Origin of the sequence: Pseudomonas sp. PI1 (assembly GCF_000812405.1) — a bacterium.
Lineage (GTDB): Bacteria > Pseudomonadota > Gammaproteobacteria > Pseudomonadales > Pseudomonadaceae > Pseudomonas > Pseudomonas citronellolis.
The window spans coordinates 1-48,975 of the sequence record NZ_JWMC01000008.1 but is presented as its reverse complement, the minus strand read 5'-3'; the positions used below and the strand labels follow the sequence as shown (position 1 = coordinate 48,975).

At 65.1% G+C, this 48,975-nt stretch carries 58 protein-coding genes and 1 pseudogene; 12 read left to right on the top strand and 47 right to left on the bottom strand.

Annotated elements, in window-relative coordinates; translation table 11 throughout:
- The first annotated feature begins 183 nt into the window (after positions 1 to 183).
- Entirely contained in the window at positions 184 to 1,359 is a 1,176-nt protein-coding gene (locus RN02_RS02445; RefSeq protein WP_043312951.1) for a tyrosine-type recombinase/integrase, read from the top strand.
- 19 nt (positions 1,360 to 1,378) lie between these two features.
- Here RN02_RS02445 and RN02_RS02440 read toward each other — a convergent pair whose 3' ends face one another.
- The 5 genes from RN02_RS02440 to RN02_RS02420 all read right to left on the bottom strand — a co-directional run bounded on the left by RN02_RS02440 (position 1,379) and on the right by RN02_RS02420 (position 10,831).
- Positions 1,379 to 1,639, bottom strand: a complete 261-nt coding sequence (locus RN02_RS02440) for a hypothetical protein (RefSeq protein WP_043312950.1) — start codon at positions 1,637 to 1,639, stop codon at positions 1,379 to 1,381.
- 35 nt (positions 1,640 to 1,674) lie between these two features.
- A complete protein-coding gene (locus tag RN02_RS02435; RefSeq protein WP_043312947.1) occupies positions 1,675 to 8,592 on the bottom strand; it encodes an LPD38 domain-containing protein in 6,918 nt (2,305 codons plus the stop codon).
- 82 nt (positions 8,593 to 8,674) lie between these two features.
- Positions 8,675 to 9,268: a J domain-containing protein gene (locus tag RN02_RS31965; protein ID WP_082033699.1), complete on the bottom strand. Its 594-nt coding sequence runs from the start codon at positions 9,266 to 9,268 to the stop codon at positions 8,675 to 8,677.
- Positions 9,269 to 9,342: 74 nt separating this feature from the next.
- A complete protein-coding gene (locus RN02_RS31630) occupies positions 9,343 to 10,068 on the bottom strand; it encodes a P63C domain-containing protein (RefSeq protein WP_052267630.1) in 726 nt (241 codons plus the stop codon).
- A gap of 280 nt (positions 10,069 to 10,348) precedes the next feature.
- Positions 10,349 to 10,831 carry a hypothetical protein gene (locus RN02_RS02420; protein WP_043312946.1) on the bottom strand — a complete coding sequence of 161 codons (483 nt, stop codon included), beginning with the start codon at positions 10,829 to 10,831 and terminating at the stop codon, positions 10,349 to 10,351.
- Between the two features lie 174 nt (positions 10,832 to 11,005).
- Here RN02_RS02420 and RN02_RS02415 point away from each other — a divergent pair, with 174 nt between their 5' ends.
- The gene (locus tag RN02_RS02415; protein ID WP_043312945.1) at positions 11,006 to 11,248 is read left to right on the top strand and encodes a hypothetical protein; all 243 of its coding nucleotides are present in this window, start codon (positions 11,006 to 11,008) and stop codon (positions 11,246 to 11,248) included.
- On the opposite strand, the gene RN02_RS33040 is transcribed toward RN02_RS02415, so the two are convergent.
- Entirely contained in the window at positions 11,242 to 11,424 is a 183-nt protein-coding gene (locus RN02_RS33040; RefSeq protein ID WP_152623713.1) for a hypothetical protein, read from the bottom strand. The genes RN02_RS02415 and RN02_RS33040 overlap by 7 nt on opposite strands.
- Positions 11,425 to 11,450: 26 nt before the next feature.
- Between RN02_RS33040 and RN02_RS02410 the strand changes: the two genes are divergently transcribed.
- Positions 11,451 to 11,804 (top strand): hypothetical protein, encoded by a 354-nt coding sequence (locus tag RN02_RS02410; protein ID WP_043312944.1) that lies wholly within the window; start codon positions 11,451 to 11,453, stop codon positions 11,802 to 11,804.
- Here the strand turns inward: RN02_RS02410 and RN02_RS02405 are convergent.
- The 41 genes and pseudogenes from RN02_RS02405 to RN02_RS02210 all read right to left on the bottom strand — a co-directional run bounded on the left by RN02_RS02405 (position 11,801) and on the right by RN02_RS02210 (position 44,267).
- The gene (locus tag RN02_RS02405) at positions 11,801 to 13,921 is read right to left on the bottom strand and encodes a hypothetical protein (protein WP_043312942.1); all 2,121 of its coding nucleotides are present in this window, start codon (positions 13,919 to 13,921) and stop codon (positions 11,801 to 11,803) included. The genes RN02_RS02410 and RN02_RS02405 overlap by 4 nt on opposite strands.
- 60 nt (positions 13,922 to 13,981) lie before the next feature.
- Positions 13,982 to 14,896, bottom strand: a complete 915-nt coding sequence (locus tag RN02_RS02400; protein WP_043312941.1) for a hypothetical protein — start codon at positions 14,894 to 14,896, stop codon at positions 13,982 to 13,984.
- Positions 14,897 to 14,904: 8 nt separating this feature from the next.
- Positions 14,905 to 17,049 (bottom strand): hypothetical protein, encoded by a 2,145-nt coding sequence (locus RN02_RS02395; RefSeq protein ID WP_043312940.1) that lies wholly within the window; start codon positions 17,047 to 17,049, stop codon positions 14,905 to 14,907.
- A complete protein-coding gene (locus tag RN02_RS02390) occupies positions 17,046 to 17,993 on the bottom strand; it encodes a hypothetical protein (RefSeq protein ID WP_043312939.1) in 948 nt (315 codons plus the stop codon). Before RN02_RS02390 ends, RN02_RS02395 begins: the two co-directional genes overlap by 4 nt.
- A 3-nt stretch (positions 17,994 to 17,996) precedes the next feature.
- Positions 17,997 to 19,757 (bottom strand): hypothetical protein, encoded by a 1,761-nt coding sequence (locus tag RN02_RS02385; RefSeq protein ID WP_043312937.1) that lies wholly within the window; start codon positions 19,755 to 19,757, stop codon positions 17,997 to 17,999.
- 11 nt (positions 19,758 to 19,768) lie between these two features.
- The gene (locus RN02_RS02380) at positions 19,769 to 20,212 is read right to left on the bottom strand and encodes a hypothetical protein (protein ID WP_043312936.1); all 444 of its coding nucleotides are present in this window, start codon (positions 20,210 to 20,212) and stop codon (positions 19,769 to 19,771) included.
- 17 nt (positions 20,213 to 20,229) lie between these two features.
- Positions 20,230 to 20,751, bottom strand: a complete 522-nt coding sequence (locus RN02_RS02375; protein ID WP_043312935.1) for a hypothetical protein — start codon at positions 20,749 to 20,751, stop codon at positions 20,230 to 20,232.
- Positions 20,748 to 21,944 (bottom strand): hypothetical protein, encoded by a 1,197-nt coding sequence (locus tag RN02_RS02370; RefSeq protein ID WP_043312933.1) that lies wholly within the window; start codon positions 21,942 to 21,944, stop codon positions 20,748 to 20,750. The genes RN02_RS02375 and RN02_RS02370 overlap by 4 nt, the downstream gene beginning before the upstream one ends.
- A 388-nt stretch (positions 21,945 to 22,332) precedes the next feature.
- Positions 22,333 to 23,628: a phage head spike fiber domain-containing protein gene (locus tag RN02_RS33035; RefSeq protein WP_152623712.1), complete on the bottom strand. Its 1,296-nt coding sequence runs from the start codon at positions 23,626 to 23,628 to the stop codon at positions 22,333 to 22,335.
- A 1-nt stretch (position 23,629) separates the two neighbouring features.
- Positions 23,630 to 23,920: a hypothetical protein gene (locus RN02_RS02360; protein WP_043312930.1), complete on the bottom strand. Its 291-nt coding sequence runs from the start codon at positions 23,918 to 23,920 to the stop codon at positions 23,630 to 23,632.
- A 1-nt stretch (position 23,921) separates the two neighbouring features.
- Positions 23,922 to 24,119, bottom strand: a complete 198-nt coding sequence (locus RN02_RS02355; RefSeq protein ID WP_043312927.1) for a hypothetical protein — start codon at positions 24,117 to 24,119, stop codon at positions 23,922 to 23,924.
- Complete coding sequence (locus RN02_RS02350; protein ID WP_043312926.1) at positions 24,112 to 24,396, bottom strand: hypothetical protein; 285 nt, start codon at positions 24,394 to 24,396, stop codon at positions 24,112 to 24,114. Before RN02_RS02350 ends, RN02_RS02355 begins: the two co-directional genes overlap by 8 nt.
- 4 nt (positions 24,397 to 24,400) lie before the next feature.
- Positions 24,401 to 24,967: a hypothetical protein gene (locus tag RN02_RS02345; RefSeq protein ID WP_043312924.1), complete on the bottom strand. Its 567-nt coding sequence runs from the start codon at positions 24,965 to 24,967 to the stop codon at positions 24,401 to 24,403.
- Between the two features lie 9 nt (positions 24,968 to 24,976).
- Positions 24,977 to 25,267 carry a hypothetical protein gene (locus RN02_RS02340; RefSeq protein ID WP_043312922.1) on the bottom strand — a complete coding sequence of 97 codons (291 nt, stop codon included), beginning with the start codon at positions 25,265 to 25,267 and terminating at the stop codon, positions 24,977 to 24,979.
- On the bottom strand, positions 25,264 to 25,872 hold the full coding sequence (locus RN02_RS02335; protein ID WP_043312921.1) for a hypothetical protein: 609 nt from the start codon (positions 25,870 to 25,872) through the stop codon (positions 25,264 to 25,266). Before RN02_RS02335 ends, RN02_RS02340 begins: the two co-directional genes overlap by 4 nt.
- Positions 25,873 to 26,040: 168 nt before the next feature.
- Positions 26,041 to 26,403 (bottom strand): annotated as a pseudogene (locus RN02_RS34520) (Gp49 family protein); the annotation flags it as partial.
- 734 nt (positions 26,404 to 27,137) lie between these two features.
- Complete coding sequence (locus tag RN02_RS02325; protein WP_043312919.1) at positions 27,138 to 27,644, bottom strand: lysis system i-spanin subunit Rz; 507 nt, start codon at positions 27,642 to 27,644, stop codon at positions 27,138 to 27,140.
- Entirely contained in the window at positions 27,641 to 28,156 is a 516-nt protein-coding gene (locus tag RN02_RS02320) for a lysozyme (protein ID WP_043312917.1), read from the bottom strand. The genes RN02_RS02325 and RN02_RS02320 overlap by 4 nt, the downstream gene beginning before the upstream one ends.
- A gap of 5 nt (positions 28,157 to 28,161) precedes the next feature.
- A complete protein-coding gene (locus RN02_RS02315) occupies positions 28,162 to 28,413 on the bottom strand; it encodes an HP1 family phage holin (RefSeq protein WP_052267628.1) in 252 nt (83 codons plus the stop codon).
- A gap of 91 nt (positions 28,414 to 28,504) precedes the next feature.
- A complete protein-coding gene (locus tag RN02_RS02310) occupies positions 28,505 to 29,167 on the bottom strand; it encodes a phage adaptor protein (protein ID WP_043312916.1) in 663 nt (220 codons plus the stop codon).
- A complete protein-coding gene (locus tag RN02_RS02305) occupies positions 29,164 to 30,018 on the bottom strand; it encodes a RyR domain-containing protein (RefSeq protein WP_043312915.1) in 855 nt (284 codons plus the stop codon). Before RN02_RS02305 ends, RN02_RS02310 begins: the two co-directional genes overlap by 4 nt.
- Positions 30,019 to 30,072: 54 nt before the next feature.
- Complete coding sequence (locus RN02_RS02300; protein WP_043312914.1) at positions 30,073 to 30,555, bottom strand: hypothetical protein; 483 nt, start codon at positions 30,553 to 30,555, stop codon at positions 30,073 to 30,075.
- Positions 30,556 to 30,617: 62 nt separating this feature from the next.
- A complete protein-coding gene (locus tag RN02_RS02295; RefSeq protein ID WP_043312913.1) occupies positions 30,618 to 31,910 on the bottom strand; it encodes a phage capsid family protein in 1,293 nt (430 codons plus the stop codon).
- A 32-nt stretch (positions 31,911 to 31,942) separates the two neighbouring features.
- Positions 31,943 to 33,055, bottom strand: a complete 1,113-nt coding sequence (locus RN02_RS02290) for a hypothetical protein (RefSeq protein ID WP_043312911.1) — start codon at positions 33,053 to 33,055, stop codon at positions 31,943 to 31,945.
- Between the two features lie 163 nt (positions 33,056 to 33,218).
- On the bottom strand, positions 33,219 to 35,501 hold the full coding sequence (locus RN02_RS02285; RefSeq protein WP_043312909.1) for a portal protein: 2,283 nt from the start codon (positions 35,499 to 35,501) through the stop codon (positions 33,219 to 33,221).
- Between the two features lie 9 nt (positions 35,502 to 35,510).
- Positions 35,511 to 37,157, bottom strand: a complete 1,647-nt coding sequence (locus RN02_RS02280; RefSeq protein ID WP_043312907.1) for a hypothetical protein — start codon at positions 37,155 to 37,157, stop codon at positions 35,511 to 35,513.
- Between the two features lie 3 nt (positions 37,158 to 37,160).
- Complete coding sequence (locus RN02_RS02275) at positions 37,161 to 38,042, bottom strand: terminase small subunit (protein ID WP_082033697.1); 882 nt, start codon at positions 38,040 to 38,042, stop codon at positions 37,161 to 37,163.
- 111 nt (positions 38,043 to 38,153) lie between these two features.
- Positions 38,154 to 38,453, bottom strand: a complete 300-nt coding sequence (locus tag RN02_RS02270; RefSeq protein ID WP_043312905.1) for a hypothetical protein — start codon at positions 38,451 to 38,453, stop codon at positions 38,154 to 38,156.
- 81 nt (positions 38,454 to 38,534) lie between these two features.
- On the bottom strand, positions 38,535 to 39,029 hold the full coding sequence (locus tag RN02_RS02265) for a hypothetical protein (RefSeq protein ID WP_043312904.1): 495 nt from the start codon (positions 39,027 to 39,029) through the stop codon (positions 38,535 to 38,537).
- 78 nt (positions 39,030 to 39,107) lie between these two features.
- Entirely contained in the window at positions 39,108 to 39,755 is a 648-nt protein-coding gene (locus RN02_RS02260; RefSeq protein WP_043312902.1) for a recombination protein NinG, read from the bottom strand.
- Positions 39,752 to 40,000 carry a hypothetical protein gene (locus RN02_RS02255; RefSeq protein WP_043312900.1) on the bottom strand — a complete coding sequence of 83 codons (249 nt, stop codon included), beginning with the start codon at positions 39,998 to 40,000 and terminating at the stop codon, positions 39,752 to 39,754. Before RN02_RS02255 ends, RN02_RS02260 begins: the two co-directional genes overlap by 4 nt.
- Positions 39,997 to 40,257 carry a hypothetical protein gene (locus RN02_RS02250; protein WP_043312898.1) on the bottom strand — a complete coding sequence of 87 codons (261 nt, stop codon included), beginning with the start codon at positions 40,255 to 40,257 and terminating at the stop codon, positions 39,997 to 39,999. Before RN02_RS02250 ends, RN02_RS02255 begins: the two co-directional genes overlap by 4 nt.
- On the bottom strand, positions 40,254 to 40,841 hold the full coding sequence (locus RN02_RS02245; protein ID WP_043312897.1) for a DUF1367 family protein: 588 nt from the start codon (positions 40,839 to 40,841) through the stop codon (positions 40,254 to 40,256). Before RN02_RS02245 ends, RN02_RS02250 begins: the two co-directional genes overlap by 4 nt.
- A complete protein-coding gene (locus tag RN02_RS02240) occupies positions 40,834 to 41,184 on the bottom strand; it encodes a hypothetical protein (protein ID WP_043312894.1) in 351 nt (116 codons plus the stop codon). Before RN02_RS02240 ends, RN02_RS02245 begins: the two co-directional genes overlap by 8 nt.
- Positions 41,184 to 41,666 carry a hypothetical protein gene (locus tag RN02_RS02235; RefSeq protein WP_177331038.1) on the bottom strand — a complete coding sequence of 161 codons (483 nt, stop codon included), beginning with the start codon at positions 41,664 to 41,666 and terminating at the stop codon, positions 41,184 to 41,186. Before RN02_RS02235 ends, RN02_RS02240 begins: the two co-directional genes overlap by 1 nt.
- Before the next feature lie 136 nt (positions 41,667 to 41,802).
- Positions 41,803 to 41,955 carry a hypothetical protein gene (locus RN02_RS33825; protein ID WP_177331037.1) on the bottom strand — a complete coding sequence of 51 codons (153 nt, stop codon included), beginning with the start codon at positions 41,953 to 41,955 and terminating at the stop codon, positions 41,803 to 41,805.
- Positions 41,948 to 42,763, bottom strand: coding sequence for an ATP-binding protein (locus tag RN02_RS02230; RefSeq protein ID WP_043312892.1), 816 nt, complete (start codon positions 42,761 to 42,763; stop codon positions 41,948 to 41,950). The genes RN02_RS33825 and RN02_RS02230 overlap by 8 nt, the downstream gene beginning before the upstream one ends.
- Positions 42,753 to 43,583 carry a hypothetical protein gene (locus tag RN02_RS02225; RefSeq protein ID WP_043312890.1) on the bottom strand — a complete coding sequence of 277 codons (831 nt, stop codon included), beginning with the start codon at positions 43,581 to 43,583 and terminating at the stop codon, positions 42,753 to 42,755. The genes RN02_RS02230 and RN02_RS02225 overlap by 11 nt, the downstream gene beginning before the upstream one ends.
- Before the next feature lie 85 nt (positions 43,584 to 43,668).
- On the bottom strand, positions 43,669 to 43,848 hold the full coding sequence (locus RN02_RS02220; protein WP_043270601.1) for a hypothetical protein: 180 nt from the start codon (positions 43,846 to 43,848) through the stop codon (positions 43,669 to 43,671).
- A gap of 18 nt (positions 43,849 to 43,866) precedes the next feature.
- Positions 43,867 to 44,055 carry a hypothetical protein gene (locus tag RN02_RS02215; protein ID WP_015994321.1) on the bottom strand — a complete coding sequence of 63 codons (189 nt, stop codon included), beginning with the start codon at positions 44,053 to 44,055 and terminating at the stop codon, positions 43,867 to 43,869.
- Positions 44,056 to 44,066: 11 nt separating this feature from the next.
- Complete coding sequence (locus RN02_RS02210) at positions 44,067 to 44,267, bottom strand: Cro/CI family transcriptional regulator (protein WP_043312885.1); 201 nt, start codon at positions 44,265 to 44,267, stop codon at positions 44,067 to 44,069.
- A gap of 106 nt (positions 44,268 to 44,373) precedes the next feature.
- Here RN02_RS02210 and RN02_RS02205 point away from each other — a divergent pair, with 106 nt between their 5' ends.
- From RN02_RS02205 to RN02_RS02165, 9 genes are all read left to right on the top strand, one after another.
- Positions 44,374 to 45,189: a LexA family transcriptional regulator gene (locus RN02_RS02205; RefSeq protein WP_043312884.1), complete on the top strand. Its 816-nt coding sequence runs from the start codon at positions 44,374 to 44,376 to the stop codon at positions 45,187 to 45,189.
- Positions 45,190 to 45,351: 162 nt separating this feature from the next.
- Complete coding sequence (locus tag RN02_RS02200; protein WP_043312883.1) at positions 45,352 to 45,648, top strand: ADP-ribosyl-[dinitrogen reductase] hydrolase; 297 nt, start codon at positions 45,352 to 45,354, stop codon at positions 45,646 to 45,648.
- Positions 45,649 to 45,661: 13 nt separating this feature from the next.
- Positions 45,662 to 46,000 carry a hypothetical protein gene (locus RN02_RS02195; protein WP_082033696.1) on the top strand — a complete coding sequence of 113 codons (339 nt, stop codon included), beginning with the start codon at positions 45,662 to 45,664 and terminating at the stop codon, positions 45,998 to 46,000.
- Between the two features lie 849 nt (positions 46,001 to 46,849).
- Positions 46,850 to 47,056: a hypothetical protein gene (locus RN02_RS02190; RefSeq protein WP_043312881.1), complete on the top strand. Its 207-nt coding sequence runs from the start codon at positions 46,850 to 46,852 to the stop codon at positions 47,054 to 47,056.
- A 10-nt stretch (positions 47,057 to 47,066) separates the two neighbouring features.
- On the top strand, positions 47,067 to 47,273 hold the full coding sequence (locus RN02_RS02185; RefSeq protein WP_003159008.1) for a hypothetical protein: 207 nt from the start codon (positions 47,067 to 47,069) through the stop codon (positions 47,271 to 47,273).
- Complete coding sequence (locus RN02_RS02180; protein ID WP_043312878.1) at positions 47,273 to 47,476, top strand: hypothetical protein; 204 nt, start codon at positions 47,273 to 47,275, stop codon at positions 47,474 to 47,476. The genes RN02_RS02185 and RN02_RS02180 overlap by 1 nt, the downstream gene beginning before the upstream one ends.
- Before the next feature lie 192 nt (positions 47,477 to 47,668).
- Positions 47,669 to 48,001: a hypothetical protein gene (locus tag RN02_RS31960; RefSeq protein ID WP_043312876.1), complete on the top strand. Its 333-nt coding sequence runs from the start codon at positions 47,669 to 47,671 to the stop codon at positions 47,999 to 48,001.
- A gap of 34 nt (positions 48,002 to 48,035) precedes the next feature.
- A complete protein-coding gene (locus tag RN02_RS02170; protein ID WP_043312874.1) occupies positions 48,036 to 48,314 on the top strand; it encodes a hypothetical protein in 279 nt (92 codons plus the stop codon).
- A 139-nt stretch (positions 48,315 to 48,453) separates the two neighbouring features.
- Positions 48,454 to 48,975 (top strand): DUF7666 domain-containing protein (locus RN02_RS02165; RefSeq protein ID WP_043312953.1); only part of this gene is annotated, 522 nt, incomplete at its 3' end.

Here is a 48,975-nt window from a genome sequence, read left to right as displayed (position 1 = left end):
TGGAACTGTTCAAGGGTTCCACTTTTCCTTCCCGCCAAAAACCGGCGAGCACCACGAAACCAGCAAAAGCGCTTCTTCAGCCGGATTCGTCGTATCACCGAGTGTCAAGAAGAACCTTCCCAGCCCACGCCATTTAGTACATCCTCCAGTACACCCAACTGAACCGGACTGGAGAATGTACTAGTGGCGCTCACGGACACCGCCGTGCGGCAGGCCAAGCCAAAGGAAAAGGCTTACACGCTTGCCGACTCTCTCGGGCTCACTCTCTATATCGCCGCCAGCGGCGTGAAAAGCTGGCACTTCCGTTTCACCTGGCTGGGCAAGCAGGCCCGCATATCGCTTGGGACATACCCTGAAATCGGCTTGAAGGAGGCGCGGGCGCGCCGGGACGAGGCGCGCGAGGAGGTCGCAAGCGGAATTGATCCGCGCGAATCAAGGAAGGAAAAGAGAACGGAGAAGCTTGAGGCCAGCGGCCAGACCTTCAAAAAGGTCTATGAGGAGTGGTTCAAGTTCAGGGAGGGGGACATTGCGGAGGGAACAAGGAAGGGGATTCGAATTGCGATGGACAATGACGTTCTTCCTGCATTCGGCAAGCGCCAGATCAAGTCCATCAGTCGGGCCGAGATCATCGCGCTGATCAGGAAGATCGAGGCCAGGGGCGCCATCACCTCGGCAGTGAAGACGCGGCAGTGGATCGGTCAGGTGTTCAAGTACGCCATCGCCACCGGCGTGGCCGAATCCAACCCGACAGCAGAGATGCACACCGTCACTGAGAAAATCGACGTCTACAAGCATCGGCCATTCGTCGACTTCGACGAGATGCCGCGAATCATGAAGGCCATCCGTGAATGCGAGACAGGCCACATGTACATCACAGCCACGCTGCTGCTGATCTACACCGCCTGCAGGCCTGGCGAGGTGCGCTATGCCGAATGGGCCGAGATCGACCTTGAATCGGCAACCTGGACCATCCCGGCCGCTCGGATGAAGGCGCGCCGTGACCACATCATTCCGCTGCCACGGCAGGCGGTCCAATTGCTGGAATCCATGCAGCCCTTCTCCAAGGGCCTCCGGTATGTCTTCCCAAACCGGAACGACATCAGCCGGCCGATGGGCGTGAATTACGCCACCGAGACCATGAACGCCTGCGGCTACCGCGGCCAGCAGTCACCGCACGGGTTCCGGCATATGTTCTCGACGGAGATGAACCACCGCGGCTACAACCGGGACTGGATCGAAAAGCAACTAGCCCACACCGACCCCAGCATCATCCGTGAGACCTACAACCACGCCACCTACCTGGAGCAACGGCGCGGGATGATGCAGGAGTGGGCTGACAGTATCACGCCGTGGGACTGACCTCCCCCTATCCCCCGACCTAGCGATACTCCGCGACGCCCTTCCCAGCCGACCGCCATTCTTCTTGCGGCGAGTTAGACCGGAGCATAACGAACGCCTCAACGGCCTGCCCCTCTTTCGGCTCGGCCGGGGAGATAGCGGCATGGCGACCAGCCGCGTAGCCGGGGAACATGTCGGAGTTCGCCGACACGTGGTATTCCCAAATCCCGAAATTTCCGGCCTTGCCGACCATGCGCTCCAGCTGAAGCCGCGAGAAAGTGCCCTGACGAATGATGAGCATGCCGACCTCCAGTAGTTGAAGGCCGGCATTCTACCCTACGGGGCCGCCCGCGCCCGCTCGTCCACCTGGCGCGCCACCTGATTCCGGCTCTCGCTCAGCTCGCGCAGCAACGCCATCTTCTCCTCGGCGCCCAGCGTCGGATCGTTGCTGACCGCGCGCATGCGCTGGTTGATCGCCGTGATCCTCCGGTTCGCCGCGTTGTAGATCGGCCGCAGTTTCAGTGTGCTGTTGCCGGCCAGTTCCTGCAGCCGGTCCAGATCCTCGACCTTCCGGGCCTCGCTGGCGGAGGCGTAGAGCTGGTCGACCTGGTGCTGCATCTCGTAGAAGCGGTCCAGGTACTTGCTGCTGCCGCCGGCGACGGGCTTCACGAAATCCCCGTAGAGCGTCCAGTTGTCCGGGTTGCTGGCATCCCGCCGCGGGTTCGCCGGCAGGTCCATCGGGCCGCGCAGCATGTAGTCGCCGGCGTTCAGGGCCTGGGTGCCCAGCCAGCCGAAGTAGCCGCGCATCAGGTGCTCCAGGCGCTGGGGCGAGATGTTGGCCATGCGGCCGGCAGCCACCGCAGCAGCGGACGTGCTGGAGGTATAGCGCTCCGCCGGCGGCAGGCGCTCCTGGCCCATGCTGTCGATCGCCGTCTTGCGGAAGCTGTCGTAGTTGAAGATGGCATCCATGGCCGGCTTGAACGCTTGGGGTACCGGACTCATCTGCAACTGGTCGGTAAGCAGCGCGCCCAGCGTCGACGCAAAGTCGCCGGCGCGGTAGTCGTTGCCGGCGGTAGCCAGCTCGGTCATGCGCTCGGCCACACTGCCCAGCACGCCGACTTCGAACGGTTTCGGGATGTACAGCGCGTGCTCGGCGCCCGGCAGGCGCACCCACCAGTAGTTGTTCCGCACGAAGTCCGGCAGCTCCTTGTACTCGTCGTCGTCCTTGTTCAGCAGGTGCAGCAGCACCGAGACCATGGCCACCGCACCGGCGACCGCCAGGAACCGGCGCGGATCCGTGCCGGCACCGCGGCCGAGCTTGTACATGCCCTGCAGGCGGGCGTTCATGAACGGCACGATCTGCGTCAGGAAGCGCACGCTGGCCCATTTCCCGGCCGAGGTGAAGTCCATCATGTCGCGGGCCAGGTAGCTTGCCTCAAGGTGACTCTTGCCCTGCTCCCTTAGTTTCTTGTACAGCGCGGCCCTGTTCACCGACTCCAGGCGGTCGCCCAGTTCCTGGTAGCGATCCCAGGCCGAGCGCAGTGCGCGGGTGATCTTCTCCTGGGTGGTGAGGATCTGCCCTTCCTTGGCGCCCAGGTCCTTGATCAGCCGCTTCGCGTGGGCCGCCTGGTCGCCGTCATTGAGCGCGCCGAAACGCACCGCGCCGCCGCCGGCGATGAGCTGCTGCATCACCGGGCTGCTGTGGGCGGTGCCGCGCCAGCCCTCCGCGACGTTCTTCAGGGGGTTGTAGCCCAGGTCGTTGGTGGCCACCGCCGAGATGCTGTCGCGCAGCAGGTTCCGGGCGCGGAACGCCGGGCTGCTGGTCACGCCGGTGGTCAGCCAGTGCTTGAAGGTCCGCATGGCCTTCATGGCCGGGTTGTTCCAGTCCTGCTGGTGCAGCATGGTCAGGGCGTCGAGCACCAACGGATCGTGCACCAGGTAGTGCTGCTCGCGGCCGCCCATCATCACCCGGACGGCCCCCTTCTCGGCTTCACGCACCGGCGTGGCCACGCCCATCGGCTCGGCGGCCTTCAGCGCGTTGGTCGCCGCCAGGTTCTTCATCGAGGCGGTGAGCAGGTGTGACCAGTTCGCCAGGGTGTTGGCCATCAGGTCGCCCAGCGGCTCCTTGCCGCCCTTCAGCTTCTGGAACGCGCGCTGGCCGGTCAGGCCACCGATCTGGCCCGGGCCGGCGGTACCGTCGCCCTCCTCCATCACCCGGTAGAACGGCACGTAGAACTCGTTCTCCCAGAGCTTGCGCGCCCCGGGATCGATGAGGCCGGCCTTCTCGGCGACGTCCAGCACCGCGCGCTGGTAGGCGGCGAACTCCTTCTGCGCCTGGGCGTAGGCCAGGGTACGGCTGCCGCCGCCCTCCATGGTGCCCTGATTCAGGCGCTTCAGCTCGCGGATGTTCTCCGGGGTGAACAGGTTCTCGCGGCCTTCGGCAGCCAGGCGCTCGGCGCGGTGCCCGGCCATCCAGGCGAAGAAGAGGTCGTGCTCTCCCTTCAGGCCGGCCAGGATGCCGCGCAGGCCCTTGCCGTCGGGATCGACAGCCAGTGCGCCGTCGAGCAGCTTGGGCTTGCCGTAGAGGAGGGTGGATTCGAGCGCGCCATCAGTGCCCTTGGACAGCCGGGCCTGCATGTAGGCTGTCTGGTCCAGCTTGGCGATGGGGGCGAACTGGTCGAACACGCCCTGGATGAACTTCTCTTTCCAGCGATCGCGGTACTTGGCCGCGGTCTCGGCGATGGTTTCCTTCCGGGCGAAGGCGCCAATCTTGCTCAGGGCGTCGCGCTGGGCATCGGTGACGTGGTCGGCGAACTTCACCGGGCCACGGTTGGCGACCTGGTCGAGGAGCGTGAGGGTGCGCTGTCCGGCGCGCGAGTAGCGTACCGGGCCGTCATCATCGGCATCAGGGGCGGGAGTTACAGGTGCTTCAGTTCCGGGTCGATCGCCAACTGCTCGTCCATCCACTTCGCCGACTCTTGGAATTCGCGACGCAGCGAGTCGATCTCGGATTCCGTCAGGCGATAGATTACCCTTGTCGAACGTGAGGAGGGTTCGAGCTTCGGATTGGGTGAGGCCTTCGAAGCCGTAGCCGAAGGTTTCCCGGAACCAGGGTTCGATGCTGCCGTATTTGCCACGTACTTCGGCCAGGGTGGAGGAATCGAGCGATAGCTTGCGGGAGTAGTTCTTGCCGGTCAAGGCAGTGGCCAGCACTACCCGACCGCCGTTGTCCTCAATGTGGGTCTTCAACTGCGCCAGGGTGCCGCCCTGGGTAAGCGTGTCATCCAGCAGGATGTAGTTCCCAGGCGCAACCTTGCCTTGGAACCTGGCTTGGTTTGCTACTCGCTCCAGCGCCGATGCCTGGGTGCGCCCAATTTTCTCGGCCTGCACAGGATCGGTATCGACCTGCAGCCCAAGGCGCCCCCCCAGGACCTTTGCGGCAGCAAGTGGGATGCGGTTGTTACCGGCGCCCTCCTGCGCCAGCACCGGCACAATCTTCGGCGAGCTGCCCGGCGGAATCGCCTGGCGCACCTGCTCAACGAACTCGGGCGTCACGGCGTCGCGGGCAACGCGCAACGCGGCGGCATCGTCGCCGGCCTTCGCCGCGGCGTAGTCCGGGTGGTTGTTCAGGAAGGCCAGCGGGTGGGCCACGGCGACGTCGGGGAACGATGCATCCCAGCCGCGGCGCGAGTAGCGCGCCTCGCCGGCCGCGCGCCTAGCACCACCCTCGATGAAGCCCCGCGCGTTGGCGAGCAGCCGGGCCAGGTCGCCGTCGGTCCACTTCATGTCCAGGCCGATGGCGCGCAGGCCGGCGCGGATGGCGGAGACCAGGCGCGGCCAGAAACCCTGCTGCTGGAGGCGGCCGGCGGCGGCCAGGTCGGCCAGCACTTCCTCGACGGCTACCGGGCGCCGGTAGCCGGTCTGCTCGGCCAGGCGGTCGGCAGCGGCGCGCACCTGGTCGTTGCCGCGGTAGATGCTGTGCAGCAGCGGCTCCAGGCGCCGGCCGAACAGCCCCTGCAGGCCGGCATGGCCCAGCACCTCGTGCGCCAGGACGAAGCCGCCATGCTGGTAGCTGCCGATGTTGTCGGCCACCAGGTACACGGCGCCCCCGTCAAAGATCCCTTCCACGCCCTCGGCGCCGTCGCGCTGCACCCGCTGGCGCAGTCGCGGCGGGAGGTCATCGACCGACTGCACCACGCGCACGTCAGGGGCATTGCGCCAGCGGCTGATCCGCTCCTGCAGGGCGCGCTGCAGCTGGCTGGCGCGCAGGCCCTTCAGCACCGGCGCGCTGGCGCGATAGCTCGCCTGCGAGTAGCGGCCGTACTCGGCGCGCAGCGCCTCCCAGGCCTGGCGGTTCACGCTCGCCGGCGAATCGCTGTTGAGCGCGTTGTACCGCTCGAAGCTCAGGCCGGCCGAGGCCGCGTCCAGATCCGCCTCGTAGCGGTCCTCCAGGCGCTGGATGGCCTGGCCGTAGCCGGGCGAGCCCTTCTTCAGCCCCTCCTGCTTCGCCTGGTTGGCGATGTAGCGCCGCTTGGGCATGGCCAGGATGTCCGGCAGGCCCTCCTCCGCCGCCGGCGGCGCCTCGGCAGACCTGATCTCCCGCAGCGGTGCGCGCAGATCGCCGCTGGCCAGCCAGCCCTTGAACTCGTCCAGGGACATCTCGGTCACCGGGCCGATCTTCCAGCCCTTGTCGAAGTTGGACCGGTAGGCGGCGACGGCCGCTGCACGGTCCGGGTAGCCGAGCATGACCTTGTGCTCGTCGAAGCTGCCGTCCTGCTGGTTGACCTGGTCCACGATGAACACGCGCTGGCTGCTCTCGTCGGGCCCCAGGTAGACGTCGACCTGCTCGCCGTCCGCGCCTTCGGTGCGTCGGATGTAGCCGTAGTGGTCGCTCATCGTGTGCCGCCATTCGGTACCGTCCGGGCGCGTGCCGCTACGCTCCGAGCCGCGCGGGTTCTCGACCGAGATATCCAGCCCCTGGAAACGCACGTGCCCTTTCCGGTAGTTGCCGGCCTCGATCTGCGCCGGCGTCGGCTCCGGGTGCCTGTTGGTAGGCGATGTGGCGGCCTGGTGCGCCTGCTCGTCGATCCGTGCCGCCTCGGCTACTGCAGGCGATCGCTCGGCGGCCGGCTCTGCAGCAGGACGATCCGCTCGAGCACTGGCTCGTCTTCCGGCAGGCTGACCAGCCCCTGGCTCAGCCGCTGGTACCGGCGCCACGTCAGTTGGCCGAGCAGGAACAGCAGCTGCAGCGCCTGCGTTTCGCTCATCGCCGGGCCCGGCGCGGTTACCAGCATCCTCCACCTCCTGCTGTGCCTTGGGTTGGATTCGAAAGTCCCGCTTGCCGCGCTGCACTACCTCGAACGCCGCCGGCGCCGGCAGGCGGCCCAGGGCGCGCCCGGCCTGCAGGCGGTTCGTGTACGGCTTGGCCATGGCCTGCTGCTCTGCCTGCACACCTTGCACGGCGCGTGCCGCAATGGCCCGGCTGGCCCCGGTCTGCTGGGCAATGGCGGCGGCGTCCAACTGCTCGCCCGCGGCGGCGTGCTGGCGCAGGCCCGGCAGCAGGGCGTCGACGCTCGGCCGCTGACCGGCACGCGCCTGCTGGTCCATGCCCGGGCCACCAGGCAATGCACGCTGCCGCTCCGGCGTTACGAAGGGCGCCACCGGGCCGCGCTGGGCGTTACCCTGGCTGTCCACCACCAGGGTGTCCGGCGCCGGCAGGGCCAGGGTGGGCGCCGGCGGCCGGCGGACAGCAACGGCGAAGCCACCTTCATGGGGCACCACCACCGGCTGCTCGCCGGCCTGGGTAGCCTCGTCCACGGCGCGGAGCAGGCGCACGTCGCGTTCGCTCTTGAACGGGCGGCCGTTCTTCTGCACCCGGAACTCGAAATCGGGATCGCCGGACACCGGCGCGGCGGCGACCTGCTCGGCCTCCATAGGGCCGGTGTCCATTTCCACGGTGGGCAGCGGCGGCTGCTCGGTGACATCCTCGACGGCCTGCGGCCCGGTGTCGTATTGGACTTCCGGCAGTTGTGGTTGACGTGCCTCCTCGGTTGTCATCGTCGCCAACTGCTCGTCGGTGACGCCCAGGGCGCGGAGCTGGTTGCGCTCGTAGGGCGTGAGGTCGTCGGCGGCCATGCCAGTATCCGTCGCAGCCGGCGGCATCACCGCGGACGAATCAGCGCCAGGCGCCGGCAAGGCCAGAACGGGCTGCGCCGACGCTTCAGCCTGACCGTCAACGGCGACCGTGGCCGCGGCCGACAGCGGCCCGGCGTTCGGATCGAGGCCCATCTGCTCGGACGGCTTGCGCAGCCGGCCGGCGGCCGCGGCACCGCCACCAGCAACCCCGCCGCCCAGGGCGCCGATCAGGCTCGCGTTCGCGATGTCGCTGACGCCCTGCTGGTCGAAGGCCTGGTGGTTCGGATCGACGCGCTGCACGGCCAGGTTCTCCACCGCCGTCTGCGCGCCCTCGGTGGCGCCCTCGGCGCCGGCCTGCTTCAACGCCTGGCGGGCAATGCCGCCGGTGCCGCGGCCAGCCAACCGGCTGATCAGCCCGACCTCGGGCAACGCGTCGAGCGCACCGGCGGCCGCGCCGTAGGCAGCAGCCGTGCCCGGGGCGTATTGCCCGGTCTTGTCGTAGATGTCGCCGTAGATCGAGCCCTGCTCGGTGCCCACCGAGTTCGCGGCCACGCCGGCCATCGCGCCGCGCTGCGCCAGCTTGTTGCCGTAGGCCTGGGCCGCTTTCTCCGCCGTGGCGCGGGCCACGCCCTTGGCTACCTGGTTCTCGGCGAAGCGCTCCACCGCCTTGCGGCCGGCGACCTTGGCCACTGCACCACCGATCCCGCCGGTGGCCACCGAGCTGGCGGCGAACGGCACCAGTTGGCCCAGGCCCTGGGCCGCGTACAGCGCCGCATCGTGCGCGCCGTGCACATCCTCGAATCGACCGACCGCCGGTGCATTCTCCGCCGCCTCCTGCTGGTTGCGCTGGTAACCCTCCAGGCCCCAGTCGCGCAGGCCATCGGCGCCCGCGGCATCGCCGGCCAGGCCCGCCAGGCCGTACAGGGTGCCCTGCAGGGAGTCGACGCCGGCGCCGACGCCCTTGGAGAACTCACCGGAGATGGAGGGTTGCCCGGGCGCGCTCAGGCCAAATTCTTCTGCAAGCGAGGATCGGCGAGTGGTCGGCGCATTAGGGGAAGCGCTGGTGTCACCAGATTGGCTCACCACCCCAAGGCCGAACTCTTGTGAAAGGCTGCTCATTCCGCTCTCCAAGGAAGAGGCTAGTAATGCGGGCAGCTTCCCGGAAGGGTGTGGCGAAGGCGAACCTTAGAGGGGGACGGTATCACCAGTACTGGTTTTGAGGCGGGCCGAATATTAATTGCCAGACATAGAAAAACGCCCCGAACAAGAACAGAAAAATCAGCCAGCCAATAAGAATAGAAAGGACGCTCTCATTGCGCTTCGTGGGTTGTGCATTCTTTTCCCAATATCTTGCGGAAGGCACTTTTACAACGGGCTCTTTCCGACCTCCAAATTGAATCCTATCCACCAACTCAGTCTTGGAGAATCCACTACTCCATGATTCCGCCAGCGCTCCACCGTACGGGCAGTCACTCAACTGCAGCCCCTGGCGGTATGCTTCACGCCCTTCCGCCTCAGCCTGGCCGCGCCTTATATCATCAGCAGTTATGAGTTCGACGGAAGGATCTTCTCGGAAAAGCGAAACTCCAGTTAATTTATCGTACTGCTCTCTAAGGACCGGATCGGAAAGAATTAAATACGCTCTATTAATTTCGCGAAACCGACTCTCTGCCATTTCTGAATTATCTGGATGGCGATCTGGAAGCCACTTATCAGAAAGGGCTTTATATGCAGCATATAGCTCTTCTGGGCTGGCTCTTTCGTCGACTTGCAGTGTCTCGTAGTGTGTCCGCATGGGCTCCCTCCGCTCAATGGCAGAAGGCTACCACGACACGCAATCACAGCAAGACTTGTTCTCGCAAACGACCGTCATGTAGTGGGGTAGATCAGCCGCAGTTGCCCCGGCAGACCAAATGCCTGCATGCACCGCGCCTCAAAATCCTTCCTGTCGGTCGACGAGTTGGCCAGCAGCGTGACCATGGCGATCTGCTGGTCGAGTCGATCGCGACCACCATCGGTCAGCCACTGGTGCATCCGCTCCGACTCGCCGCGGCGCAGCTTCAGTTCCGCATGCACTTCCTTCGGCAGGATGGCGGCGTATACCCAGCGGTCGGTGATCTGGCCGAAGATGGCCGGCGTGCCGTTGGCGTGGCCGGCGAATACCGTCCCGGTGATCCGGGCGATGGCGCGGTAGTAGTCGTCGCCGAAGCGCTTTTCCCAGGGCGCCGGCGCAGTCAGCAGGATCATGCCCATCACGCTATCCAGGCCGGCTCGATTGCGAGCGTCACGAAAAGCCTTCACCAGCCTGAGCTTGAGATCGACCACGAGGTCGCTATTCCGGGAAAGGCTCAGGAGGAAGTAAGCCTGATCTTCGTTCAGTAGCGCAAAACGCTCAGCCTTTCCGCCGCCCTGGGCTCGCCGACCAACTTCTTTTTGAAACGGCAGTTGGCCGAGCTCCTCAAACTTCCGCTGATAGCGTGCGATAAGAGCGAAGCTGTGTTTATGTTTCACGCCAAGCTGCTCGGCAATTACGCGGCTGTCGACGCGCGCCTCGCCTGCAGAGTGCACGAGTTGGATGACACTGGATTCGTTCATGGGCACGCTCCTGCTCCCGGAAGAAGGACAGCAGGCTGGACGCCTGGGAGCGGGCAGTCGTCCTTTTCGGGAGCTACCCTAGCCTGCTGGCCCCAGGGCGAACCCAGGGACAGGCCGAGTGTGGGATGGCGGCTCTGAACGATACGAACCTTACAGGGGGTTCAGGCGAGGCAGGCATGAAAAAGCCCGCCAGTGTGGCGGGCTCAGTTTCGGTGGGAGGGGGTGCCGGGAGCACGCCTTACAAGGGGAGGGACTGTCTCCCTACACCTTCAGGTGGGGCTCAGGTGTGAGAGGAGGTGATGGTGATGTTTACCTGCGCCGGCTTCACACCGTAGATCCGAGCCAGTTCGCACACCGCCCTGTCCAGGGTGAGCGCGTCAGGACCATCCAAGGCCAGAGTTGGAACTGGATCACCAAGGGAAAAGAACTGATCATTGTCGAAAGAGTGAGTGATGCGCTGATCTTCGGCATCGTACCGGCTGAAGTTGCTCATGACCTCCAAGAAGAAGGGATTCGAGTCCTTATTCCACACGTTCCGAACTTCCGAAAACCTGACGAGCGCCTTGCCATCCTCGACCGTTGGAAGAACTACTTCGCTGATCTTTGCGACCCAATAGGCAATATGGCCGTTGCAAAGTACTAGGTACTCAGTACCAATCCACATCGGCAATTCAGACACCCCAATAGGCAGTGCCAAACTGCTGTTTCTCTTGATTTCGTCGATATCTTGCCGGCTCAGCGGAAACGAAATTGCCTTGACCATGCAGTCAACTCCTTGTCAATGAGCACTCAACAGTAAGGCATATAGCCACCATCGTCCACTAGGAGCAGAAGCCTCGCGCTTGGACATCCGTCCAGGCTGGGTAAATGCTCAGCTACTCGCCGAAATCGATGTTGGGTAATGTCCAAAAGACATCATGCACCCTAGGAAGAAAACATGGACGATCCGATCAAAAAAATCCCTGCCGGCGATCAATTCATGCTGGGTGTAGTGAACGCCATCCAGGCACTGGCTATAGCTGTCCTGGATGATGAAGTGAAAAGGGAAAAGGCCCAAGGGATGCTCGACTCATTCTTCGAAAGCGCCGCTGCACGTGGGCTTTCCGAAGAACAGATGACCAACTACATCAACGGGCTCTCCTGCCTTGGCCTTGCCGTGACGAAATCAAGGGATCACTGACGAGCATTAAGGCGATCGCAAGCATCTGTAAACAGTGCATTGATTTGCCGAGCCATCTTGGCAGACTGCTGGGCCTGCAAGGCTGCAACCTTTTTCGCTACTCTGTCTGCTAGCCGATCGAGAAATACCTCATCGGCCAGCAGGCGCTCCAGATCGCTTTCGGAAATGCCTTTCATATCCACCTCGATTCGTTGAGTGTCCAGTGAAAAGATCGCTCGCCGCTGTCGCCCTTCTCGCCCTCCCCGGCCTGGCCATGGCCGGCAACTTCGCCACCTGCCTGCTCGATGAGCTGCCCGGCACCCAGAACGACAACGCCGCCGGCGCCGCCTACCAGGTCTGCAGCGGCAAGTACCCGGCGCGCTACGACGGCGTGGCCCAGGGCTCCGGCCGGGGCTTCTTCGGCTACGACTCCGGTGCCGAGTGCGCCCTGGCCAAGGCCAAGGACACCCGGAGCAACAACGCCGCTGGCATGATCCGGGTGGCCTGTAACAGGCTGTACAACAAGCAGTGCTCAGCCCTAGCTCAAGAGTTCGGGCTGAACTGCCAGTCGCGTTAAGAGACCATCACTCCTTTCGCCCGCAATGCCCGGATGTAGTCGTCAACCGACACACCATCCTCCTTCGCCGCACTCTGCACCTCGGCGCGACTGACCGAGCGACGCAGCGGCGCCCCTTGAGTGGTGCCGCCCGCCACCGGCTGCCCCGTGGTCACGTCGATCAACTGCGTCCCGCGGATATCCCGACCGTTCTCGTCGCGGCCCAGGATCACGTCCTGCGACCGGTAGCGGTCTTTCGGTTGGGTGATCAGGTTGATGTAGGTGTCGCGGGCCTGCTCGCGCTGGGCCTGGGTGAGCGTGGGATCGACCATGGAGGCCTTGAGGCCGTCGATGCGCTGCTGATCCTGCAGGCCGTACCCGCCCTCTTGGACCTGCTGCTGCAGGCGCTGCTGGTTGAGCGCTTCGGTGCCCATCCGCTGGGCCTCGCTGGCGACGCGCTGGTTCGCCAGGGCGGTGCTGTTCTGGGCCTGCTGGCGGGTGGCGTCGGTGTTGGCCAGGCGCTCCTCGAGGCGGGCGTTCTGGATGTCCACGTCGCTGGGTGCCCGGGTGCTGTCGCGCACGACGGTCAGCTGGCCGCCGTTGTTGCCCAGCTCGCCGCGGTGGGCGGTCTCGACCATCTGCTGCCGCTGCTGGTTGGCGCGCTCGAAGCGGTCGAGGGCCAACTGGGCGTCGCCGGCCTGGGCCTGGGAGAAGGTGCCGACGCCGTTGCCGAGGTTGGCGGCCGAGCCGGTGGCGGCCAGGTCCTGGTCGTTCTGCAGGCGCATGGCGGCCAGCTGCTCGGGCGTGCGGCGGTAGGCGCCGTACCCGGGCTGTGCCGCCGGCGCGGCCGCTGGGCGGCGGGCACCGAAGTTGCCGTAGTTCGGCACGGCCGACGCTACCGTGGCCGCATCGTTGCTGAATTCGGCCTGGCCGCTGGGGCCGACGCGCGCTGCAATCTCGCCACCCTGGCGCTGGACGCCGAAGCCGGTGCGCGCCCAGCCATCCTGTCCCGCCGGCTGTTGAGCAGAGGCATCCCCAGGGGTCGGCGCGGCGGCTGGCGGCAAGACATTCGACGTCCCGGCAGGACCAGCCGTTGGCGGCATGGGCGCCTTGTCGATGCCCAGTGCCTGGCGAGTACCGTAGCCGGCATTATCGCGCAACCCCGCCGCGCCAGCGGACATCTCGCCCCAGCCCTCGGCGGCCAGATTGCCTGGGCCTTCGCGCCAGGGCTTGATCTGGCTGGTGTCGCCGCCGGCCGCCCAACCGGCAAGGTTCCGGACACCATCAGCCGCAGCAGCCGGCGCATAGAGCAGAGCCCCTCCTACTGCCTTACCAGCACCACCAAGGCCGCGACCAAGACTTTCGCCAACGCCCTGCGTTGGGGCAGTGTCATTGTTCGGCTGTGCGGGTGCTGCTGGTTGCCCTACAGGTCCACGCGGCCCCGTCACTGGTTGATTGAACTGGGACTGCATCTGCTGGGCGCGCGCCTGGTTACCAGGGATTGCCGGGTTCTGGGGCAATCCTGTCGCCTGCTGCGCTGCCGCCGGGGTGTTGGTGACATCGAAGCTGGTCTGCTTGGGCTTCAGTGGATCGTCGACCAAGCCACCGTTCGCGTAGTTCTTGCGGCGAACCCCGAAGTTGCCGTAACTGGGGGTTTCGCCCTGCTTCGCCTTGTCGCGGTAGGCCCCGAAGTTGCCGTAGTTCGGCACCTGGCTGCGCGCCTCATGGATGGCCTTGCCCTTGCGGTAACCCTCCACGCCGAGTTGCACCTGGCCGCCGTTGGCGAAGAAGGTGTCGCGCGCGTCGTTCGTGGGCTCCGGCGTCGGGGTGTGGGTGACGGCCTTCACGGCGTCCAGTACTTGGGCGCCGAGCTGCTGCACCTGCTCCGGCGGCACTTCGAACTCGCCGTTGCTGACGTTGACCGGGACCTTGTTGCGATAGGCGCCGAACCCGGGCTGCGCCGTGGGCGCGCCATCAATCGGGCGCCGGCGCGCACCGAAGCCCATCGCCTGGGTGGTGTCGGCCGGGAGGATGTAGGAGCCCTCGGGCACCTCGTCCTGGATGGAGTCGGAAGTGCCGGTGCCCGGGCCGGTGATGAGGCCGCCGTTGGCCTTCTTGTTGCGGTATGCGCCGTACATGCGGGTGTCCTCTGATGGGTTACCCCGGATCGTGACGCGCGACGCCACCAGGCCCAAGCCTTACAGGGGGACGGTGGCCGGATCCTCGACGGCCTTGTTGGCGTCGGTCCAGAAGTACTTGAGGGTGGTCGCCGGCGGCACGTAGATGGCGGTTGGGGAAATGGTGCTCCCCGCCCCCGGGCGCACAGAACTGGTGCTCCCCATGTTGCTCACCCACAGCCTTCCGTAGCCATCGCCGTCCGGCTCGAGGGAGAACGAGTAGCTGGTCACACGCAGCGCTGGATCTGGTGTGAAGGCCATATTGCAGGCTACCGGGCCATCCGTGGTGTTGCAGAACACCGGCAGACCGGGGTATTCATTCAGCGACATCGCATTGAGCGCCAGATCGCCTGGCTCCTCGTAGAGGAACACCGCTGGGATGTTGTCGATGTAGGAGTAGGCATTGGCCGGGGTTGGTGCCGGGACGGGAATGGTCGACGCGAGGTCGCCCAGCGAAAGCCACGCAGTGGTGACGTACTTCCCGCTGACCTGCATCAGGAACTTGATCTGGTCGCTACCCCGCATCGCCGCGCACATCAGGGTGCCAGCGCTGAAGCTCAGCGGTATCAGGCTGCCGCCAGAGGTCAACAGGCGGAAGCCCCCGTTGTCGCCGAACAGCCAGCCGCCGGAATGCACCGAAGCGACCAGCGTGCCGCTGCGCCCCGAATGCAGAATCACCTCCATGGCGGCGTCGCCGATCCTCGACTTGTACAGCCGGAAGGTCGCTTCGGAGTTGGCCAGCTGCAGTGTGTAGGCGTAGTCCCCGACGAACCACACATACCCATAGAGCGAGGCATAGTAGTCCGCATCCAGGGCTTGGAACGTGACGTTCTGGGGTGTCTCGGCTGCGTTGACATTGACCACGCTGTAGGTCTGCATCAGTTCCGAGTTGGAGATAAAGCCCTGCGCGGAGAGCAGGATGGAGGGAATGGCCATGGGGACTCCTACAGGACCTTCTGTTGGTACGACACGCCGTCGCCGTGACGGTGGGCCTTGAGTTGGTTGCCGGCGTAGAACACGCCCGAGCGGCCGGTGAAGTCCTCGGCCAGCACCTGCCAGACGTAGCCCCCATCGGTGGACAGGTAGACGGTGGCCTCGGTGAACTGGCTGTTGGTGTTGTTCACCGCGCAGAGCAGCACCGCGGGGCTGATGATCTCGCCGGCGTCGTTCTCCACCTCCTGGCTGACCACGGTGACCTTGCCGAACGCCATGCCGTTGTCCAGGCCATCGACGAACACCTCGCCGCGCACCTCGATGGCGCCGGTGTCGAGGTGGTAGGTCACCAGGCGGTGATGCAGCGGCGTCAGCTCCGGCACGACCATCTCCGCGTGCGGGATCGACAGCCAGCACAGCTTGCGCTTGCCGATCTGGTCCAGGCGGTCCTTCACCGCCCCGTCGTCGCCGCGATTCGACACACTGGGGCCGGCATGGCCAGAGGTCTCGGTCGTCAGGTAGGGGGAGATGTCGGCGTACACCCGGATGTCGTGCACCGGGATCGACGGCGTCGGGCCCACCTGGCCGATCTGCCAGCGCGGCGAGCACTGCCAGGCGCCCAGGTCGGTGCCCAGGTCCACCAGCGAGGAGCCGTCGGCGTCCATCCGGATCAGGGCGAAGTTCCCCTCCCCCGTGGGATCGCGGTACACCACCGGTGGCACGGCGGCCGGATCCAGGCGCGAGAACCACTGGCGCCAGCACAGGAAGTAGGCGACGCCGTCGACCGTCACGCTGGCCACCGGGGTGGTGTTGCAGAACGCATCCTGGTCGGCGCCCACCGGCGCGTGCCCGCGGTCCTGGTCCTCGTCGTACAGGTAGACCTCGAACTGGCTCAGGTCGATGTCGCCGGCATCGTCGACGGCCGCGTGCAGCGCCACCAGGGCCTGGCTGGGCGTGTTGATCCGCACGTCGCCGGACGTCTGGTTGGCTACCGCCGCGGTGCGCTGGAACACCAGGCCGTAGCCGCCGTCGTAGCGGCTGACCTGCAGCTGGCGCACCAGGTTGTAGGTGTGCACCGGGTAGACGTGCGGCGAGAGCAGGTTCTGCGCGGGTGCCGCGGTCTGCAGGTTCGCCGGCAGCGCGTAGGTGTCGAAGAAGGCGTCGCGCGCCGGCACCATCCAGGTGTCCTCATCGAACGGATCGAACGCCCGGCGGTCCATGCGCCCCAGGCACAGGTAGATGCCCCACTCGCCGAACACGTCGCACCAGGTCTCGCTGCCCACGACGGCCGTGCTCTGCTTCACCACCGGGATCGCCACCAGCAGCTCGTCGGTGAAGCCGGCGGCGCCGTCCAGGCCGAAGCGGCCGTCGCAGTCCGGCCGGCCGGCGACCGGCGTCTGGAACTGGACCTCGCCGAACACGCTGAAGTAGGTGGGCATCTTGTCCGCCTGGCGCGGCAGGAAGTAGTAGCCGGGCGCGACCGTTGGCACCCGCGACTCCAGCACCACCAGGGACAGCGCCTGGTCCGGCATGGCCGGTGCGTCGCTGGGCTCCGCGCCGGACGGCGAGTAGACCACCGGCAGGCTGCTGGGCATCACCGTCAGGTTGAGGTTCGCCACCGTCGGCGGCAGCACGTACAGCAGGGCGTTGCCGCCGTTGTTTTCGAGCCCGCCGCCCATGTTCTCCAGCGGGTAGTCGCCGACCTCCAGTGCGCTGACGACGGCGTAGGTACCGTTGAACTTCAGCTGCCCCAGGCGGAAGGCGATGTTGCCCGAGGCCACGCTGGCCCCCTTCGCGAACAGGTTGTAGGCGCGGATGGTGTTCACGCTGGGGCGCCACGGCTCCTGCGGCGCCGGCGCGGCCGGCAGGTAGCTGGAGCGGTCGGCCGTCACCAGCGCCAGCGGCGTGGTGTCCCAGTAGCGGCTGATCAGCGTCGCGTCCGGGCCCCAGGGGAAGATCGCGGTCAGCGCCGCCGGCGGATCGATGACGTCGGCGATGGTCCCGAGCGAGGTGCGCTTCACTTGGACGATGAAGCCGTCGAAGATCTCCCGCTTGGTGACGCGGCCGGACATGCGCATCAGCGCGCGCTCCAGCGAGATGACGCGCCGGCGCAGGTACTGGCCGGCGGCCGAGGCGATACGGCGGGTGTTGATCATGCGCCCTGCTCGATATGGGCCACAAGGCTGCCCGCGGCGTTGGCGGCGGACGAGGCGATATCGGCGAAGCCGCGCGCGGCCTGGGCCTGCGACGGCGCCGCGCCATCCGAGGCGAAGACGGCGATGCGGTTGCGGTCAATCTGGGTGTCGGCCTGCGCCTTGCCCTCGGCCGCCTGGAGCTTCAGGCGCTCCATGCTGACCTCGACGTCGTAGTAGTTGCCCAGGGCCTGGTAGAACGCGCTGTAGGCTTGTGCGCGGATCCGCGAGGTGTCGGCGTCCAGCTGGTACACGCTGTGCCACGCCCGGAAGAAGTCAGCGGCGGTGTTGAGGATCCCGGTCTTCAACTGGGCCGACAACTGCACGGCCATCTTCAGCAGGTCGTTCTTGATCTGGGCATCCTGGATGGCCTGTTCCCGGTTCACGTCCAGCAGGGCGTCGGCGGCGCGCCGCTCGGACTGGGCGAGCTGGTCGACGAGCGCCCCCGGCGGCAGGCTGAAGCCGCGGGCGGAGAAGTTGGCCTCCAGGGTGCGCTGCTCGCTGGCCACCGTGCGGTAGGCGCGGTCGCGTGCCCGGTGCCACACCAGGTCGAAGATGCTGCTGTCGATGCCGAACGGCTGCACGCCACTGATCACGTTCGCCAGCCAGTCCTCGGGGATGGTGCTGAAGCTGCCGTTGATGGCCGGGAAGTACTTCGCCATCCAGTCATCGGTCTGAGCGTTCAGCGCGGTGATGTTGGCGTTGGCGTTGTCGCTGCCGTTGAACAGGTCGCTGAACTGCGGCGGTGCGCCCACCGACAAGCTGGGCACCTGGTAGCTGAAGCCGGTCTCCTTCAGTGTCGGCTTCGTACTCAGGTTGATGCGGCCCGCGCTCAGCGAGGCCAGCCCGATTGCCTGCTGCGACAGCGCGAACAGCTCCTGTGTCGTGCTCCCGTACTCACCTGCCATCTGCTATCTCCCCAGGCGCCTGGCGCTGACGCCGACGCTCCATTCCACGTTTTCGATCAGGGCCTCGGTGGCATCGGCGATTTCCACCTGCAGCTGCCAGTACCGGCCGCTCACGCCCTTGGCGGTCTGGGCGCGCACATTGGGCGCCGAATGCCGCGGCCGGTAGACGCGTTCCTTGCCGTCGTCGGTCGTCACCTTCAGCAGCACATCGCCGTCGGTGCTCAGGCCCAGGTAGATGAAGTCGATGAACTTCTTCTGCGGGGTGCCGAACTCGTCGATGGCGAACGACACCGCGGCACTGAGCGGCGAGCCGTCATCGGTCGTCCCGGTAAGCTCGTACAGCCCGTCCGGGCGCACGCCGAAGGTGCGCATGCCCACCCGGGCGAAGCCGGTGAAGCCGAAGTTCTCGTAGCGGGTGACCGCGCCGGTGGCGATGTTGGTTGCGTACTGGATAAGCGCGCGCCGGGAGTCGGCCAGTGTGTCGCCGATCCCCAGCCCGCTCGACAGCAGCGCCTCGATCACCCTGACGGCCGAGACCTCGTCGCCCAGCGCCAGCGCTTCCACCAGGTCGGCCGACAGGTAGATCATCAGCTCGCAGGCGTCGCCGATGGTCAGCCCCTCGTGCAGGGTGGCGATCACCACGGGATCCACCACGTAGGTGTCGGTCAGGCGCAGGTTCTGGGCGACCGCCCAGTGATTTGCCGGCTCGGTGCTCTGCTGGAACATGCCGATCGCCGGCGGCGTACCCAGGCGCATCTCGCCGTAGACCCCCTCGGACATCAGCATGCGGGCCGGCGGCGTGGACAGGTCCATCCCGCCGATCGCGCCAGCGCTGCCCGACATTCCCACGTAGAACGGCAGCGCCATCTCCATGCCGCCGGCGGTCACGGTCGGGACGCCGCCGTAGGCCTCCATGGTCGCCGCGGGCAGCACCAGCGACATCCCGGAGATCGCGGATGCCGCCAGCTTGCCCAGTGCCGGCGGCGTGACCAGGTTCATGCCCCCGTTCGCCCCGGACACGGCGCCGCCAAGGTACTCGATATCGGGATCCTCGACGAAGTCGCCAGCGGCATACAGCGACGCCAGCAGGCGCTTCGAGCCGCTGGAGGGCTTGCTGCTGGTGTAGGTCCAGGCCCCTACCGCGTAGGCGATCACGCCAGCGGTGCGGGTGATCGTGATCTCCGGCGCAGCGGAAGGCAGCGGTGTCGGCGTCGCCACCGCGATGCCGCCCTCGATTATCGAGAACCCCGAGGCCGTGGCCATCACCCCGTGTTCCAGGCCAGTGAGCCCGAAAGCCTTCGTCGTCGTGGCCGCCACGCCGCATGCGGCCCCGATCGGGCTGCGCGGCAGCCGGAAGGTCACCCGGAAGTCGCCGTCCACGGCCTCGCGGCTGCGCGCGCCGGCGTTCCAGCCCAGCAGGCTGTCAACGGAGGTGCGCGCCGGGATGGCCGGTTGCTCGGGAACGGCGTCAGAGCAGATCGTGGTCTTTGTCGTCTTGGTGTAGACGTAGTACAGCAGCCACTCGCTGTTGTCGCTGTTGACGCTCTGCACCTGGTTGATCGGCATCTTCCTGCCGGCGCTGCTCTTGTTGTAGGCGCCGACCTTCCACCGCACGTAGGTGAGGTCACCCGTGGCTGTGCCCATGAACTGGTAGATGGTCGAGGTGACCTCGACGGTGTAGCAGCGAGGGGGTATCGCCGGAACGTAGGGGCGCCCCGGCTCGTACTTGATGACGGACTGCTTGGTCAGCCGGTTGGCGCCCATGGCCTCACCCGTTAGATCGAGGCCGGAACGGTGATGGTCGCGTAGTCGACGGTCTGCACTTCGCTGACAATGACGGCGTCCTTCGACATGTTCAGGTCGAACCCCAAAACGCCAGCAGTACCCTGGATGCGGATATCGGTGGTTGAGGCCCCGTTGGTATCGGCTGGCGCCTGGAGGCGGAAGAAGCTGATGGTGCCGGCGGCAACCACCGTGCCTTTCCAGGCCTCGGAGGTCGATTTCGACAGGACGCCCCCGACCGCAGCAGATTCCCAGCCGAGACCGCCGCCGCCACCGTCCACCGAGATGGTGTACAGCAGCACGGCATCACCGCTCAGCGCCGCATCCGCGGTGGCCGGGATGGTGCCGGAGTAGACGTTGATGACACAGCCGGCCAGGGCCGCCCGGAAGGACGACACGGCCATGACGGCATTGCGGAGGCCCGTGCTCAGTTGCATGGTTCTTGCTCCTGGGATCAGTAGGTGGAAAGCAGAGTGATGGCGATGCCGAGGCGGAAGGTGCTGCCCGCCGGCACGTCCTGCGGCGTGGCGAAGCGCGCGATCGACAGCAGCGTTCCGGTGTTGCCGGCCTTGGCAGAACTGGAGACCAGGAATCCGCCGTACAGCCGTGTGTCGGCCGTGAAGGTGAACTCCGCCCGGCTTGCCAGGTTGCTAATCACCGAGGTGCCGTCGTAGGCGTTGTCCCACAGCGGGCGGGAGGCCTGGCTGTAGTTTGTGGCCTCGCCGGCGTTGGTCGGAAGGTCGGCGGCGGTGGTCGCACTGGAGGGCACGAAGTTGCCGGCGAACACCCCGGTATACCAGTTGGGGATCAGCGCGCCCTGGCCGCGAATGAACCCCGCCAACAGGTCCATCCCCACCTGAGGGATCAGGTTCTTCTGCACGACCTCGCTCAGGACGCTGCCGTCCGGGGCCACCACCTCGCCGTGATAGACGAACCCGAGCTTGGCCAGGCCCTCGGGGATAATCAGTTCGTTCATGGCGTGATGATCTCCACGTCGTAGTAGTCGCTGGCGGCGAGCGGATTGCCCCCGCGAGACGGCGCAAGCGTCGTCACCACCAACTGGTTGCCGTTGTGCTCCAGCAGGCCGGCGGCGCCATGGCCCGCCTGCTCGGGAAGGAAGTTCGCGGCGCTCGACAGGGCTACCAGGCCCTGGTCGTCGCCGATGGCCAGCCCGTACTGCGTCATCCAGGCGGCGCGACCGTCGGGCAGCACCAGGGCGGTCCCGCGGACGGCGCCGTGCTCGAACACGGTTCGCCCGCCGGGCTCGTCGGTCTCGGGGTTGGAGAGGAAGTAGGTCTTGTCGGCGCAGACGTAGACGCCACCGTCGACCGCGACCACCAGGTCGATCGGCGCCGGATACTGGAAGAAGCCGCGGGAGGCATCGCGCAGGTGCGGCCGGAACGGGAGGGTGAACCACAGCACCGAGCCGGTGGCCAGGTACAACACCCCACCACGTGCGGCGATAAAGTCAGCCACCAGCGGCCCGCGGAGGTTCGCGGTCTCCAGCCTGGCGGTGTCGTCGCGCAGCACGCCCACCGACGCCTGCCCCGTGCCTTCGAACTGCAGGTACAGGGCGCCGCCTTCGCGCGGGCCCACGTACAGGCGTACCTTGCCGCCAGGTGGAGGCACGGGCAGGTCGAACTGCAGCGAGCTTCCAGCCGGTACCTGGAGCAGCAGCGGGGAGCTGGTCGCGCCCTCGTCGCCGTGCGCATCGATGAAGGTCGCGGCGACCTGGTAGTAGCCGGCCGCCAGGCCGCCCTGGCCGATGGTCGGCAGCGGCTGGCTGGTGACCGTCGGCACGCCCCAGGCGCGCAGAACCTTGCCGTCAAAGCGCCAGGTCTCGGTCTCCGTGCAGAAGAACAGCTCTTCGTTGAGCACGTCGCCGACCAGGCGCCCTGCCCCATCAACTTCGGCGAGCAGTTGCCGCACACCCTGGTCGACGTCGAAGCTGTAGAGCGCCGGGCCATCCGCGTACAGGACCTTGCGCCCCACCGCGAGCGGGCCACGCGCCGCGCCGGCCGGTTGCACCTGGGTGAAGCCGGTGCGCAGCTCGAACGCACCACCCACGATCGGATCGACGTTCACCGCATCGCGCACGGTGCCCGCCGGCATCGCCTTTGCGTCCGCTCGGTTGTTGATCCCCTGCGACCAGTTGCTGCGCAGCTCCATGACACTCTCGCCCTGTGGTAGTTGTGGCGAGTGTCTAGACCGCGGCGACTAGGCGCGAACCCTACAGGGGGTAGCCGGCTGCGGGGCCGAAGTGAAAAGCCCGCCAGGTGGCGCGGGCTAGGCCCAGGTGCGCCAGGGCGTTTCCGGTTCCGGCAGCTCCATGCCGGCCGGCCATTCCAGCAGCCCTCGGACCTGACGTTGGCGAAATAGCCGGCCCGCGGCACAGGATCCGCGCCCTCCTCCACCGGCAGGTCGTACCAGGTGCCGATGATGTCGAGAACGATGCCCTGGGCCGGAACCAACTGACCGTCGTCGAGCGAGGCGGCGCCGGCCGCCAGCAGGGCCTGCTCCAGGTCCTGAGCAGAGGCAGCACGGAGGTAGTAGTCGATCATGCGGTGATCCTCTGCAGTTCGCTGTCGAACAGCCGGCGTGGCCAGTAGCGGATGCGGCGGATGTGGCCGTTGAATGAAGCAGCGGTGACATTCGCCTTGACGAAGGCCAATTGCGTGACGCTCGGGATGCTGCCCGAAACATCCGGAGCGCCAAGACTCCCATCAGCAGCAGCCTGAAACGAATTGAGCATCCAGGTAGCGGCAGTTTTTCGCGTCACTCCGGCCACTACCGGAGCCCCGACTGAAATCGAAGCCTGGGCTACTCCGTCGGCGTAGACATCGAAGAGCGGCCGCGCGGCTTCGGCGCGCTGGCGAATGATGTTCGTCCCGCTGCCCTGAAGAACCCACACAGGGCTATTCGTCGCCAGCCCCCCAGAGGCATCCCACTCGGCGTATATCGTACCCGCGACAGGGTTGAACCAAGGACTCAGCGTATTCACGCTCGCCACATCAGCAGCGCGGGTTACCTGGGCGCTTGTGGTGGGGATGTAGCTGGTGGGGAAGAGGCCTACCTCGGCATTACATGCAACAAGGGTGACATCGCCAGGGACCAGTTGATTGCCATTGGCCCCCATGCCGAATCTCGCGAAACCGTTGCCGCCCGTGGCGTTGATACTGACAACTGCCGCAATTACATCACCGACGGCAACATTTGTCGTAGCTGGAACGGATACTCCATTCACCAACAGCCCGCTCTGAGAATTTCCTCCAGGCAGGTTGTCCCAACGAATAATTGCCCCAACGGGCACGGCGCCGACCACCGCAGAAACGCGAGCCGATGCGACATAGTTGGTATTTGCCGAAAGCGTAACACTGCGAGCAATAAAGGGCCGCTCCGACGACGATGCTGCCGCCGTACGCAGGCCAGTCAAACCATATACAGCGGGATACCCTACAACTCCACCGCTTCCAGCGAAGCCCAATTGCCAGCCCGTTGGAGGAACTGCTTCTCCGCTGTTCGTTCCGGCAGTTCCGCCAGCTAAAACGCTGTTCAGCAGCAAATTCGTCCTCTGCTCCTCCACCAACAAACCGCGCAGCGCCAGCGTCACGGGATCGTAGTCGAAGCGGGGTTGGTTTGCGGCGACCTGCTCCAGCACGCCGGAGGCATTAAAGCGCCAGGCCGCGCTCGACCGGGTGAATGTGATCAGGTCGGCGAAGGCGACGCTGCTCATGCCGCCGGCGCCGTCGGACACTCTGTAGGTCTGAGCCAGGAAGTCCAGGTCCAGGGTGGGCAGCGCAGCCGGACTGCCCACGGCCAGGCGCTTGAGCAAGGGTTTCAGTGCGGCGCCCATGTCACACCGCCCCGGATGCGATGGCGTTGATACCGGCGGCGGAGGCCTGCAATTGCAGCGTCTCGCCGCTGCCGATGTTCAGGCTGCGCAGGTCCAGGGCGTAGCTGCTCGATGCGGGTACCGAGCTGGCGGGCAGGATCACCGCGCCGCCGGACAACCGCAGTTGCACGTTGATAGCGTTGGCCGGATCGGTATTGGCGACCAGGATCGAAGCCAGGATGGCGGCCTCACCGACGACGTCGGTCCAGGTGTTGTTCGTGTAGGCGGTCAGCTTCCAGTTCTTCGGCGTCATTTCACAGCCCCATCCAGTGACGTGCATCGTTGTCCGCGGCAACGTGAGCCGCGGCGCCAGCGGGATCTGCGCCGACGTCCGTCGCCGTCAGCTCCGGCAGCACGGCTTTCGGCAGGGTTTCTCCGGCCTGGAACTCCCCCAGGCGCACGGGATTGCCCATCTCATCGAGGATGAAGCGCAACGGTTTCTTCTCAGCCATAAGGGCCTCCGATGGCGGGCACGCTCGATAGCGAGCCATCCGCCAGCTGAATCGGTATCTCCCCGCGCGCGTCGAGCGGCATGCGCGCCAACTGGCCATCGGACAGGACCACGGCGAGCTGGGGCGCGGAGAGGTTCATGGGGTACGCCACCACCAGGCCCGTGGCATTGGTGACGAACTGGTCGTACCCGGCGCCGCGGCGCACGAAGTAGATGCTGTTCGCCTCCAGTTCCGCCGGCAGGCTGGCGACGACCTTGTGGTGCAGGACCGTGGCCACGGCGTCACCAGTTCAGCGTCGACCAGCTGCTGCTGACCGGCTCGCCGTCGTAGGTCAGGCCGTCGGCGCCAGCGCCGAGCAGATCCAGAGTGGCCTTGTTGGCGTGGGTGTGGCTCTGGCTGACGGCGGTGTCGATCTGCGCCGGCGACGACGTCGGGCGGCCGGTGATGCTGGTCCACTGCACCACCACGTCCATCGACTCGTACTCGGCGACCTTGCTGAAGGCGTCCTCGGCATGGTCGTAGGCGTACAGCGCGGAGCCGGCCGCCACCGACGGATCGTCCGTGGCGTCGATCACCAGCACCAGGACGTTGCGCTGCAGCGACGCCGCCAGGGCATCCCGCGCGGCGATGTCCGGCACGATCTCCAGCGCGTTGATGGTGGCCACCGCCTCGTCGACGGCATCGCCGACCAGGGCGTTGATCATCGCCGAGTTGCCCAGCGCCTTGGCCGTGCCGGTCTGATCGGTGATGTAGCTCTCGGCGTAGCCGCCGTTGAGCACGTAGTAGAAGGCGTTGGGCTGCAGCGTGCCCGGCAAGCTGCTGACCTTGTAGAACTGAACCTGGGCCATGGGGCCTCCTTACCAATCGTTAGCTTCCCACTCGGCCGCGCCGCTTCCAGGCTCACCTTTCCGCCCCTGCAGGCCCGCCACCACGTTGAACAGCGGCACACCCTGGTAGGCCAGGCCCTGCGGCTGGCGCTGCTGGATGGCCACCGCCCGCGGCTCCTGCGGCTCGATCGAGAGCCCCACCGACTCCAGCGGTTCCTCGGCCAGCACCAGGTCGCGCTCGTCCTCGGCAACCGCTACCGAGTGGTCGGCGGGTACGGCGATGCGCACGAGCCGGTCGGCTGGACGCCCTACGTCGCTCACTTCACCAGCTCCTGGCAGACGTTGAACCGGCCGCGCGCCAGGCGATACTTCTCGCCGGTGGGCGCCGTGATCTCGATCTCGTACTCGGCGTCGCGGATCTGCTTGTCGACGAACGCATCCGCGGGGATCTCCAGCTGGAAGGTCGCGGTTTCCGCGTCAACGACGATCATCGGCGACGGACCGGAGCTGCTGGCCTCGAACAGGGTGTTGGTATCCGCCGGCGAGCGGCGCACCTGCATCAGGGCGGAGAAGCCCGTGATGTCGGCGCGCTCGTAGTAGCGGATCACCCCGCCGCCGGCGTAGGCATCCAGGCACAGGCCGTTGATGTGGTTGATCGACAGCGTGTCGACGTCCACCACCTCGGCGATGTACGGCGCCCCGGGCTCATCGTCGCAGCCGGTGTTCAGGTTGGCCGGGCGCTTCAGGCAGAACACCCAGTAGGGCCAGCCGTCGCGCAGGTCATGCCCGGGCGCCGTCAGAGCCACCGGAGCAGCCTGCGCCACCCCGGTGATGGGCTTCCACACGAACCGACCCTGCGCCCAGCCGAACGAGGCGGCGAAGGTCTTGCCCTGCAGGACCTCGAGGTCTTGGTGCACAGCGGCCATGCGCCCTCCTTAGGCCTGCAGCAGGCTGGCGGCCAGGCGGTAGCTTGCGGCGTTGGCCAGGTCCTGCTCAGCCTGGTCCGGGTCGTTGCGCACCGCGGCGTTGGTGTCGCAGTAGTCGGCGCTGTCGCCCAGCAAAGCGATGGCAGCAGCCACCGCCGGGGCGTTGTGCAGGCGCTCGCGCAGCAGGTAGCCCTCCAACTGCCATATCTTCTGCAGCGCGTTCTGGCGCGCGATCTTCCGGCCGATCTCCGCGTCGAAGTTCGCCGGGCTGGCGCAGGCGCTCTCGCCGGTAACGGTGAAGCCGTTGCGCAGCACCAGGACGCAGAAGGTCAGCAGGCTGAGCGGCCCGAAGCTCGGCGGATTAGGCCCCATGTGATGGGCACCGCAGTGCTCCGCCCCTTGAGCTGCGGTGAAGTAGTGCTCGCCAGCGATGGCCGCCTCGATGTCAGCCGGCGTGATGCGAGGGGCGGTCAGGCCCTTGGCCTGGATTTCCTGTTCGATCGCGTCACAAGGAACGTCACGCGACGTCACAGTGACGTCACACGCAGTCGGTGACGGCTCCGGTGCTACGTTGACGCTCACGATGCCGTCGCCAATACCGAGGGCGAGCGCCTGGCGCACCAGCTCGCTGATGGGCTCGCGCAGCGCGCTGGCCTTGGTCACCGCGTCGGTCAGTTCGAGGGAGGCGCCACACTTCTCGATGGCCCAGCACAGTTCGCTGATCTGGTCGAGGATCGGAACGCGAGTCTCCAGCAGCTTGTCGACCGCCTGACCTACTCCGAGGGAGCCTCCCACGGACAACTGTCCGGCTGTGTGCATACCCGCGCACTCGCCGATACCGGCGCCCTGGGTGGCGCCGCTGCGCCAGGAATTCAGCTTGTCCTCGCCGATATTGGACGCTTGCGACATTGCGCGCATGTTCGGGCACGGCAAGCCGGTGTTGCCGTGGCCCTCACCACAGGCAAGGCACTTGGCGGCATCGGCCACCTGGCGTTCCAGGCTCTCGGTCTTCGCGGCCTGGCCCTTCTGGTACGGCATCCAGGCACAGTAGCCGGCGACCGGGCGCACCTGGTTGTCATCCTGCACCAGCAGCACGCTGGTCTTGTTGTACGACACCCCGTTGGCATCCATGTACGCCAGGTTGACGCACGTATCCGACCAGACGCGCGCGATCAGCGCGGCGAGCGGCTGGCCGTGTGCGGGCTTCGCTCCCAGGTCATCGGTGGTCGGGTAGTAGTGGACGACGCGGCCGACAGTCGGCTTGATCATGGTGCTGCTCCTCGTTGCTTGCTGAGGTCCACTCGGCGATCCGAGCGGACGATGGCCTGGCACGCCTGCAACTGCAGCGCTACCGCGTCTGCTTCTGCGGCGAATCGAACAAGAAATTCCGCATCCGCTCGCTGAAGTCCGCCTTGCGCTCCACCATCACCGCCGCCGGCGCTGGCGGCAGTTGCTCCGGCACCGGCCGGGGCGGAGCAGGTGAATTTCCGGCGCAGCCGGAGATTGTCAGCGCGCAGATCAGAGAGAGTGCTGTCGAGCTGTGCTTGGGCATCCTGGGTTCCCTTCTGGTAGGCGGCGTCGATGTCGGCCTGCGTCTTCGCCCGGGCGCGCTCGCTGGAAAGCGTGGTGGTGAGCTGGGCCGCCTGGCCCACGGCGGCGTCGGCGCGCGTCGTCTCAGCATCGCGCTGGGCGGCGAGGCTGTCGGCTCTCCACAGCGCGGCGCCGGCGGTCACGGCGAGGATGGCGGCAAGAATCAGCAGGGCCTTGTTCATAGCGTGCAAAGCTCCGCTTCACCCTGCCGGCGGTCCCACAGGCCGCCGCAGTACGGTTGAGGAGTGGCGCAGTCGATCTTCTTCCCGTCGCGGGTGATGTAGCGCCAGGACAGCATCGCGCGGCAGCCGGCCGGCTGGTTCCCGGCATTCAACAGGCGCACCGCGGTGGAGCCCGCGCAGGCCTTGTTCCCGACGTTGAAGCACCAGCTGCCGACGCCGGCCCAGGCTGGTTCGCTCATGCGCACGGTGATGACCGAGTGCACGAACTCCAGGCGCTGGCCGATCTCGGTCCTGCGCCAGGCGTCGCACTCGGCCTTGGTCATGGTTGTGGTCCGAGTAACCCCGGCGGTCTTGCCGTTGCAGATGGTCCAGATGCGGGCGCCGTCCTGGTAGGCCTTCAGGGACTCGCCTTCCTTCTCCCGGATGAACTGATCCATGATCGCGGGCGCACTGGCACCGGCGGCGATCAGGGCCAGCACGGCAGCGCTGAGGAAGGACTTCCGGCCGGCCATGGCGCTTACTCCGCCTCCGCCGAGGCGCAGTCCGGCTCGCCGGCCAGCTCGCGCACGCGGCACAGGCGCGCCATCTCCAGCTCGAACAGGCGCTGCTCGCGGCGATCTTTCCGGGCCTGGTAGATCATGTTGGCGGCGAACGTGGCCAGCGCCGTGAGGATACCCACGATGATGCCGATGTCCGTCAGCGTCAGCGCGCTCAGCGCCGAGATTGCCGCCCCGACGTAGCTGGTAATGCTCATGGTCTTGTCGCTCATGTCGAATCCCTGTTGGCGGCAAGCAATGCCCGGGTTTACGTTGGCGACAGGCTATGGAGAGTGAGGGCGCGGCTGGTAACCCTACAGGGGGTTACCAGGCCACGTTATGGTGGGGCTCGTCCTGGCGGGTGCTGCGGCGCAGGTCGCTGTCCGGGCGCGGGCCGAAGTAGGCGGTGAACTCCGCCTTGGCGTCGGCGGCCTTCTCGACGTTCAGCGTCTCGGCGTCGGGCTGGCTCAGGCCGCGGTACAGCGCCCAGAACACCAGGTAGCGGTGGTGGGCCCGGTGAATCTCCGGCTCGTCGCGTCCGCTGGCCAGGCCGCGCATGGGCAGGCGGAAGCCCTCCAGCGCCAAGGTGGCCTCGGTGGTGGGCCTGGGCACCAGGCGCAAGCTGACGTCGTCGCGCACCACGTACTCGACGCGGCCGGTGCGGTCGCGCCAGCCGGGCATGCGGCGGTCCAGCTCCTCGGTGGAGGTCAGCACCAGGGGCCGGCGGCGGCCGCAGCCGTGCTCGACGATGCCGATGAAGTCGGGCTCCACCAGGTCGGAGTGCATGCGGTAGGTGGCCACTCCGGCGGTGACAGCGATCTCGCACAGTGCCGGGTTCTCCGACTCGTGCAGCAGGCGGCCACGAACGGCCGCCTCCTCTTCCGCCTGGGCAAGCCAGCGCTCGATGTCCTTGTCGCTGAAGAAATAGTCGCCGACCGTATCCCTGGTGATGGACCGGAATTCAGCGATCAGCTCCGCCAGCTTCATACGACACCGAACTGGTCGACCAGCTGGAGCACCTGGGCCCGCAGGTCATCGATGGCGCCGCGCTTGTCCAGCTTCTGCTTGAAGTTGGTCAGCGCGAAGTGGGCCAGCGCTTCCTTGCTGGTCATGTGCGTCACCTGGTCACGCACGTCCTGCAGGTTGGAGTGCTCTTCGTGCTTCTCCTGCTGGGCCTTGGCGGCCTGGGCGAGGATCTCGGCGGTATCGTCGGTCTGCGCCGGCTGCTCGGCCGGGGGCGCCGCAGGGATCGTACCCTCCGCGAACTGGTCGGGGTGACGCAGGAACTTGCGGGCGATGTCCGGCGGCAGCACGCGTACCTGGCCCTGCACGAAGGTCAGGCCGGTGCCGTAGACGCGGTCGGTGAAGTCCGGGCGGCGGCCGACATACGCCACGGCGACATGGCCTTGGGGCACATCCTGCAGTGTCACGACCGGCGCACTGGGCGCCGCGGGCATGTTCTCGATGAACTCCCGAACCGCCTCCTCGGCGTCCGGCAGGTCCTTCAGCGCGTGCACCACGCCGCGGAACAGGTAATCCTTCGACTTCTGCTCGGGCGGCAGCTCCTCGTAGGGGCGGCAGCACGGGTGCAGCTTCTTCTCGGCATCCTTGACCTCGCCATAGGCCCAGCCGTCGGCGAGCTTCTGTTCCAGCCAGGATGCATGCGACTGCTCGGGGGTGGCATCGGGGTTGGCCAGGTGCATGTCCACGCCGGCGAGCGCGCTCTGCTGCTGCCACTCCGGTGCATCGGCCCAGGCCGGCTGGCTGTCGTCGCCCAGCGACGCGCAGTAGGCTCGGTTGATCTCGTGCGCGACCAGGGCGATCAGTTCTCGTTTCATGCTCGGGTTCCTGTCGAAAGAAACGGAGGGCCCGAAGGCCCTCATGAGTGCCGGTTAGCGCGGGCCGGTGAGTTCGCCGAAGATGGCGAAGTCGACCTTGCCGGCATCGGCCACGGCGGCGCCGGCGATGGTCAGCACCAGGCGCGCCGGCTTCGGCAGCACCACCGGGGCCTTGCTGGTGGCATTGCGCAGGCGGGCGGTCGCGGCCAGGTTCAGGCCGGCGCCGAAGTACGCGGTGTCCTGCGGCACCTCGGTGCTATCCACGCCGTCCTCGTACACGAAGCCGAGGGAGCCGGTGACCGAGGCGGTCAGCGCGTCGGAGATGATCGCCAGGCTGTCGATCAGGCGGATGCCCTCGGGCAGCGGGCCGAGGTCGACGACATCGCCGATGGCCAGCGCGGCGCTGGAGTTGGAATTGACGACTGCGCCGGCGGCACTGGTCTGCAGCTGGTAGGCCAGCACAGTGGTGTTGCCGTAGGCGCCGGCCGCGCCGCCGAAGTAGCGCTTGCCGAACTGGTTGACGGTGACTTTGGCCATGATGGGCTCTCCGTTCAGTCCTTGGGGTTACGAGAGGCGGGCCGGCGAACCGGCCCAGCCCATCAGTTGCGCGCGCCGATGATCGACACCGCGGTGTCGAACACGGTGGCGCCGTAGTCGGTGAACTGGATGCCATTGCCGTGATCGATCGCGAAGCGAATCTTCGATACGCCGCGGATCATGCCGAGCAGCACCTCGACCTTGTCACCGTGGTCCAGCTCTTTCTCGGACCAGAAGAACGGGATCTTGGCCTTGTCGCTGGCGGCGAACGCTTCGGCAATCGCCTGACCACCGAGCAGGATCGCGCGGTCCACCGCGAAGGTGGTGCCGAACGAGGAAGGGACCACGCAGGACGACTCGGCCTCGCTGTCGTAAGCGTCGCAGTAATTGATGGTGTCCCCGGCGTAGAAGCGGATCGGCTTCGGCATCTTGATGATCAGGATGCCGTTCCACAGACCGGCCTCGCCGAGGAACAGCGGGTGCTGTCCTGCCTGCGCGGCACGAGCCATGGCACTCGCCTGCAGTTGACGGAAGCTCGGATCGGTGGAGAAGGACGAGTACTGCGCCGGGGACACCAGCAGCACGCGCAGCGGCGAGTCGGTAGCAGCCTTGTCGCCGTCGAAGATCACCGGCGGCGGCGGCAGCGCGATCTGCTCCATATAGGTGCGGATGCCGTCGACGGCGTCCATCTTCAGCAGGTCAGTGGTGGCCAGGTCGATCTCGCCGGCGTTCACGGCGAAGGGTTTCACGCCGTTGGTTCCGTCGGAGATGAAGTGCCTGTTCTTGGTCGGCGCCTTGACCTTGTTGACCATGATCTCGGCAAACTGCGGGTGGGTGTTCACCGGCACGCGCCATTCGATGTTGTCGTGGAAACCACGAGCACCGGCCATGTGCACCAGCAGCGACTGGTCGACGTAGGCATCGGCCTGCGCCTGGGCCACGGGGCGCGCCAGGCGGCGGAAGTCCGCCGGCGACCGGAGGCCGGTCATGGTGTTGCCGGCATCCACCGGCCAGCGCGCCTGGTTCACGCGCAGACGGTCTTCCGACAGCTTCATGCCGACGCCGCGGCCTTCGGCATACGCACTGCCCATGATCGGGTAGCCGGCGACCGGGTTCAGCAGGTCGAAGGTCACCTCATCGCCTTTGCTCTTGGACAGGTCCTGGCATTTGACGATGGGCATGTGCTGGGTGGTCTGCTTGCGCAGGGTGGCTTCAGCACCGGCCGGGCCGGACGGCATCGAGCCGGTCAGGCGCGCCATGGTGGTATTGCGCTGAGTGTGGGTTGCGAACAGGCCTACAGCCTGCTGAACCATGGCGACCGGGTCGCCATACTTCATGTTCGTTTTGTCAGCCACGATTGATCTCCTTGATCAGCGGGACAGAACCGTCACAGGTTCCTGCTCAGAAATGCCTCGATCTGCTTGGGCGTCATGTTCTGCATGCGATCCAGCATCGAGACCGGGTCCATGGCAGCGATCGCCTCGTCGCCAGTCAGCGGCGCGCCGGCACCACCCGGAATTTCCGAGAGGCTGGCCGGGACCTGCGGCTTGGCGTTGGCGACAGCTGCTTCAGCGGCCGCCTGCACGTCCTTGGTGCTGGCGGCCTGGGCAGGCTGAGGGGGTTGAGTTGCGGCCTTGAAGGAATCGAGAAGCTCGACGATCTCGGCAGACGTGCCTTTCTCCAGGACGGCGTTGTAGCCCGCCTGTGCGAAGGTCGGCTGCTTGGCGATCCAGTCCGAGAGTTCCTTGCTCTCGATGACCGAGTCGAAGTCGGGGTGCTTCTCGGAAATGGCCCGGAAGTGCGCGTCCTGCGCGTCGCTCTGGTGCTTCTGCTGAAGGGGCGTGACCGCTTGCGCGAGCTTTGCCTCCACCAGCTTCTCCACCAGCGCCGGCACCTCCGTGCCGATCAGCGCGCGTGCATCCTTGTTGACCAGGGCGCGCACGCCCTTGGCCAGATCCTGCTCGGAGAAGTCGCCGAACAGCTCGGGATCGACACCGGCGTCGATGGCCGCCTGCGCGGCTGCGGCGTTGGCGTCGGTCGCGGTCGGCGCTATTCCGGCGTCGGCCCGCTGCTGAGCCTGCGCCTTCAGCGCGTCCAACTCCTGCTGTGCGGCCTGCAGTTTGCCCAGCACTTCCTGTGCTTCGGCCTTCGCTGCCTTCTCGCTTTCACGCGCATCGACCAGCTTCTGGTAGTCGATGGTGTGCTTGCCGTCCTTGGCCAGGATCACGGCGTTTTCCGGGTTAAGCTCGCCTTCCTGCGGGCTCGGGGCGGCCTGTCCTTGGGCCTGCGGTTCTTCCTGGGGGGGCTGCTCGCCAGTGGTCGAGGTCTGCGCGTCGGATGCAGGGGCAGCGGCGGGCGCGCTGCCAGGTTCCGGGCTCGCCACTGGGGCTGCGCCGGTATCGCCCTGAAGGCTCAGCTCGATGAGCTGGGCCGCCTGCTCCGCGGTCATCTGACCATCGGGAGCGTGCAACTCGATGAACTCTGCCTGGGTAGTACTCATGCCTTGGTGTCCCGCCACATATCGCCGTGGCCGCTGGGGAACAAGTGCGGGGCGTCACCGCTCCGCGCTTCGCTGTGCGGGGTGCACAACTTGCCGGCGAGTGTCGAATTCGAGGGGCAGAAAAAAGAAACCCTACAGGGGGTGCCTGCAGGGTTCCGGTGGTTCAGGAGAGGTTGTCGGTGGGCGTCGGCGTCTCGATTCCGCGCTGGCCGGTGCCGGCATGGGCGGGCACTGGCGGGTAGGATGGGTTGGTGTTCTCGCGTACCGGCGCGCCCTGCCCCTGGATGTACGGCGACTGGATGTTCATGGCGGCCGTCTGGTCCGGCCGCGGGATGTTGGGATCGTCGCCCGGCAGGTTCCGGTGGCCGGACTGCTGCAGGATCACGTCGGCGATGGGCGCGATCTGCGGCATCTGCGCGACCTGGGCGCCGGCCTGCATGGCGCTGTACGCTGCCTGGACGCCGATCTGCACGGCCTTCGCGCGAATTTCGTCGATCTCGGCGTCGGTGCGCTGCTCCTTCATCGCCAGCTCGCGCATCTTCAGCTCGGCGCCGGACTTGGCCAGGGCATCCTCGACGGCCTGCTTGATGCGCTGCTCGACCTGCTCCGGGCTCTCCTGCTGGCTGGCCGCGCGGATCGCCTCCACCACCTCACGCTTGAACGGCACGTCCATGAGGCTGACCAGGAACGGCAGCACGGCGGCCTGGTACTGCGGCGGCAGGGACTTCACCGCCTCCGACATGGCGTTCAGCTGCTGGCCGCGGTAACTGTTGGTGGACGGCACGTCCTCCAGCGCCACCTTCAGCCGGGTGCGCTGCAGGTCGTTGGACAGGTACGGCATGCCGGTGTCCGGATCGATCTCGGGCTTGTTGATCACCACAGTGCGATCCGGCAGAACGGCGTCGCCCTCGATGACGATCACCTGCTGCTCGTCGCCCAGGTCCTCGATGATCATCGACAGCAGCAGCTCGCCCACCTGGGTGCGGGCCGCGCGGAAGTTGTCCATCATCCGCGCCAGCGACTGGTTGCTCTGCTCGACCTGCGTCTGCTCCTGCAGGCCGGACGTGGCTGTGCCCTCCTTGCCCATGAAGCCGCTGGTAACCGCCGACACGCGCTGGATCGATGCGCGGCTGTCGTTGATCAACTGGAAGTGCTGGGCGTTCAGTTGGAAGTCACGCTTGACCTCGAAGCGCGCGCCCGGGTTGTTCCGGAAATGGTCGGCGTTGAGCACGATGTCGGCGTCGATGCGCGCCACCTGCCGGCGGAACTGCGCATCGCTCATGTCGACGGCGCCCTTGGTCCGCTCGGTACGCACCGCGGCCATGCCCCAGCGCAGTTTGGAAATGCCGCTGTTCAGGCTGTCCTGGGGGAAGATCATGCCGCGGATGTAGCCATAGGGGACGCGCGTCTGGTCCTCGCGGAAGCCCCAGAACGGCACGTAGGGGAAGTGGCCATGGCTGTACGGCGACGGGCCGTCGAACAGGCAGTGCGGGCCCAGCCAGTAGCTGCGGCGCACGCGCGCCACCACTGCGCGCTTCGGCTGTACCGTTCCGCTGCCGACGGCAACGACGTGCGCCAGGTTGTTGCGGTCGTACTCGACGATCCTGCCATCGGGCGAGCGGATCACGGTGACGCTCACCCAGCGCCGATACCAGACCTCGGAGAGCAGGACCTCCTTGCTGGTGGGGTTGTACCAGCGGTCCTCTTGCACGGTCCAGGCGCGCGCCTCGGCCCAGGCATTGTGCAGCCCGGTCGAGGATCCGCCATCCGCCAGTTCGATGGCCTGCTCTGCCCACCAACTGGGCCCATGGGTGCCGATGGCCTTGACCAGGTCCGCGGCGTCGGGGAACACCAGGGTGATCCGCTCGGGGCGCAGCCAGCGCTTGCGGCGCAGCCAGCGAGCGTCGCTCAGGTCGTCCTCGGTCGCCTTGAAGTCCCAGTCGATCTCATTCCGGTGGACGTAGAGGCAGCGGTACGGGTACTTGAAGGGATCGCTCTCGCGCTTCACCTCTACCCAGCCCAGGCCGACGCCGATCTGCGGGCGGAAGGCGTCGCTGCACGCGGCGTCCGCCTTGCTCTGCCGCTCGGCCTGGTTCAGGCGGTAGTTCAGCGCGTCCGCCACGTCCTGACCGCCAGGCTCACCGTTCGGCGAGACGCGCCAGTCAGTGCGGATGGTCGCCTCGTAGCCCTGAATCGACAGCAGCGCCGGGCCGATCACGTCCTCAACGGCCGGCGGGATACCGAGTTCGCGCTGCTTCTGCAGCAGCTCGCTGTCCAGCTGGTTGCCGTCTGCGTAGTCGGCTTCCTTGTCGGCGATGTGCCGCCACTTCGGCTGCTGCTCCACCTCCTCGAGAAATTCGGTGTACTCCTCCAGGGAGAGCGCCAGTTCATCGCGCTTGCCGGTAGCCTCAGCGTGGTCCTGGTCGTAGATGGCGGTGGCGTCCATGGTGGTTCCTCAAGTGCGCCAGTCAGGCGGCGGGGCTTCGTTGTAGTGATGTCGGTTGCCGTAGCTACCGCCAGCCAGGCCGGCGAGCATTCCCAGCTCCTTGGCCTGGGCCCACTGGCGAAATGCGTCAGCGCCTTCGCTGCACCCGTTGGCCTTGTCCGGCTGGTCAGTGTAGCGGTTGTCAGCGCGGCTGAAGCGCTTGCGGTAGCCCTCCAGGCGCTGAATGCCCTTCGCGCAGTTCGTCTCGTCCAGATAGGCGGTCTTCATGTGCTTGCGCGTCTGGTGGATGCCGTTGATCAGTTCGGTGATAAGCGGCACCACCTCGAAGCGCTCGCCGGGCATCAAGTCTTCCAGCAGCTCCCGCGTGCTGCGGTTGAAGTCGCTCAGGCGCTTGTGGTCGGCGTCATGCGGCAGGAAGTGGGTACCGAACACATAGCCACGGTCGCGCAGTTCCTTGACGTAGTGCCGCAAGTCCTCGTTGTGCGCCTCGTAGTAGTCGATGAAGCGGTCTTCGCCGCGCAGCTCTTGGTGAAACCACACCGCACAGCCATCGCTGTTGCCGATGTCCCAGAAGGTGTTCACGGGCGCATCCAGGACCAGCACCTTGCAGACGCCGCCGCGCTTGCGCAGCGCGATCATGTCCTTGGCGTACCAGTTACCCTCGGTGCTGATCTGGAACGCCTCGGCCGGGAAGCTGGGGTACTCCTGCCACATCTTCTCTTCGGCGCCGGAGAAGTCCGCACGCTTGGTGGCCACGTACCAGGCCCGCTGGTCCGGGTCGATGGTGATGCGCTCGCCCATGTCGCGCAGCACCGTGGCCTCCACCTTGTCGAAATACTCCTGTTCCTCGCGGGTCAGGTCGATGGTGGACGAATCCAGGCGGTACTTCGGTTCCTGCCACCAGGCGTAGAAGTGCATCCGGTAGTCGCGCGGCGTCAGCTTCTTGCGGCTGGCGTGGTTCGCCTCGGCGATCTGGACCATCTTGAAGAACTCGCCTTCGCGGCCTTCAGCGGTCGATTCGATTACCAGAATGCCGTTCGTGGGTACGGCAGGGATGGAGCCGGTAACGACTTCCTGCGCTTTGTCCGGGTACTTGGCGCAGATTTTCCCGAACTCGGATACGTGCAGGCGGTGGATGGTGCCGGAGCGCATGGACGTGGCCACGCGCACACTGCTGTTGTTGTGGGCGAACAGCAGTTCATCCGCGTTAGCCTGCGCCGTGGGGAAGCGCTCGCGGATTTCCTCGGGCAGGTTGTCGTAGGCGAACTTCACCTTGTCCCGGAAGATGACCTTCGCCGCGTCGCGGTCCTGGGCGATGATCCCGCAGCGCTGGTCGGCGTTGAACAGGGCGTGGTCCAGCCACATGACCGCGATCAGCGTCGTGAAACCGAGCTGACGGGCCTTCAGGATCAGATTTCGGTGCCATAGGCGCCGGATGAAACGCTTCTGCGCCCGGTTCGGGCGGAACGGCATGACGAAGCTGTCGCCCTCCTCAATGCTGCCGTCCTCAGCGATCTTGTCGTCGCCCTTGATCATGATCTTGTACAGGCAGCCGGAGAACAGGCGCCATTCGGGATCGGCCAGGCAGCGCGCCAACTCTGCCGCATCCGTGGGGAGCGGCAGCAGTTCCTCGGCGTGGATGACGCGCGCGGCCACAGGTCAGTCCTCGTCCACTGGAGTGAAGGCGCTGCCAGGCGCCGGCGTGTTGTGCTCGGGATCGTCGGCCACAGGCGTGAAGGCGTTGCTGCTGTTCTTGGCGATGGCGTGCAGCAGCGAGGTGAGCGGGTCGGTCTTCTGCTCGTTGTCCTTCTCGTACAGGCCCAGGTGCTTGAACAGCTTCTCCATGGCGGCGTCCTTGGAGTGCATCTGTATTTCGATGCCGAACTTGCCTTCCTTGACGCCAGCGAACAGCGAAGCGGCCTTCTCCGACAGTTTGCGGGTATCCATCAGCACGGTGCGCGGCACGCCGTTGCCTCCACATTCCGGGCAGCCTGGGTGCGGCGCTATGTTCGGGTGGTAGCCAGGGCCGCCAGCCTCCTTGAACGCCCCCTTGTCCGGGTCATTGCTGGCCAGCCAGTCCTGGTAGTCGTTCTCGTAGGCAACATCGGTTCGCTGGAATCGGTGGCCGATGCCATGGCAGTACCGGCAGCAGCCGACGTGGAGCTGTGTCAGCTCGCGGGCATCGGCCGTGACCTGGTTCCAGGCTTCGCGCAGCACGCGATCGGCGGTGATCTGGGTTCGCTTCTGCTGCTCAAGGCGCGCGGCAGCGATTGCGGCCTGGATGACAGGTTTTGACAGGTTCTCGGCGCCCATCTGGCGGGCGGTCCTCTCGCTGTAACCTGCACGGATCGCAGCCTGTGTCGCGTTCAGGTCAACCAAGTAGTGCTCGACAAAGCGAAGCTGCAGGTCGGTCAGCCGTACCTCCGCTTCCTGTACCTTCACCTTGCGGGCACGAGACGACGCACCGGAGGCCTTCTTGCTGGCTGCCGGCGCCTTGGGCTTGCGGGGGGTAGGCTTGTTGCCCTTGGTGGTCTTCGTCATGGCCGGGAGTGTTCCAGCCGGACTCTGGATTGAGCGAACCCTACAGGGGGACACGCCGGAAACGAAAAAGCCCGCACTTGGCGGGCTCTCTCTACTCGGTGACCAGGGTGGTCAGCACCACTGTGTTCGGCTCTGCTCCAGGGCGGAGACCACGCGGTCGAACACCAGGCCGGCGCCGGCGACGCGCATGTCGCTGCGGATCCGCTTCGCCAGGGTGGCGGGCATCAGCTTCTCGTGGGCCTGGGCCACTTCCTGCACCTGGTTCTCGGTGAGGATCAGCGGCACGTCCTTGGCCTGGGCCGGGATTACGTACAGGGCATTGTGCAGCTGGCCATACTGCTGGTCGTCGGCCGCGGCGGTCACACCGCAATAGGCCAGGGCCAGGACTACGCAGATCAGGAATCGCTTCATCGTCTTGCCTCTCGTGTGGGGGAACACAGGGGAGGCTTGATGATCCAGCGGCGGCCAGCGCGACACGAACCTTACACGGTGTCAGGACGCGCCACCCAGCACCAGGGTGAGCTGCGGCGTATCCAGTGTACCACGATCGGCGTTCAGCGCCTTGATCTGCTTCTCCAGCTTCCGCACCTTCGCCGCCAGGTCGGCGGCCAGGATCGCGTTCTGGTGCCCGATCTCGATCGCCGCATACTGCTGGCCGGCGCCGGACATCAGTTCCCCCAGCGCCCGGTTCTCCGCCGGCGTCAGGGTCAGGATGTGGTCGTCCCCGATCTCGATCTTCACCCAGCCGCCCGGGATCAAGGTCTTGGTCACCGGCCTAGCCGGCGGCAGCTCCGGCGCCGGCACGAACACCCCGCGCTCGACGCGCAGCACCAGCATGTCGTCGATGAGCGCCTTGAGCCTGTCGTCGACGATGCCCGGCTTCAGCCCGGTGACCTCGGCCAGGGTGTCGCGGGTGACGATCTGCTCCTGGGCATGCAGGTCACGCACCGCCTCGAGGATGATCTGCGTGGAAGACTTCCCCTTCATCTGCTCTCCCCCTCTTTGATCAATCCGTACTCGCGCAGAAGGCGCCATTGCTCCTGCAGCCAGGCCTGGAAGTGCTGGTCAGCCATGCCCTGCCCTCGCCTTCAGCTCGCGCAGCTTGGCGCGGTATTCGGCCGTGATGGCCTTCAGTTCGTCGTTGGTGTACTTGCGGGGACGGTGATCGGCTTCCAGGGCCTCTACAGCCTCTAGGCCGATGCGTTCGATCAGGCCCTCACGGAACCCTTGGGAAACGGTCAGCCCCTTCCTGGCGTACTTGCTGGAGCCGGCGTTACAGGCTTTACATTGCAGCCATATGTTGGACGGCTCCAGGCGGTGCTCAGGGCGGGCTCCCTTACTGAGGAAATGCCCGGCATCGAAGGCGCCGCCGGTCTTCCACCCCTGGGCCGCTTGGATATCTGCCTGCGACTTCCCGCAACTGATGCAGCCGCTGCCGATGGACAACTCGTAGGTGCGGCGGTAGTCGCGCACAGCCTTCTCGGCATCCTTCACGAAATCGCTGTGGTTCTTCAGCTTCTCCTTCCGCGCCTTGATCTCCCGGCGGTTGCGGTCGGCGATGGCCTTCCTGGCCGGAGCCTGGTGCTTGTCCTTGGTGGCCAGGGCGCAGGCTGGGGAGCAGACGCACTGCCCGAAGCGCTGCGGGATGAACTTGGTGCCGCACTCGGTGTTCTGGCAGACCTTGGGTTTTGGCTGGCGGGAAGGAAGGCTCACTGAGGCTCGCTCCCAGCACGCATTGCGCGCATCTTGTCCCGCTTAATGATCGCCGTGCAGGATGCGTGACCGTGGAAGCATTCATCAGGCATCCCCTTCGGATCTGAGCAGCAGCAGTCAGAGCAAATCCAGCCGCACTCGCCGCGCGCAGCGCTGTCGGTCCACTGGCGCATTGCATCGTTCATCGATTCGATGTGGTTTTCGAGCTCGCCAGCAGGCACAACGGTTACGGTCACGATGGTCACGCCTCCACCTCCTTCGCCTTCTGCTGCTCGGGCTGGAAGTCACCGCGGAGGGGCATCAACTCATGATCCCCATATGCCAGGATTGCCTTGCTGACTTCGGGGTGGCGCACGATCCACCCGGCAGTCGGAGCACGAAAGCCGCGGATGATCTCGTCGCCCTTCTGGAGAGCGCGCTCCAGCTCAACCACCGATCCGGCCGGGAGCAGGGTGTCGTAAACCAGAGTCAGGGCCAGGTCGCCGACTTTGAACTTGCTCATGCGAAACTCCCCATCTGCTCAGCTGCAGCCATAGCGTCAGCCTCGGTTTCGAAGTGAGAGGACAGAACCAGACGCCAGCAGGCGGCGAACACGTCGCGGTACAGCGGCTCGAAAGCCGTATCGTCCATGTTCGCCCAACTGATCGACTTGGCTTCCTTGCGGACACCTTCAGGGGTGTGCACCAGGTGGAAGTGGCCGGCCTCGATGGTGATCCACTCGCGGAAGGCTTCGCGGCTCTTCTCGACTGCGGGGAAGCGGTCGGCCCGATCAGCCTCAAGCTTTGCGATGTATGCGGATACAGCGTTCTGGAGCTGCCCAGGGCGGCCATTCAGGTCTTCGAAGTACTTGGCCAGCCCACGGATGCCACGCATCTCCTGACGCGGCACCAGGCCACCTTTCGGCTCCCAGTACTCCCAGGCCAGATCGAGCATGGCGAAGAACTTGCCGTGGAACTTGGCGTTGCGCATCTTGGTGAACTTGCCGTGGATGACCTGGCCGGCCTTCCATTTCTGGACGGTTTCGCGGTCGGCTTCGGTTGCCGGGACCAATCCCTGGGCGGTGCGGATAAGGGCGAGTTCAGCCATTGGCCACCTCCCGCATCTTGCGCAGGTACTCTTCCCTTTCGCGCCGGGCCAGATCCTTGCCCGCAGCCTCGACAACCAGCCAGAGCCGGTACATGTTCCAGAGGCTTGGGCGACGTTTTTCGATGCCGTCCTGGTAGATGTTCCCGTATGAATAGAAGGCGTTCGCCGTCCAAATCTCGATTCCGTTAATGGTGGTCGTGTGCCTTCCAACCAGAGCTCGGTCGGAGTATTTGTCGAGAAGGGACCCGAGGGCCTTATCCCATTCAGGGCAATAGCGCTCTTGGTGGAACAGGCCAAAGAAGGTAGAGCTAGCCCACATCAGGTAGAAATTTAGGAAGCTCATCACTCACCCTCCCCTTGCAGGCTCTTCAGCAGCGCTTTGAGCTGGCGATAGCTCTCCATCGACTTGGCGTTGGATTCGCGTTCCTGCTCGACGGCCAGAGCTACGTCCTCGACACGCGAGGCCAGGCGCTTCATGTGCTCGGCCACGCCGACGATTTCGGTAGCCAGCTCGCCCAGCATTTCCAGTGGGGAAGCGGTGCGCTTCGGCTCGGCCGGGGTTTCGATCTTCTTCACGGGCTCGGCCATCTTCGGCTCCTGGGTTTTGGTCTTGGGTTCGACGGGAATGCGTTGGAAGGAATCTCGGCCGTTCTTCTTGATCAGGCCGGCATCGACCAGCGAGGACAAGCAGCCGGAGACGATCCGCGAGTCGGGAGTGCTGCCGGTCATGTTCCGCAGGGCGGTCATTACCTGGAACGAACTCCAGGCCTCGGTAATGGGTACGCAGTCGTAGACCTTCTTGGCGATACCGGTCTGGCCTTGCATGAGGATTTCCTGCTTTGCGGGAGTCATTGCACGCTCGCCTCCGGCCAAATCGAACGAACCACTGCGAGCGGGTCGCAATCTTCCATCAGCACCATGGTGAAGCGCTGGGTGCCGAGGATTACGGTCCAGGAGCGTTTCATTGGGCTGCCCTCCCCGCGAGATAGCGCTGCTGACGGACCTTGCTGCAGCGCTTGTGGCTGCCATGGGCGCGGTTCTTCCCGCAGATGTCGCAGGCGCTGGTGAGGTCCAGGCCTTGGGTGGCGATCTTGCCGAGGTTGGGTTTAGTCATGGCCAGCCTCCGAGCGCTTGGATGGCCAGTCGAACACCAGGGCAATGCCGCCGTTCTCGCGCAGACGATCGACACAACGCTCACCGAGCGCGGCAGGGAGCTCGTTCGGCATCAGGTTGGACACGATGATGGTCGGCAGTAGGTTCTGGTAGCGCCCGTCGATAACGCTGAACAGGGTAGTCAGCTCGAACTCGGTAGGCTTGGTTGCGCCAACCTCATCAACGATCAACAGACTCGGCTCGCAGAGCGCTTCGAACGCCTGAGATTCGCTGTAGCCGGATTCGCGGTCGAAGCTGCCCTTAATGAACTGCAAGATCGAGCTGACGGTTCGATAGGCTGCGGTAACACTGCGGCTATGGCAGACAACATGGCCGGCGATGGCATTGGCCAGATGAGTCTTGCCGGTGCCCGGCTTGCCCAGCAGCAGGAGGCAGCGACCATCGCGAGCATTCGCCTCGAAGTTCTCCGCGTACTCGCGGCAGACCTTCAGTGCCTTCCGCTGACCGGCGTTCGTGGCGATGTAGGTGTCGAAGCTGCGACCATGGAACCGCGGCGGAATCAGCACGCCAGCCAGGCGGCGCTCCATCTTCTCGCGCTCGATCTTGCGCCACAGTTCGGCCTGCTCATCGCGCAGCTTCTCGTCGGCGATCTCCTGGGCACAGGCCGGGCAACCGGAAGGCTTGTCCGAGTTGCGATGGACCACTGCCGCGTACTCGCCGTGCTTGTCGCACTTCGCCGGAGATTTCGACACGACGCCGAAGCGGCGCTCAAGATCACCGACCTCAAGGTTCAGGGCGTTAGAAGCCATAGGTGCCATCCTCCCGCTGGATCAATCCGGCGGTGTAGTCGCGGTCGTCGAAGCCGTGGTGCCGGCTGCTGGGCAGGTGGTGAACGTTGCTGCGCACCTCGTCGTTCCATCGCTCGCCGTTGAGCCAGGTCGTCGGGTGTGGCACGAACTGGCCGCCATCCTTGAGCCACGCTTGGCTAGCGCACTGACGGCGCAGGCCGGACATGATCTGGTCGAACAGGATGGGGGTGACCTTGAGCTTCACCCACTTAGCCCGAGCTTTCGCCTTGCAGGTCTTGTTTGGGTACAGCGCCCAGAATTGGTCGAACAGGTCGTCCCGAACTGGCGGCGACTCCCCCGTGGGGGTTGGGGGGGTCTTGGTATCCGGGATCAGAAGATCAGGAATCAGAAGATCAGAGCGAAGTGCTTCTTCCCTTGGTTGAAAGTCCTTTTCACCATGGTTAGAAACGCTTTGAACAGGCTCTACCTCGGGCTTCTTCTCAGTGCGAACCCCTTGCTCCATCGGAGGAAGGTTGCTGGCGGTCTCGTTGCTGTGCGGTCGCTGGTGCTTGGTGAAGTTGAGGATCTGGATGTAGCGCTTGGACTCGACGGTGTAGCGGATGAGGAATCCGGCACCCTGCAGGTTGTCCAGCATGGCGTCGATATCGACATCGTCGTAGGGGAAGGCTTCGGCCTTGATCCGCTTCGGGCGATCTTCCAGGCGCCCTTCCCGGTCGGCCAGCATCCAGAGATAGATGAACAGGAGGCGCTCGGCCGGAGCGAGCTCGGCCAGGTCCTCGTTTGCCATGATGGCAGGCTTGATATTCCTGGCTCTCGCCATTACGATCACCTCGTCTTTGAAGCAAATCAGCCGGGCCGCAATCCCGGCTTTTTTGTGTCCGCACTTCGGGCTGTTCAGGCCCTCATCAGTCCCTGCGCCGAAATGGCTGGACGGTTCCCCTGGTGTTGTTCGGCTTGGTCTTCCTCGCGAGCTGCTGCTCCAGGAATTCCGCCAGGGCCTCTTCAGGGGTGAGCCCTTTCTCTTTCGCCAGCCTCGTCAGGCCCTCGTAGGCCTTTGGGCTGATCGTCGTGCTGATGTGTGCCATAGGCCCCTCTCAGGGCCTTCAGGCCACGGTCTGCTGTTCGCTATCGTTCTCTGCCAGGCGTTCCAGGGCGGCTTCCACCAGGTCGCGGACGAGTACTGCTTTCTGGGTGCGATGGAAACGTGCCAAGGCACCGATGAGCTCATACGTGGTCTCGTCGACGCGCAGCTTGATTTCCCGGTCCTTCAGGTGGCTGGGGTTGTCGTACATGCACAGGGCTCCTATGCGGCTTGGGTTTTGGCTTGGGAGGGGAACGGCCTGATCTCTTCCGCAGAAAAGGAGCCGTCGTCGTGCTCGGTGACGTAGATGTCACGGCCGACGTTGAGCGCCTTGTTCAGGGCGCCCTGAGTGAGGCCGAGCAGCTTTGCAGCCTTGGTTTGACCGTGCTCGACAGCGAATTCGCTAAGGGTGATGCGTCGCATGGAATCTCTCTCCATGGTTGTTTCGCATCAGTTTATATCCACTGGATATTTTTTATCAAGCCCAATGGAAATAGATGAATATTTCCCTTGGGAATAAAATCGCCGAATGACTACTGACCGCCGTGAACTGCTTGACTGGGAAAGAGCCGAGTGCGCCGAGCTCAAGGCAGCTATTGCCGAGTACAACGCCGCCCAGCCGAGGGAGAAGAGATTTACGCAGGAGCGCCTAGCCGCAGAAATTGGGATGGCTCAGGGGAATCTGAATGGGCACCTGAACGGCAAGCGTGCGCTTACCAAGGACTTGGCCGCGAAAATCACAGCAGCCCTTGGCATACCTGTTGAGCGATACAGCCGCCGCTTGGCTGATGAAATCAAAGAGATGGCTCGCACAGCGCTTCCCGACAGGAACGACGAGCCAGAAGCCGTCATGATCGGCGACCTGTCGCCCTGGGACGACAACACACCGCTAGACGATGATGAGGTGGAATTGCCGCTCTACAAGGAAGTTGAATTGGCCGCCGGATCAGGCCGCACAGCAGTTCAGGAAATGCCTGGGCGCAAACTGCGCTTCTCCTATGTCACTCTCCGGGCCGCAGGCGTAGACCCTGCGGCAGCGGTATGCGCCCAGCTCAAGGGCAACAGCATGGAGCCGCTCATCATGAACGGCGCCACCGTCGGCATCGACAAGGCAACTACCCGTGTCGTCGACGGAGAGATCTACGCCCTGGAGCACGACGGGATGCTGAGGGTGAAATACCTCTACCGCCTACCCGGTGGAGGCCTGCGCTTGCGCAGCTTCAACCGCGACGAGTACGGCGACGAGGAATACACGCCGGAAGAGATGCAGGCCAAGAGTATCAGCATCATCGGATGGGTGTTTTGGTGGTCGACGTTGCGCTCGCGCGGGGCCTTCAAGCGGTAGCCAGTCATCTGGCGCGGCGGGGATCAGCTATAGGCAGATCATGGGGCAGTAGCCATCCGCCTTCTTTCTGACGCCATTCATCCGTCTGTATATACACACAGATTGAATAGGCCGAGAATCGGCCCTATGATCTGTATATACAAAATCGAATAGGAAAGCCGTTTGGAAAACCTGATCATATCGGAGCAGATCGCCAGGAAGCTCCAGGAGAAGCATGGCGGCATCACGCGCCGCGAGGTTGAGCAGTGCTTCGAAAACTGCGAGGGCGAGCACCTGATTGATCGGAGAGAGGAGCACAAGACGGACCCGGAGACGAAATGGTTCATTGCCCATACCAATGCAGGCCGCCTGCTCAAGGTCTGCTTCATCTTCGATGATGGCAAGATTTTTCTGAAGACAACCTACGAACCTAACCCTGAAGAAATCCGAATCTACCGTAAATACGCATTCAATGACTAAAAGTGAGGGAGCTATGAGCAACACTGAACTGTGGGAAAGTGGCGAGCTCGGGCGTTCCGAAGAGCATGCCGCCGTCGCCACTGGCTCCAAGCAAGAGGTGGATGACGCGCTCGGCCTTCAGCTGATTTCCATTCGCCTGCAAAAACAACTGGTTGGTGACCTCAAGAAGATCGCCGAGTACCATGGCGTTGGCTATCAGCCGATGATCCGTGACCTCCTCAATCGCTTCGCGCGCTCCGAGATCAAGAAGATCATGTGTCAGCGACTGAACGAAATTGAGGCATCCGAAGAAACCGTCAGCGAATCCAGTACCGCTCCTGTTAAGGAGTTCATGGAGAAGATGCGGGCCTAAGCCGCGCACTGAAACGACACAAGCCCCGCGCCCGCGGGGCTTCTCGTTTCTGCCCCTCCCTCCCGGCTCTCTACTGAGCTGACGACCGCCCTACCCCGGCGCTGAACTCGCTCCAGCGCCGCCATTTCCCGCCTGATACGAATCCTGAGCCCGTTTAGCGCGGGCTTTTTCATGTCCGCAAGAAAAATTATATCCATTGGAGTTGACGATAGTATATCCAGTGGATATATTCACCTCACGCCAAGCGAAAGCCTGGCAGGCCCTGAAGAGGGCCAGGCAGAGATGCCTCGGCGAAGCCGGAACGCTCTTTTCACAATTCGGGAACCCTCTGCTGCACCACCGTCGCGACGACGCTGGAAGAGGCAAAAGACGCAGCCTGAGCTGGGCCAGATAGTCCAGCCGTGCAAGCCCATGCATTGCACGCGACGTCGCTCAAGTCACCTGCCAATAGACCAAAGAAGCAAACGCAGGAGTGGGAACGAACCCCGACATGGAGAAGCGACCGAGATGACACCTATAGGAGGAACCAGCCCATGCAGTAACAAGCCCAGCCGATGTTCGGGTCGGCACCTCGCGAGCAGCTGCCCACATCACCAGGCCGCCGGGCTGCAGTGAACCGCGAGATCACCTAGTCCCCCACGACCTGCTCCGTACACCGATTGAAGGCGCAGCTAGGGAAGCCCAAGGCCAAACACACATCGAGTCCGAGCTGCTATCGGCAGTGGTGAGGACATGACGCCGCGCAAGACGCCAGATTGCTGAGCGCGGCGGCAACACCGATTTCACTGGCTGGCCCTCCACCGAGGGCCAGACGGGAAGTCAACGAACACAGCCCGGGAGGGCTAGACGATGAATGAAAAGGCCTCACTGGCGTTACGCCAGTCTCTTCGAATCATCCGCAGGGAGAAAGACGTACACCAAGCGCGCATCGAGTACTACGAAACGGTCGGGATGCTGCGCGGATTGCACTACGGCGGAGCGATCGACTCCTGGCAGCTATTAGCTCTAACCGAGCTAGCAGGAAGCGCATACATCAACGCCGGCAAACCATATTAAGGAGACTGAAATGGCTCAATTCAACATCGATTCGCACCTGAGCGACGGTAAGAGCCTGCAATGGCTTGCTCTGCCTGACGCTGGAGAACAGCCTCTGGACGTTGAGGTTAAGGTTCGTCAGGCGGCCATGAAGAAGTTCGGGCAATCCGTCTTCTTCAATTGCTGGGAGCACGTAGTTGCCAGCAACGGTTACATCACCGTGCGGATGCATGCGTGATGTACCAGTTCTTCAAGCCGATGCGTGGCTGCCGCATCTTCGCCAGTGAGCAGCATATGACCAGGCCGGTCGGCGAGCTGATCGGCTGGTGCGAGAAGGTAGACGACAACGTCTGCATCTTCCGCGCAGTTGGCGGCGACCTGGATCGCTTCATCTGGCGATTTAAGGAAGGCCCTAATACGTGGTTCACGTATGGGCCATGACGCCCTCCGGGGCATCGAACCTTGGAGTCATGAGGGGAGCGTTCTGGTCGCACAGCGCGAGGGGTAGCGCGTGCTGCGGGTACAACCTGATTCAGTTCAGAGTCACGCCGCCAGATGACCCGATCCAGCCGGACAGAGACGTAGCACCGGCCAGACCGCCCCCCCATGGCTCCGCACAGTCAGGAGAAAGAGATGAGCAAGCACACGCCGGGGCCTTGGGTTCTGGACACCATCCCGACTTCGGTTGGTATTTGTCACCGAATAGGGCCGTTCCCACCAAGGCGCCCGGATGATGAAACAGTAAGACATGCGTGTCTGTACGCAGACTACCCATCAGCCCACAACCCTGCTGACGAAGAACTGAAAGCCAACGCCCGCCTGATCGCTGCGGCGCCGGACCTTCTCGCGGCTCTCGAACTGGTCATTAGAGAAGAAGCTCCGGCTTATCACGACTGTATCGATAACGGCGAGCAGGAATGCGCGTGGTGTATTGCTCGCGCTGCAATCGACAAGGCCACCACCTAACCGCGCCCTTACGCATACACACACTGGAGGCGAGATGAGCGAACGCACCTACCCCTACATCGCATGGATTCTTCAGCCGAGCTTTAAGCCGAAGGAGGTGGAGCTGGTCAAGCACTACTCGTCCTTTGGCGGCAAGGACTACGGAGACGAAACAGCTTCGAAGAGGGTCTACCGTCGAGACGAGATTTTCGCCAGCAAAGCCGAGGCCATCGAAGAAGGATGGCGGCGTGTCGAGAAACAGCAAGCTGATCTCGAAAAGCGTCAGGAGTCGCTGGATAAGAAAAAGACTGCGCTGACCAAAGCGTCCACCTGACTTCCCCAGCAAGCACGCCACCTCTTAGCCCGCTTCATGCGGGCTAATTTTCGCCCTCTTTCGCATGCCGACGCATCGCCGGCAGCCGAAAGCGCGCACCAGCCCTCGGCCAAGGGCACACACTCCAAAGGAACGCACCATGACCCGCAAGAAAAAGACCGAGGCTGCTGAAGAGATCGTTACGGCTTACAAGGGCTTCAATCAGGACCTGACCTGCCGCGGCTACCAGTTCGAGATCGGCGGCACCTACAAGCACGAAGGGGATGTCGAGGCATGTGCCTCCGGCTTCCACGCCTGCGAGTATCCGCTGGATGTGCTGGGCTACTACCGCCCTGCAGGTAGCCGCTTCGCGCTGGTCGAGCAGTCCGGCGACCTGAGCCGCCACGACGGCGATTCGAAAGTCGCCAGCCGCAAGATATCCATCAAGGCCGAGTTGACCATCGCGGGCCTGGTGAAGGCGGCCATCGAGTACACCACCAGCCGGTGCAAGCCGGTCGACCCGGAGTCGCCTGCGTCGAGCACCGGCAACCGCGGCGCGGCGTCGAGCACCGGCAACTACGGCGCGGCGTCGAGCACCGGCGACTACGGCGCGGCGTCGAGCACCGGCAACCGCGGCGCGGCGTCGAGCACCGGCAACTACGGCGCGGCGTCGAGCACCGGC

Bases quoted from the DNA above. Each gene is read 5' to 3' on its own strand.
- RN02_RS02185 (WP_003159008.1), top strand. From the start codon at position 47,067: ATGGCTCAATTCAACATCGATTCGCACCTGAGCGACGGTAAGAGCCTG.
- RN02_RS02205 (WP_043312884.1), top strand. From the start codon at position 44,374: ATGACTACTGACCGCCGTGAACTGCTTGACTGGGAAAGAGCCGAGTGC.
- RN02_RS02285 (WP_043312909.1), bottom strand. From the start codon at position 35,501: ATGGACGCCACCGCCATCTACGACCAGGACCACGCTGAGGCTACCGGC.
- RN02_RS02395 (WP_043312940.1), bottom strand. From the start codon at position 17,049: ATGATCAACACCCGCCGTATCGCCTCGGCCGCCGGCCAGTACCTGCGC.
- RN02_RS02220 (WP_043270601.1), bottom strand. From the start codon at position 43,848: ATGGCACACATCAGCACGACGATCAGCCCAAAGGCCTACGAGGGCCTG.
- RN02_RS02335 (WP_043312921.1), bottom strand. From the start codon at position 25,872: ATGGCCGCTGTGCACCAAGACCTCGAGGTCCTGCAGGGCAAGACCTTC.
- RN02_RS02440 (WP_043312950.1), bottom strand. From the start codon at position 1,639: ATGCTCATCATTCGTCAGGGCACTTTCTCGCGGCTTCAGCTGGAGCGC.
- RN02_RS02195 (WP_082033696.1), top strand. From the start codon at position 45,662: ATGAGCAACACTGAACTGTGGGAAAGTGGCGAGCTCGGGCGTTCCGAA.
- RN02_RS02375 (WP_043312935.1), bottom strand. From the start codon at position 20,751: ATGAACGAACTGATTATCCCCGAGGGCCTGGCCAAGCTCGGGTTCGTC.
- RN02_RS02355 (WP_043312927.1), bottom strand. From the start codon at position 24,119: ATGGCTGAGAAGAAACCGTTGCGCTTCATCCTCGATGAGATGGGCAAT.
- RN02_RS02415 (WP_043312945.1), top strand. From the start codon at position 11,006: ATGGACGATCCGATCAAAAAAATCCCTGCCGGCGATCAATTCATGCTG.
- RN02_RS02325 (WP_043312919.1), bottom strand. From the start codon at position 27,644: ATGAACAAGGCCCTGCTGATTCTTGCCGCCATCCTCGCCGTGACCGCC.
- RN02_RS02230 (WP_043312892.1), bottom strand. From the start codon at position 42,763: ATGGCTTCTAACGCCCTGAACCTTGAGGTCGGTGATCTTGAGCGCCGC.
- RN02_RS02310 (WP_043312916.1), bottom strand. From the start codon at position 29,167: ATGAAGCTGGCGGAGCTGATCGCTGAATTCCGGTCCATCACCAGGGAT.
- RN02_RS31960 (WP_043312876.1), top strand. From the start codon at position 47,669: ATGAGCAAGCACACGCCGGGGCCTTGGGTTCTGGACACCATCCCGACT.
- RN02_RS02300 (WP_043312914.1), bottom strand. From the start codon at position 30,555: ATGGCCAAAGTCACCGTCAACCAGTTCGGCAAGCGCTACTTCGGCGGC.
- RN02_RS31630 (WP_052267630.1), bottom strand. From the start codon at position 10,068: ATGAACGAATCCAGTGTCATCCAACTCGTGCACTCTGCAGGCGAGGCG.
- RN02_RS02225 (WP_043312890.1), bottom strand. From the start codon at position 43,583: ATGGCGAGAGCCAGGAATATCAAGCCTGCCATCATGGCAAACGAGGAC.
- RN02_RS33040 (WP_152623713.1), bottom strand. From the start codon at position 11,424: ATGAAAGGCATTTCCGAAAGCGATCTGGAGCGCCTGCTGGCCGATGAG.
- RN02_RS02270 (WP_043312905.1), bottom strand. From the start codon at position 38,453: ATGAAGCGATTCCTGATCTGCGTAGTCCTGGCCCTGGCCTATTGCGGT.
- RN02_RS33825 (WP_177331037.1), bottom strand. From the start codon at position 41,955: ATGACTAAACCCAACCTCGGCAAGATCGCCACCCAAGGCCTGGACCTC.
- RN02_RS02360 (WP_043312930.1), bottom strand. From the start codon at position 23,920: ATGACGCCGAAGAACTGGAAGCTGACCGCCTACACGAACAACACCTGG.
- RN02_RS02405 (WP_043312942.1), bottom strand. From the start codon at position 13,921: ATGTACGGCGCATACCGCAACAAGAAGGCCAACGGCGGCCTCATCACC.
- RN02_RS02180 (WP_043312878.1), top strand. From the start codon at position 47,273: ATGTACCAGTTCTTCAAGCCGATGCGTGGCTGCCGCATCTTCGCCAGT.
- RN02_RS02385 (WP_043312937.1), bottom strand. From the start codon at position 19,757: ATGGGCGCCAACCGGCTGACCAAGCAGTCCGTCATCAAGTACGAGCCG.
- RN02_RS02380 (WP_043312936.1), bottom strand. From the start codon at position 20,212: ATGCAACTGAGCACGGGCCTCCGCAATGCCGTCATGGCCGTGTCGTCC.
- RN02_RS02190 (WP_043312881.1), top strand. From the start codon at position 46,850: ATGAATGAAAAGGCCTCACTGGCGTTACGCCAGTCTCTTCGAATCATC.
- RN02_RS02345 (WP_043312924.1), bottom strand. From the start codon at position 24,967: ATGGCCCAGGTTCAGTTCTACAAGGTCAGCAGCTTGCCGGGCACGCTG.
- RN02_RS02320 (WP_043312917.1), bottom strand. From the start codon at position 28,156: ATGGCCGGCCGGAAGTCCTTCCTCAGCGCTGCCGTGCTGGCCCTGATC.
- RN02_RS02235 (WP_177331038.1), bottom strand. From the start codon at position 41,666: ATGCAAGGCCAGACCGGTATCGCCAAGAAGGTCTACGACTGCGTACCC.
- RN02_RS02290 (WP_043312911.1), bottom strand. From the start codon at position 33,055: ATGAGTACTACCCAGGCAGAGTTCATCGAGTTGCACGCTCCCGATGGT.
- RN02_RS02250 (WP_043312898.1), bottom strand. From the start codon at position 40,257: ATGAGCAAGTTCAAAGTCGGCGACCTGGCCCTGACTCTGGTTTACGAC.
- RN02_RS02265 (WP_043312904.1), bottom strand. From the start codon at position 39,029: ATGAAGGGGAAGTCTTCCACGCAGATCATCCTCGAGGCGGTGCGTGAC.
- RN02_RS33035 (WP_152623712.1), bottom strand. From the start codon at position 23,628: ATGGGCGCCGCACTGAAACCCTTGCTCAAGCGCCTGGCCGTGGGCAGT.
- RN02_RS02305 (WP_043312915.1), bottom strand. From the start codon at position 30,018: ATGAAACGAGAACTGATCGCCCTGGTCGCGCACGAGATCAACCGAGCC.
- RN02_RS02215 (WP_015994321.1), bottom strand. From the start codon at position 44,055: ATGTACGACAACCCCAGCCACCTGAAGGACCGGGAAATCAAGCTGCGC.
- RN02_RS31965 (WP_082033699.1), bottom strand. From the start codon at position 9,268: ATGCGGACACACTACGAGACACTGCAAGTCGACGAAAGAGCCAGCCCA.
- RN02_RS02275 (WP_082033697.1), bottom strand. From the start codon at position 38,042: ATGACGAAGACCACCAAGGGCAACAAGCCTACCCCCCGCAAGCCCAAG.
- RN02_RS02240 (WP_043312894.1), bottom strand. From the start codon at position 41,184: ATGAGCTTCCTAAATTTCTACCTGATGTGGGCTAGCTCTACCTTCTTT.
- RN02_RS02400 (WP_043312941.1), bottom strand. From the start codon at position 14,896: ATGGCCATTCCCTCCATCCTGCTCTCCGCGCAGGGCTTTATCTCCAAC.
- RN02_RS02435 (WP_043312947.1), bottom strand. From the start codon at position 8,592: ATGAGCAGCCTTTCACAAGAGTTCGGCCTTGGGGTGGTGAGCCAATCT.
- RN02_RS02210 (WP_043312885.1), bottom strand. From the start codon at position 44,267: ATGCGACGCATCACCCTTAGCGAATTCGCTGTCGAGCACGGTCAAACC.
- RN02_RS02245 (WP_043312897.1), bottom strand. From the start codon at position 40,841: ATGGCTGAACTCGCCCTTATCCGCACCGCCCAGGGATTGGTCCCGGCA.
- RN02_RS02315 (WP_052267628.1), bottom strand. From the start codon at position 28,413: ATGAGCGACAAGACCATGAGCATTACCAGCTACGTCGGGGCGGCAATC.
- RN02_RS02420 (WP_043312946.1), bottom strand. From the start codon at position 10,831: ATGGTCAAGGCAATTTCGTTTCCGCTGAGCCGGCAAGATATCGACGAA.
- RN02_RS02390 (WP_043312939.1), bottom strand. From the start codon at position 17,993: ATGGCAGGTGAGTACGGGAGCACGACACAGGAGCTGTTCGCGCTGTCG.
- RN02_RS02370 (WP_043312933.1), bottom strand. From the start codon at position 21,944: ATGGAGCTGCGCAGCAACTGGTCGCAGGGGATCAACAACCGAGCGGAC.
- RN02_RS02170 (WP_043312874.1), top strand. From the start codon at position 48,036: ATGAGCGAACGCACCTACCCCTACATCGCATGGATTCTTCAGCCGAGC.